Source organism: Anaerobacillus alkalilacustris (assembly GCF_001866005.1).
Taxonomy (GTDB): domain Bacteria; phylum Bacillota; class Bacilli; order Bacillales; family Anaerobacillaceae; genus Anaerobacillus; species Anaerobacillus alkalilacustris.
This window is the reverse complement of the sequence record NZ_MLQR01000017.1, coordinates 1-57,671: the sequence shown is the minus strand read 5'-3', so window position 1 is coordinate 57,671 and position 57,671 is coordinate 1. Positions and strand designations below refer to the sequence as shown.

The window sequence follows — 57,671 nt, the reverse complement described above, 5'->3', positions numbered from 1 at the left end:
AAACACTTATCTTGTTAATACTTTACCAATAGACTCATTAATCCGTTCTGCATTAAACGGTTTAACAATAAAATCAGCTGCTCCCGATTGAATTGCTTCAATAACCATTCCTTGTTGTCCCATAGCCGAACACATGACAACTTTAGCACTAGGGTCTATCTTCTTAATCTCCTTCAATGCTTCGATTCCGTCCATTTCAGGCATTGTTATATCCATTGTTACTAACTCTGGTTGGGAACTTTTATAAGTTTCAATAGCCTCTAAACCATTAGCAGCCTCACCAACAACTTCATGTCCCGCTGCTGTCATAATATTTTTCAATGTCATTCTCATAAAAGCTGCATCATCTACGATTAAAATCTTTGCCATTATATTCCCTCCAAATTAAATTAGATGCTTTAAAATTCACTAAAAATGTTTGTAATTATGAAATTCACTCTACTACTAAAAAAATCAAAATTTAAGAATTATGTATAAATAGCCAAACCATTGTAATAAATATGACTACTTTCATTCATCTACTATAGTTCTATCTTCCTTATATAAACTCTCTAATTAATATTTATTTAGTGATAAAGAACTATGTAGCATAATACTCGACTATGTCTAGTTTACTAACTATCAAATTTCATTTCAATCATTTTCCTACAAATACAATATATTTTTTCCACATTATTTATACATACCGTTCGAGAGAGAGTACAAGAAAAGCGAAAGGCGCCCGCCTATCGGCGACAAACACTGGAAGACCTGCTCGTAGCGGTCGGGTTTTTGACCGAAAGAGAAGGTCTGAAGTGATCGAGCCGATGGCGCCTGGAGCTAGACAGTTTCCAAGTTAGAAACTTATAAATTCTGATACTGTAAAAAAGTAGCATTGTGACATAACAATGCCAAAATGCTACCTTTTTCTTCTTAATTAATTCTGTTTGGGAAAGAATTCATTCGTTGCATGAATATGCTTTTGGAACGGATCTTCTTCATTTAAAACAGTTTCTTTCACTTTAGAGATTTCAGTACGTAATTCATCAAGATCTACATTTAGCTTTAATAATTCTTCTGTCGCTAACTTAAGAACATTGTTAGCTGCATCAGATGCCATTCTAAGCGTATCCATTCCACCTTGTGGGTTGTGGAAACCATCTGAATTTTCTGCTGCAATAATATCTGCATACCATTGTGCTTCTCTAACAAAATTTTGCGCTTCAATAATTTTATTTTCTGGCACTCCGGCTGTAATCATTCTATTAACATAATAATGCGCTTCAACGGTCAAATCTTGGGATTCATGTACGGCATTTAAATGGCGCTCTTGAATAGCCCCTACTCTTTCTCGTATATATTTTTCCGTCTTATCCGAGTGACAAGTTCTACATGACTGTTGGATCGTTTCTAAAGGTGAAATCCAATAATGAGAGGAGATCTTTCGTCTATCATCTCTTCTCTCAAACGGCATATGACAATCGGAACAAGAAACTTCAGCACTTCCATGAGAACCATAACTCCATAACTCATATTCAGGATGCTGTGCTTTTAATATTGGAGAACCAGATACAGCATGAATGTAATCATAATCAAAGCCTTCTTCGATAGCAATTGTTTGAAAATATTCATACATATCCTCAGGTCGATTTCCTAAATCCCATGGGAATCTAACCTTTTTTAATTCAGGTTCAAAATAATATTCAACATGACATTGAGCACAGACATATGTACGCATTTCATTTCTAGTAGCTTCTGTTACATCTATACCTTGACGAGCCAAAGCATTCGTTAAAGATGGCCGAGTAATACGTAACTCCATCGTCACTGGATTATGACAATCTGAGCATCCTATTGATACATGTCCATATTCTCCAAGCTCTTCTGATGCCCCTATCGAAGCGAGTTCTTCCATTCGGGGTAATATCTCACCTCTGAAATTTGCCGCCCAATAGTCATCACCAAACTCTTCCAATAGTGGAGTAACTGTTGAACTTTTACATGTCATACATGAACCGATTGAACGTTCACCAATCCTAGCAATAGAAATTACATCCTCAACTGCGTATGTATGTCCCCTCGTTGTATTATATTCTTGCTCAAACGCAAAACCTGCAAACAATATCGGTAAATAAGGTTCATATTCAGGAATGAATTTTGAAACTGGAGGCCTACCATTTCCCATATTACGTAAGAAACTTTCATAATGTACTGGAAAAGCATCTTTAAATGCTGTATTTAAATATTCATTTGGCGAGAGATCTGTTAATGGCTCTGTTTCGTCTACCGTTAAATCATCAGGACTCAAACATGCCTGTAGAATTATTAAAGTAAGAACTATCATTAGTAGCTTAAACACTAGTCCAAATTTTCTCACAAGTGATCACCCTTTCTTTATTAAAGGTTTATTTTGCTGCATCGATATTTAGTTTTAAATGCCAATCAGGAGATTTAAAAATTCCTAATCCATGGGGCACTTGACGGTGACAGTCAATACAAGTACCTTTTGAGTCATGAGATACATTTTCAATCGTATAAGAATGACAAGAAATACAATTTTTATTGATTACATCAACTGAATCTTCAGTTGCGTGCAGTACATCAGGTATCTTACTCGCCCCAATTGTGTTCATATAAATATGTCCTAACCCTGCCTTTGCTTTGAAAACCATCTTTTCCACTATACTATCTGTAGGTGCGTGGCAATCATTACAGTCAAGCCTGGCATGAGGAGAATTTGTGAAAGCTTCATATACAGTATCCATAACGTGGCAACTTGAACAGAACTCTCCTGTATCAGTTGCTTTAATCGCCGTTACTGATCCTGCATACACAACTACGCCAATTAAAACCCCTAATAATACAAATAATAGCGCTTTGTTATTCATTTCTTTAAACCGCTTAATCATCTTACACCCCCATATAGACAAAAGTTTATAAGATTATATATTTCCCATTTCACATATTTTTACACATTTATCCCAATTTTTATCTAGGTTTATGTAAAGAAGAATCAAAAAGAACTCAGCTTGCATCATTCACAAGCTGAGTTTTCCCCAAAACATTTTAGTATTAATTTTCAATTTAATAAATTTCATCATTCATTAAACTCGTCAAAGCTGAACTTCAATCAGTGAGACCTTCATCCCCTCTGATTGGTAGTTTACTTATTAATATATTACTAATCAGCGTTTATTTGATAAAGTTCTTCCAATGAATCATGTATGGATAGCAACTCAAAATAAACAATCCTTTTTGTAGTGAAATGATGGAAAAATTGCGAAGACTTCGATAATTGGGTTGCTTCAAGTCTTAATTGAGAATCTAACTCACCGATCAACTTATAATGATCTTCTGGAATAGTATTTGAGAGATTTTCTAAAATTAATTGTGTTGATTGAACGCTTTTTAATATAATTTCTTTTTCTTTCATAGTAAATTGCCCCGGCTCATTTACGTACTGTAAATTCCCAATATGTAATGCTATTTTTTGCATGATAGTATTCATTTTTTTTAGTTTATAAAAGTTACGGTATTCGCTAATTTTTATTTTATGATAGTTCCATTCACGCTCTTGATAAGATAATAATTCACTAACCTTTTCTGTTGTATTTCTAAACTTCAAATAAGTAGGATTAACCGTTCTTTTAGGGTTTGATTCAATAATGTCTTGCATAGTTTTGCTGAGTACTTCGCTAGCTAATAAAAAGGTAGCTTTAAGCTTCTCATTTATGAGTGGAGTGAACTTCGGAGGCAATATAAAAAAATTAACTAACGATGATACAGTAATACCGATAGTTGTCGTTCCTAATCTAGATAAAAAGGTTAAAATAAAGTGTCCATTAATATCAGGTACCATAGCAACTGCGGTTAACGTGGCAACAAGGATACCATCATTTAATTTTAGTTTTTGGCACAAGAATATTGTGAAAACAGCTGCTAGTGTATATGACAAAACCGTTTCTCCCCATAAAGCAACAAAAATTACTGCAAACGCTGCCCCGATTGCCGATGCCGGAAAACGGATAACTCCTTTTCTAATTGAATCAAAAGCTGTTGGTTCAATTGTTACAATTGCTGCAATAACTGCAAACTCTGCAGGTAAATTCAGCTGTAAACAAATAAAAGCAGTGATAAAAACTGCTATACCTGTTTTAATTATCCTTCTTCCAATAAATTTTCCAGTTTTCATTTTTCTCACCTTCGAATAACTTTATACTTGAATTTTAATAGCTTCCCAATTTAAATCGGAAAGCTATTCCGAAAAATGTGCTACGAATTAGAATCTGATTTAGCATTCTTTATTGGTAAAACAACTTCAACCTTTGTTCCTACCCCTTCTTCACTAGTGAAATAGATCTTCCCATCGTGTTGGTGGACTATTTTATGGCTTACAGTTAAACCTAGGCCTGTGCCTTTTTCTTTCGAGGAGTAAAAAGGTTCTCCTAATCTTTCGAGATACTGCTCAGAAATCCCAATACCTTTATCTTCAACATTAATAATAACCTGGTCTTGACCTTTTGCTAGCGTAACTAAAATTTCACCTTTTTTATCAGAAGCTTCTAAAGCATTTTTAACTAAATTAATAAATAATTGTTTAAGTTGGTTTTTTTCACAATCAATCCACACATCTTCTAACTGCTTAACTTTAATACTTACATTATTCATATTTGCCTGTGACTCTAATAAGGATACTACATCTGTTAAAACTTCTTTTATATTATAAGTTGAATAGTGAATCTTTTGCGGCTTAGCTAAAAGTAATAATTCCCCAACAATATGATCAATTCTATTTAGTTCCTTAATCATAATATCGTAGTATGTTCCATTTTTATTATCATTCTCTTGAAGTAATTGTACAAACCCTTTAATTGAAGTTAATGGATTTCTAATTTCATGACCAACACTTGCTGCTAGTTCACCTACAATGGATAGTTTTTCACTTTTTCTTATTTGTTCTTCCGCTTGTTTCCTATCAGTGATATCGCGTCCTATAACTACTAGCGCTTTCCTACTTCCGTCATTATTAAATAACGGAACCTTTATCATATCAAAATACTTATGAGTACCATCAGGAATTGGAAGCAATTCTTCACAACGAGTAATTTTTTTATTTTTCCATGCTTCTTCATCTGATTTTTCATTATTTATTAAAGCTTCACGATAAAAATCAGTATAAGCGGCAAGTTCAGAGTCTTTTTTTCCACAATAATCAACGTCTTCTAATTGAAACAGCTTTAATCCAAAGTTATTTGCTTCTAACCAACGACCTTCACCATCTTTAAAATTAACAAAGTCTACCATAGAGTTAATTAAAGTTGATAGCTTTTCTTCTTGTTCCTTGGAAGAATTTAATTCCTCTATTTTCCCAAGAATTAAATAAAAAACAGATCCTGTTAAAACAACATAGAGGATTCCTTTCATTCTTTGGAAAATCATAAACAAATCGGTAGGTGCATAAACTTGAACTAAAAAATCTGTAATCATTATCCATAAAATACCAAAAACGATATATATCAAGAAAATATTTCTTTTATTCATAAGTAACTCCTTTATGACTAAATAATTAGCTTACCTCCTATTCTACCATTTTTACAATCTATTGAAATTGGTAAATTATATTTTAAATAGTATGACACCAAAAAGCTCTTACGATTTGAATAAGCGATAAGAGCTTTACATTACATACCATAATAAAGTAGGGTTTCCCTCTTTACTGCTACGAAATTTAAAAACCTCGTTCACAATAAAAAAACGAGGTTCTCCCAAACTGTATATTATTTTATGCCTTCTGTAATTTCTCTAATCATTTCAGTAACTGATACTAATCCTCCACCTGCAAGGTACCAATAGTTCGGGTCTAAGTAAACAATTTTATCTTCTTGATATGCTCTAGTTTTTCCCGTTAATTCATTTTCAATCGTTTGTTTTGCTGCTGCTTCTCCACCAGTTACGACTGCACCACGATCAACTACGAATAAGTATTCAGGATCTTTTTCTAGAATATATTCATAAGAAACGTTCATACCGTGAGTAGAAACTTCAATCGTCTCATCTACTGCTGTAAAACCAAATACACTATGAAGAATACCAAAACGAGAGCCAGGTCCATACGCACTGATATTTCCTTCATTTGCCAATACAATTAATACATTTTCAACACTTTCTGCTTTAGTGTTTAATTCAGCAATTGAAGCATCAATGGCAGCAAGTTCACTTTCAATAAAATCTTCTTGACCAAAAATTTCACCAAGGATTGTCATGTTACTTTTAAATGATTCCATATAATTCGATTGATCAATAGCCATATATACAGTTGGACCTAGTTTTGAAAACTCTTCATACAACTCTTGTTGTCTTTCAGAAATAATGATTAAATCTGCGCCATGATTAGCAATCGCTTCAAAATCTGGCTCTTTTAAACTACCAAAATTTTGATATTCGGCATCCTCATATTTTGATAAGTATGGTGGGATATTCGCTTGAGGTAATCCAGCGATTTCAACCCCCATTTTGTCTAACGAGTCTAAAATACCAAAGTCAAACACAACAACTTTTTCAGGATTTTTTTCAACAACTGTTTCTCCTAATAAGTGTTGGACTGTTACTGTAGTTTCTACCACTTCTTCAGTTGCTGCATCCGTTTGCGGAGCTTCAGGTTGTTCTGTAGTTCCAGTTGCAGTATCTTTTGCACCGCAAGCAGCCATAACAAATAATAATAATAATAATGCCAATAATGATAAACTTATTACTTTTTTCATTTTCATCCACCTCATAATTTTATTATTTTTTTTCTTATTTAATTGCTTTATTAAGCAAAGTAAACACAAATTTTATTTTCATTGATAGATTCTATATGAATGTCCATATCGTAAATTTCTTTTAAAACATCACTATTAATAATTTCTGGAGTCGTTCCTTCTCTGACAATTTTTCCATCCTTTAAAGCGACAATATAGTCTGAATAGCATGATGCAAAGTTAATGTCATGAATAACAATAACCACTGTTTTTCCAAGCTCATCTACTAGTCTTCGTAACACTTGCATAATTTGAACAGAGTGCTTCATATCTAAATTATTCAATGGTTCGTCAAGCAAAATATATTCTGTGTCTTGAGCAATGACCATGGCTATATGAGCTCTTTGTCTCTGACCACCACTTAGTTGATCTAAGTATTTGTGTTGCATTTCCTCTAGTTCCATATATTGAATAGCTTCGTCAACATATTTCGAGTCTTCTTTTGTTAAGTTTCCTTGTGAATATGGAAAGCGACCAAATGAAACTAATTCTCGAACCGTTAAACGTAGATTTATATTATTTGATTGACTTAAAATCGATATTTTTTTGGCTAAATCCTTACTTTTTGATTGACTTATTTCCTTGCCTTCAAGAAGTATTTCTCCACTATCTCTTTGAATAAGACGGCTGATCATTGATAAAACAGTACTTTTACCTGCTCCATTCGGGCCAATGAAAGAGGTTATTGTCCCTTTTTGAATTCTAACTGATACATCACTAACAACATCCTTAGTCCCGTATTTTTTAAACAATTTCTTTACTTCAACCATTACTTACTCCCCCTCAGTAAAAGGTATATAAAGTAGATTCCCCCGATAAAGTTAACAATGACACTTATTGTTGTGGAAAAGGTAAACACACGTTCTACAAGAAGCTGTCCCCCCACTAGGGCAACGATACTAATTAGAACAGCACCTGAAATTAAGTACTTATGCTGGTAGGTTTTCATAAACTCATAAGCTACATTTGCCACTAGCAAACCTAGGAATGTAATTGGGCCAACTAAAGCTGTTGCAATAGATACTAAAATAGCAACAACGACAAGCAACCTTTTCACAACATGGTCGTAATCTACTCCAAGGTTAATTGCTTCATCTCTCCCTAACGCCAACACATCTAAATATTTCAAGTACTTTAAAAAATAGAGAAAAATAATGACTAATAAAATAGTCGAAACCATTAACATATTTGTATTTATATTATTAAAACTAGCAAACATTCGATCTTGAACAAACATAAACTCATTTGGGTCAATAAGTACTTGCATAAATGTCGATACACTTTGGAAAAATGTACCGAAAATTAAACCTATCAATAATAGGAAATAAATGTTCCTGCCTTCTTTTCGAAATAGAACCTTGTAAAAAAAACCTGCAAATAAAACCATTAAACTAATAGATAAAAGGAAGTTTACATTTTTATTCATGACTATAAAACTGGTTGAGCCAAAAAAGAAAACGATAAACGTCTGAATTAATAGATAAAGAGAATCTAAACCGATGATACTTGGTGTTAGGATCCGATTATTCGTAATTGTTTGAAATACGACTGTCGAAAAAGCAATAGCTGCTCCAGTAATCACAATTGCAATGATTTTCACGCTTCTTCTTGGAACAATATAGCCCCAGTTGTTTCCTATATTAATGAAAATATATAGTAGAATTAACACAATTGCTAAGATCGTTAATCCGATAATTTTTGTGTTTTTACTCATATGCCCTTCTCCTTATTAGTAGATAGAGGAAGATTCCACTTCCTAATACACCTACCGTTAAGCCTATTGGGATTTCATAAGGGTAGATAATAATTCGCCCTAAAATGTCACATAAGAGAACAAATACAGCTCCTAATAACGCTGTATGGGAAAGATTTTTCTTTAGGTTATCACCATTATAGATACTAACAATGTTTGGAATGATTAAACCTAAAAACGGGATCATTCCTACAGTTAGTAAAACAACCGATGCTACTAAGGCCACAATAATTAAGCCAATATTAACGACTTGCTTATAGTTAAGACCTAAATTCACAGAAAACTCTTCACCCATACCGGCCACTGTAAAACGGTTGGCGTAAAAATAAGCCAGTATAACTAGAGGTATACTTATGTATAAAAGTTCGTATCGACCACGAATGATCAAAGAGAAATTCCCTTGCATCCATGAGGACATATTTTGAATTAAGTCATATCGATAAGCAAAAAATGTCGTGATTGAGCCTACAATATTCCCAAATATAATTCCTACTAAAGGAATAAATATTGTATCTTTAAATTTGATTTTTTCTAATATTTTCATGAAAATTAATGTCCCTGCCAAAGTGAAAACAAAGGCAACAAGCATTTTTTCAATCGGACTAGCCGAAGCAAAAAGAAGTAGTGATACTAAAACTCCTAATCTAGCTGAGTCCATTGTTCCTGCTGTTGTTGGTGAGACAAATTTATTCCTTGTCAGCTGTTGCATGATTAACCCACAAATACTTAAACTTACACCAGCAATAATGATGCTTGTTAATCTTGGAAGCCGACTAACTACTAACAGTTGTAATTGGTCTTCACTTAAATCCAATAGATCTAGCGGATTAAGAGTCCCTACCCCAATGAACAATGATATGAATGATAAAATAACTAAGCTAATAAATAAGTAGCGTTTTTTCATGTTACTCTCCTAAAGTTTCATCATACTCGCAACTACAACGTCGAGAATGATTATCATTAATACTCGCAATTATATTCCTTATTGATAATGATTGTCAATACTATTTAAAAAATCAATTGTATAAACAACTATTTTTTTAAAATTAAAAACCTAATAAGTCAACATAAAATCATTGTTTTTTTAAAAGTATTTGTTTGAACAATTATATAAACGCTTACAAAAAAGCACTGCGCTAACCTAATTAAAGATTACGAGTGCTTTTAATAGTTTTTCTAATTGCTTAAGTTTACTTTAATTTCATTTAACACTTTTAGAAAGATAGTTAATTCTTCTTTGTCTATTCCATAACAAATTTGATCTATCGTTTTTTGTGCTTGCTCAATTAAACCTATTTGTAATTTCTTTCCTTCTGGTGTCAAAAAGATCAAATTTGTTCTTTTATCTACTGGATGTACAACTCGCATAACTAAGCCATTTTTCTCTAAATTATTTATAAGTCTCGAAACACTAGGTTGGTCTTTACCAGTAAGAATAGAAAGCTTATTTTGGTTTAAGCCATCTTCCTCCCATAGACGTATCATGATTGACCATTGTTCATGTGTAACTGGATAACCTTGTTCCTTGAAATTAGAATTTAACCGATTGATGACAAGTCTTCCCGCATCACTAATTTGAAACCCTATTGAATCAGCTAATACATATTTACGGTAGTCCATTTAATTCTCCCATTCACATATCTTTAGCTTGATCGTAACGTAAGTATCGTTTTAATTCAAGTGTTTGGGACTTAACCTGACTTATCATTTAGCTCCAACTTTCAAAATTAGTTTTTCGACGCTCATCTTCATTCCATTTTCTACTATGTCATTTAGATAATATGCAACCGCTTCTGGTAATTGTTTAATTTCAGTTAAATTTCTTCCCCATATAGCACTATCAGCTATAATTTCAGATACTAACTGATCAATTCCCGAACGAGATCCATCATACTTAGACCATACTTTATTAACTAAGTTCAACACTTCTTGATTATCTCTGATATAATATTCTTCCTGACCACGCATTCCAACAAGAGAATTTCCTTCTATTCTTATTGGGCGATTATAGGCTAATAATGCCGCTAAACTAAACGTAATTACTCCTGGCAAAGTATTGTTTTGAGCTACATATTCTTCTAAACAAGGGAGTAAACGTGATTTAAATTTAGAAACCGAACTTAAGGCAATATCGGTTAAGTAATGCTTATTATAAGGGTTTAAGAAACGTTCAATTACCGAATCAGTAAAATCTTTCTTTTCAACCTCTGAAATATTTATAGTAGGATAAATTTCTCTATACATTCCATACTTTATAAATTCCCCTAAAATTTTATCTTCCATCGCCTCTTGAACTGTATTTACACCAGATAAATAACAAACAGCAGCTATCATTGTATGAGGGCCATTTAATAAACGAACTTTTATTTCTCTATAAGGGGTAATATCTCCCCACTTAACATTTAATCCTGCTTTTTCGAAGGGAATTTCTTGAGCAATACTTTCGTCAGCATCAATAGCAAAAAGATGATACGGTTCCCCAACCGTTAATAGTCGATCTTTATACCCTAACATGCTCTCGATTCCTTCAATATCATCTTTTGGATAACCCGTAACAATTCTATCTACAAGAGTATTACAAAAATGATTGTGAAATTCTACCCACGACATGAAATCTTTTGGTAGTTTCCATTCATTGGCCAACTTGATTACAAGTTGCTTCAAAACATTACCATTTTCCTCTACCAATTCACATGGAATGATTACGAGTCCAGATTCCGGGCACCCTTTCATAAAAATAAATCGATGATAAAGTAGTGAAGTTAACTTTCCGGGGAAAGATTTCGGAGTAGAATCCGGATCATATTCCTCTTGTAAATAAGTTAAGCCTGCTTCTGTCGTGTTGGAAAAAACATATCTAATATCCCTTGAGGTAGCAACTTTTAAAATTTCATCCCAATTTTCGACTATATTAATTCCCCTTGATATAGAAGAGACTATTTCACTCTTCTCTACTCTTTCACCTTTAACAATCCCCTTTAAAACTACTGTGTATAGACCATCTTGTTCATTAATTATTGGGATTTTATCTTGTGATCTTGGTTGAACAACCACAACTCTTCCATTAAATAAACCTTGTTTATTTAATTCATTTATCATCCAATCTATAAAACCTCTTAGGAAGTTCCCCTCACCAAATTGGATAACCTTCTCCGGTAAGTTAGTTTGCCCCTCATAAATAACAGAAGAAGAAAGCTTTGCCTTATCTAAATCCCTATTAAGTATTTGTTGCATTTATTTCCCCCCCCAGTTCAGATAAAAACCTTGACTACATTAAACCCCTTTCAAATAATCTCCCCATATTCTTTGACCGTTCGCAAACGATAAATAATTTTTAACAACGTTGTCATTTCTATATTATTAGTTACAATACTAAAAGTCAATACTATTTGAATTCATTCAAATTTTAGACAAAGAAAAGCGTAATTACCATGATCATGGGCGAAAGGCGGTGGAATCTCTTTGGCAGAACTATAGGACACTCTGAGGGCATAACTTATAATTTATTGGTTATTTTTAAAATAGGGGATCGCGTGGACAATAACATTTGTCACATAGTATTTATTGATATTACAAGGATTAAACAAACTAAATGACTATTCAATTTAGAGCGCTAATTGATACGTTATCGAAACTACCTACTTTATAATAGAGCTTTTTTATAAGTTTGCATTATTACCCTTTATTTATTATGAAAGAAATACTAAAATAAAATGATATAGGAGACAAAAACAAAACTACTTTCATAGAAGTTTACAGATATCCTCTATTATATTTTTTACGGAGGTTCAAATTATGGCGGTAACAATCAAAGATATTGCTAAACATGCAGGGGTTAGTTATTCAACTGTGTCTAAAGCATTAAGAAATAGTCCTTTAGTAAAAGAACCAACAAAAAAGAAAATCATTAAAATTGCCGAGGAAATGGGATACGTTCCTAATATTGTTGCGAGGAGTTTAGTACAGAAAAAATCTTATGCCATTGGTGTTGTGTGGCCTACGGTTGAGCGCGTTACTCCATCAGCTTTAATAACAAAAATCAATGAACTATTAGAGGAAAAAAGCTACACCACCTTACTTTCTATTAATAGTGTCGATTCGGCTATTGCAACTTTTAATCGTTTTCAAGTTGATGCAATCGTCGTATTTGCAGAAACTATGAGTGATCTAACTCGCTCTAAAAATGTTATGTCAAAAGTACCTATTCTTTATTACGGAATAAAAGAAAGCTCTGAATATCCGACCATTGACGTAAATAGAAGACATGCAATCAAAATAGCAGTTGAACATCTCGTAAAAATTGGTCATACAAAAGTTAGTTATATTGGAGATGTTTCAACACAGGACCACCTTCAAAAAGAAAAACACCTTGGTTTTCTAGAAGCGATCGATGAGTTTAACTTAGACCTTTTCTCAAAAAGCATCGTTCCAACAAATGGATTAGAACTATATGACGGTTATTTAGCTGCAAAGTCTCTCTTTAATAAATCTACGGAAGTAACTGCAATTGTTAGTGGGAGTTATGATCTAACTCGCGGAATAGTTAGAGCTGCTCAAGAACTTAATATTAATATCCCTAACGATGTTTCTATTATTGGCTATGATAATATTTCTCAATCTGAGGATCTCGATATTCCTTTTTCTAAAGTTGGGGTACCATTAAATAGAATCGCCAATAAAATTACAGAAACATTATTAGACATTATCAATGAGAATAATACTAATAATTCAATTATTTTAGAACCTGAATTAAATATAATAAATTCATGTGCAAAGCCTAAAAATAATTAAAAGTGTCTGACCCAACTTTGTGGATGATAGACGCTTTTATACGGCCCTTTCGGTTTCTTGGGGTTCCACAAGTATGATAGTAAAACACAAGAAAAGCGCAAGGCGCCCGCCTATCGGCGACAAACACTGGAAGACCTGCTCGTAGCGGTCGGGGTTTTGACCGAAAGAGAAGGTCTGAAGTGATTGAGCCGATGGCGCCTGGAGCTAGACAGTTTCCAAGTTAGAAATTTATAAATTCTGATGATAAAACAAAGGGCACAAATGCGCCCTTTGTTTTATCATTATTTAATTTGAAAATAATTATTTGAATTATTATAGCTAATATCTTGAATCATTGATCCTAGCAGCTTATAGTCAGCTGGGGCTTCACCGTTCTCAACCCAACCACCTACTAATTGACATAGTACACGTCTGAAATATTCATGTCGAGTATAAGAAAGGAAGCTTCTTGAATCTGTTAACATTCCGACAAAAGTACTTAATAAACCAAGGCTAGAAAGGTCTGTCATTTGTTGTAACATTCCTTCTTTTTGATCCACGAACCACCAACCAGATCCAAATTGAATTTTCCCTTTCCCTGCTCCACTTTGGAAGTTTCCACAAGCAGTTGCAATAACATAATTGTGAACCGGATTTAACGTATAAATAATTGTTTTTGGAAGTTCATCCGATTTATCTAATTCGTTAAAGAAACCATTTAATTGTTTTGCTAATGAGAAATCATGAATTGAATCAAACCCTGTATCTGGACCTAATTTAGCAAACATTCGCTCATTATTATTACGGATTGCACCAATGTGTAATTGCATTGCCCAATCTAATGAACTATATAATCTACCTAAGAATAATAGTGTATGAGTTTTATATTTCATTTCCTCTAATTCAGAAATCGTTTGACCATCTCTTGCTTTCAAGAAAATTCTAGATGCTTCTTCTAATGTACAAGGCTCAAAAGGTAATGTTTGAATTCCGTGATCAGAAACTCTGCATCCTAATTCATGAAAGTAATGAGCCCGATTGTCAATAGCAGCTAATAAATCTTCGTATTTGTTAATTTCAATTTCAGTTACTTCAGAGAGCTTTTCAATATAGGAATTAAACTCAGTTCTAGTAATTTCCACAGCTTTATCTGGACGGAAAGTTGGCGTAACTGTCGTACTAAAGTTAACATCTTCTTTTATTGCTTTATGGTATTCTAAGCTATCAATTGGATCATCTGTTGTACAAATTACTTTTACGTTTGACTTCTCAATAATTTTTTGAGCTGTGAATTCTGGAGATTGAAGCATCTCATTCGTATGATTCCAAAGTTCGTCAGCAGTATCTTCATTTAGTAAAAGATCTGTATTAAAATAACGCTTTAATTCTAAGTGTGTCCAATGATAAAGTGGATTACCTATTGTGTTTGGTACCGCTTTTGCCCACCGTTGGAATTTATCATAATCAGAGCCGCTGCCAGAAATCAATTCTTCTGAAATACCTAAACTTCTCATTGCTCTCCACTTATAGTGGTCACCGTAAAGCCAAATTTCTGTAATATTTTTAAACGATTTATTTTCTGCAATTTCTTTTGGGCTTAGATGACAGTGATAATCATAAATCGGCATTTCTTTCGCATAATCATGGTATAAAATTCTTGATGCCTCTGTTGGTAAAATAAAATCTTCATTTATAAATGGCTTCATTAAAAATTGGCCTCCCTAAATTTATTCTCCTCGTGCTATCTTTACTTCTCTAACAAACTGACTTGCTACTTCTGTTAAATTTGTTAGGTACGCTTCATCAATAACTGCTTTTGTGTTGACAAGTGTACTTCCTACACCTGCAGCAATAGCACCCGCCTTAATGTAGGATCCTACATTTGAAACATTAATACCACCTGTTGGCATTAACGGGATGTGTGGCATTGGTCCATGTACGTCTTTGAAATATCCAGGTCCAACTATATTCGCTGGGAATACTTTAATTAAATCTGCCCCATTTTCATATGCAGTCAAAATTTCTGTAGGTGTGAATGCTCCAGGAACGCTTAATACTCCATATCTTTTTGTCATTTTAATCGTTTCTACATTTACAACTGGCGAAAACACAAACTTTGCTCCTGCCATAATTGATGCTCTAGCAGTTTCAGGATCAAGAACAGTCCCTACTCCAACAATTGCCTCTTCTTTTAATTCATCAGCAACCATTTCTACTAATGATAAAATCTTTGGTGTTTCAACTGTTAATTCTAATGCCTTTACCCCACCTGCACTTAAAGCTTTTGCAATCGGAATAATGTTATCCTTATTTGCTCCACGAATAACAGCAACTATTCCACTATCTTGAATTTGATTAAGTAAATTCATACGTACCTCCATAAAACTATATATTTTTTCTTTGTGTATTAGGTGAAGAAATCATCTCCACCCAAGATTATTTATAATTAAACCGCTGATACTTCACTTACAAGCTTTTCTACACTTGCTTTCATTCCAAGTTCAAGAATATCACTTAAATATGCAGAAACTGTAGCTGTTAAATCTTGTACTTCGTTTAAATCTTGACCCCAAACTTCCGTGTTTCCTAACACTTCCTTTACTAGGGCTGTAACAGCTTCACTTGAACCATCAAACTTAGACCAAGCTTCATTTAAAGCTCTAATTGCTTCTTGATTATCACGAATTGCATATTCAGTATCGCCACGCTTACCAACTAAATCATTTCCTTCAGTTCTAACAGGACGATTGAATGCTAAAAGTCCAGCTAAAGCAAATGTAATTGTTTGTGGTAGAGCACTCTTTTGAGCGGTATAGTCTAATAACGATGGAATTAAACGAGATTTAAATTTATAAACATTACTTAAAGCAATATCTTTTAAGTAATGTTTGTTATAAGGGTTTAAGAAACGCTCTGTCACTGATTCAACAAAATTTTTCTTCTCAACGTCAGCAATGTCAACTGTTGGATATATTTCATTAAGCATTCCTTCTTTAATAAATTTGCTTAATGTTTCGTCTTCCATCACTTGTTGTACAGTATCTGCTCCAGCTAAATAACAAACTGAAGACATCATTGTATGAGGACCATTTAACAAGCGAACCTTTACGTTTCTAAATGGCGTAATGTCACCCCATTTAACATTTAAGCCAGCTTTATCGAAAGGAATTTGCTCGGCTATCTCCTGTGGCGCGTCAATTGCCCAAAGATGGAATGGCTCTCCAACAGTAATTAAATTATCTTCATAACCTAGTAATTGACGGAATTCCTCAACTGCATCTCTTGGATAACCAGTTACAATGCGATCTACTAACGTACTGCAGAAATGATTGTGGTTTTCTACCCACTCACTGAACTCAGATGGGAATTCCCACTCAGCAGCTAATTTAAGAACGATTTCTTTTAACTTCTTACCATTTTCTTCAATTAACTCACAAGGTATCATCGCAAGTCCTGATTCAGGACTTGCATTAAAGTGTGTAAAACGATGGTATAATAAAGCAGTTAATTTAGCTGGGAATGATGTAGGTGTTTTTCCTTCCACATACTCTTCCTCTAAATAAGCAATTCCAGCTTCTGTTGTATTTGAAATTACAAATTTAATGTCCTTTGATGCAGCTAATTTTAAAAGCTCATTCCAATCTGTATACGGGTTAATTCCTCTTGAAATACAAGAGACAACTTCATTTTTCTCAACTGTTTGACCATTTTCAATTCCACGCATTACTACTGTGTAAAGTCCATCTTGCTCATTTATCATTGGGATTAAACCTTGCTCAATAGGTTGAACTACTGCTACTTTTCCATTAAATAATCCTTGTTTATTCATTTCATGGATCATCCAGTTAACGAAGGCTCTTAGGAAATTACCTTCACCAAACTGAATAACCTTTTCAGGTAAATTTTCTTGTGTCTCAAATGTAACGTGTGCTCCAAGAAGCTCTTTATTTAATTGATTGTTTAACTTTAGCATATTGTTTATCTCTCCCTACTTTTAATTAGTTAATCATCTATTTGGTTTTTCGTAACGTTTCTTAAAGGATAACGCCATCTTTAAAAATTGAAATTTCTTTAAAACCGTGTTTTTCATTGTGTGTAACAACCTCTTTTGATGCTAAATCAACAATATACTCAAACAATTCATTTGAAAGAACATCCATTGTTTTTCCTGTTAATAGTTCACCTGCATTAAAGTCAATCCAGTTTCGCTTCTTATCATAAAGTTGAGTATTTGTAGAAATCTTTACTGTCGGTACTGGGCCACCAAATGGTGTACCGCGACCTGTCGTAAATAGTACGATATGAGCACCTGCTGCAGCTAATGCTGTTACAGCAACAAGGTCATTCCCTGGTCCTTCAAGTAAGTTTAACCCTGACTCTTTTAAACGGTCACCGTATGCAAGTACATCAACTACTGTAGAGTAACCTCCTTTTTGAACACACCCTAATGATTTTTCTTCTAAAGTAGTAATTCCCCCAGCTTTATTCCCTGGTGATGGATTTTCATAAACTACTTGATCATGTTTAAGGAAGTAATCTTTAAAATCATTAACTAAATCTACAGTTTTCGAAAATGTTTCTTGATCTTTTGCACGTTCCATAAGAATTGTTTCTGCTCCAAACATTTCAGGTACTTCTGTTAAAACGCTTGTTCCACCGTGTGAGATAAGAATATCAGAAAATGCTCCTACTAACGGGTTAGCTGTAATTCCGGAAAAGGCGTCTGAACCTCCACACTTTAATCCTACCTTTAATTTTGAAACAGGGACTGGCTGTTTCTCGAATCTTGAAGCATATTCTACTAACTGTTCCATTAATTCCATAGATTCAGTGATTTCATCACCAACTTCTTGGACAACTAAAAATTTCACTCGGTTTTCGTCATAGTCACCAATGACTTTTTTGAATTCTGATACATAGTTATTTTCACACCCTAGGCCTAAAACAAGTACGGCTCCAGCATTTGGATGGTGTACTAAGTTACTTAAGATCTTTTGTGTATTAAGAAGATCATCACCTAACTGTGAGCAACCGAATAAGTGTGGATAGTGGTATACAGCATCTATTTCCGCATCTTTAAATTGCTCATTAGCCATTTTTGTAATTATTTCAGCAGTCTTATTAATACAGCCAACAGTATTTATTACCCAAACCTCGTTACGAATCCCAACTTCACCATTATCCCTTACATATCCGTTAAATGTTTTTTCTTTAGTTGGCACTGATAACTTTGCAGGTTCTACTGGATCATATGAATACTCTAAAGTTCCTGAAAGGTTTGTTTTTGTATTGTGAGTGTGCACCCAGTCTCCTATAACAATACCTTCACTCGCATGTCCGATCGGATAACCATACTTAATGATATTGTCTCCTTTTTCAATAGCTTTAATAGCAATTTTATGACCGAATGGTGTATCTGACCTTAAGACAATCTCTTGACCATCAACAGTAATTACGTCTCCTTCTGTTAAATCCTTTAATGCAACTACTACGTTATCGTTTTTATAAACTAAAATATAATCTGCTTTCATACCGGGCCTCCTATTTAGTTAAATAATATTTTCACTAAAATCCACTTATTTACGTATAATATATATTGATCTCGATGTTAGAGATAATTTTCGCTACTAGTAACAACGTTGTTACCTACGATTCTAAAACTCTTTAACAACGTTGTCAATCCTTTTTCATTAATAAATTAAGAGTTTATAATATATTTTTTTAGATTATAAATTTATTGGTAACTTTATTTTAATGACATTTTTAAGTTCCATATGTTATGTCCTAGGTGATGCACAACTATTCGTAATTCTTAATTCAGGCTCAAGTTTAATAGCTAAGTCGATAACTTGATTTCCAGTTATTTTTAACAAAGTTTCAACCACTTTATCCTTAATTTTAGGTAATGGTACACCTACAATGGATATTTCTAAATCTCGTAAGTCACGCTTCGGAACAATATCATAACCAATAATAGAGAGGTCCTTAGGAACCCTTAATTTCGTCTCCGAAATCGCTTTCATTATACCTTTTGTCAAATCATAACTTCCGCTAATAATAGCAGTAGGTAGTACTTCTTGCTTTAAAACTGATTTCATAGCTAAATAACCATCATATTGATCTAAACCATTTGTTTCAACCATATTTTCAAAACGTAAAATACCATTTTTCTTCATTTCTTGCATAAAACCGATCACTTTCTCTTCTTGCATGGGATCATTTTTAGAAAGGTCACCAATATACGCAATATTTGTATGTCCAATACTAATTAAGTGCTGTACCGCCATCTGAATAGCTAATCTTCTATTTACGTCGACGGTAGGATAGGGTGATTGATTGGCTATACCATAGCACAGAGTTGGTACATTAGAACGTAAAACTGCTCGATGATTTATTTCATTTTTTTGATCATTAAAAATGAGAATTGCGTCAACTTGAAATTGACTAAATGTTTCTATTGAAGAAGTAACTTTATTAATGGCCAACAAAGTACTATAGGAATGCTTTTCTAGTTCTTCTGTTATTATTGTTATTAATGCAGAGGGGGTCGCTCGTTCGATTGTAGGCCAAACCACACCTACTGTATTCGTTTTTTTTGAGACTAAACTTCTGGCAACAACATTTGGTTGATATCCGAATTCATGAGCGATCTTCAAAATATTACTCTTTGTCTTATCTTGTACTAACGGGCTATCTCTTAATGCTTTGGAAACTGTCGAATCACTTACACCAGCAGCATTAGCTATATCTTTGATAGTAATACTCATTTCTGCTACCCCCAAAACCACTCATTTCTAATTACATAATCTATCTACTAATATCTTCAGATCCTGATTCACTAGTAAACTGTTCAATTTCTTCTCGGTTTGGTAAGCCTTCGAAATCGCCTTGAATTTGAGTAGCTAATGCACCAACCGCATTCCCTCGTGCAACTGCTTCTTCGATTTCTAAACCATCTAATAAACCCGAAATTACTCCAGCTGCAAAACCATCTCCTGCCCCAACAGGATCAATAACAGATTCTACAGGGTAGCCTGGCACTAACTGACTATTTTCTGTTGTAAAGTAGTAAGCTCCTTTAGCACCCACCTTTAATATCACTAAACTCGCTCCATGATCTAAAAAAAGTTGACCTAATTTTTCTGGATCACTTTCGCCAAACATGAAGTTCCCTTCATCTACACCTGGAAGAATAATATCTGCAAGAGCAGCAATTTCTAATAAAACTCTACGTGCTTTTTCTTCTGACCAAAGCTTCCTTCTTAAGTTAGGGTCAAAAATAACCTTTACACCATTCCCTTTCGCAATATTAATCGCTTCCAAAATAGTTTCATAACAGCTATCACTTAAAGCAGGAGTAATACCTGTAATATGAAGATATTTAGCATGTGCAATATACTCTTCATTTAAGTCCGTAGGTTGTAATGTGCTAGCAGCAGAGCCTTTTCTGTAATACTGAACACGTACATTATCACCACTTTTAACTTCTTTAAAGTAAAGGCCTGTCGGTGCAGTTTCGTCAGTTGTTACTTGACTAACATCGACACCTTCACCACGAATAAAGGAAACCATAGCTTTACCAAACTCATCATTACCAACTTTACTTATCCACCCAGATTGGTGGCCTAGTCTAGTTAAACCAATTGCTACATTTGTTTCTGCTCCTCCAAATTTACGTGAATAAGAATGAGCATATCTCATTAACGGTGAACTTTCAGGTGTAAATAAAACCATAGTTTCTCCAATTGTTACAACATCCATCGAATATCCCTCCGATTGCTTCATAATTAAGATACTTTGAGTACTCGTACATATAAAAATAGCAAAGGCAAAAAATCAATTTAAATTTTAAAACTGTTCAGAACGATCTCCCACATCTAGTGAATAGTAAACACGACAAAGGTGACACCTTTTTTTGATCCTGTGTTTGTTAGAATGTAACGTATTAATAAAAGAAGAGGGATCCTCTCTCTTGTATGACGAGGATTGGATCCCTTTTACTCATTTTCTATTGTCTTTCACAAGTGCCGTTCGCTCGTGAACAAGGCGTTTGCGCTTTTCTATTTATCTTGCCATCCAACCGCCATCTACAACTAATACGTGTCCATTTACATAATCTGCAGCTGATGATGCTAAGAATATTGCAGCTCCTGTTAAGTCACTTGGTTGACCCCAACGTCCTGCTGGAATACGATCTAAAATAGCTGCACTGCGCTCTTCATCTGCACGTAACGCTGCTGTGTTTGCAGTTGAAATATAACCTGGAGCAATTGCGTTAATTTGTACTCCTTTACTAGCCCACTCATTGGCAAATGCTTTTGTAATCCCAGCAACACCATGCTTACTAGCCGCATATCCAGGAACAGTGATACCACCTTGGAAGGCAAGAAGAGAAGCGATGTTAATAATCTTTCCTGAACCACGCTCAAGCATTTGTTTCGCCACTTGTTGAGATACTAAAAATACAGCACTTAAGTTGATATCAACAACTGATTGCCAGTTCTCTAATGAATGATCAACCGCTGGTTCACGACGGATAATACCTGCATTATTTAACACGATATCAATTGTATTTTCAGAAACAATTTTACTAATACTTGCTGGAATTTCTTCCACTTTTAATAAATCTACAACATATGACTTAACTGATTTACCTAATTCAACGATCTTTTGCTCTGTTTCTTCCATTGCTGACGGACCAACTAAAATAAGATCTGCTCCTGCCTCTGCAAAAGCAACTGCCATTGCTTGACCAATTCCTTGTCCTGCACCTGTTACTAATGCTGTTTTACCTTCTAAAGAAAATACGTTTGCCATTTTTATTCCTCCTAGTAGTTATACGAATATATTTTCTAATGCTATTTTTAGATAAAACTCATAAGGTTAATAGTCTTTTAACCTACTTAAGATCATTCATATCTACAAAGTCCATATCAGTGAACGTGTAGTTTTCACCAGCCATTGCCCAGATAAATGTATAGTTTCCTGTTCCAACTCCCGAGTGAATTGACCAACTCGGTGAAATAATCGCTTGCTCGTTAGCAACAACGATATGACGTGTTTCACTCGGCTCACCCATAAAATGCATAACACGGTTTTGTTCATCTAAATCAAAATATAAATACACTTCATTACGACGATCATGAACATGTGCAGGCATTGTATTCCACATGTTGTTTGGTGCTAAAATCGTCATTCCCATCATCAACTGACAAGTTTGAATCCCACCACCATGTAAATATTTGTAAATTGTACGTTTGTTTGATTGACTGTCATCACCTAGATGAACAGGTGTTGCTTCTTCAATAGGAAGTTTTCTTGTTGGATACTCTTTATGAGCTAATGCAGATACAAAATAAAAACGTGCTGGGTTATTTTCATCTACACTATGGAATGTTACTTCTCTTTTACCTAAACCAACATATAAACAATCTTTTGTATTAACAGTAAACTCTTCACCATCAACTTTAACGATACCATGAGGTCCGATATTAATAATTCCGATTTCACGACGCTCTAAAAAGAAGCTTGTATTCCATGAAGGGTGTGCTTCAAGTGTAATTTCAGAGGTTGGCACTACTCCACCGATAACAGTACGATCTTCATGGGTATAAACCATTTTCATTTCACCAGTTACAAATAACTTCTCAATTAAAAACTCCTCACGAAGCTCTTCAGTTGTATAATGTTTTGCATGTTTTGGATGTGTACAATGTCTAATTTCCAATGTAATTCCTCCTATTATCATTTAAATTAATAGCTTTGTTTTTCTTAATAAGAAATGCTCTCACAATTTTCAAATGTATATAAAGGTCCTTCTTCAGTTTCAATTGAAATTGATGAAAAGTGGACTTCTTTACACTGTGACCCTATAATTCCTCTTTTGGCTTTTCCAGTAATATTTTCAAATGTTAAGTTTTCAAGGGGCATTTCTGGTAACCCTTTCATCAATAAAAATGTTTGGGCACCTGTACAAACAATATTACGAACATCAAAATTACGGAAGATCGGGGTTTCCTCTGATACAGGTACTGTCGTCGCGATAAGATCTTCTTCTGATATTTCATAAAACATGTGATATACAATAGCTTCACCGGAAATGTTGTTCATACGAATATTTTCAATTGAGATATTCTCGATAACTCCACCACGACCACGGGTACTTTTAAACCGAAGACCTACATCGGTTCCATAGAAACTACAATCTGAAATTCGGATATTTTTTGCCCCTCCAGACATCTCGCTCCCTATGACAAAACCACCATGCCCACTATATACTTGACAATTTCGTATTTCAATTTCTTCACAAGTGATGCCTAATTTACGTCCCTCCTCGTCTTTGCCCGATTTGATGCAAATAGCATCATCCCCTACATCGAAAATACTATTTTCGACTAGACAATAGCGGCAAGATTCTAAATCTAGGCCATCACCATTTTGGGCATACCACGGATTTCTTACTGTTACATTTCTTACTGTTACATGTTCACAAATCCAAGGATGTATGTTCCAAGCAGGTGAATTCTGAAAAGTCGGACCATCTAAAAGTACATGTTTACTTCTTCTTAAACTTAGGAGATTTGGTCTCAAAAAGTCTCGAATCGGTCGAAAACTCTCTATATTTTTTGACTTTTTTTGACGTAGTTCTTGGTAAACTTTTACACCATTCATGGCCATCTCAGTTGGCCACCATATAATTTCTTTTCCATTTTCATCGACAACTCCACCAGAACTAATTAACTTCTGCCATTGTTTTTCTGTCATCTTAAACTTCTTTACTGGCCTCCAAGCGTCCCCTGCTCCATCAAACACCCCTTCACCAGTGATAGCTACATGTTCCAAATTCTCACCATCTAAAGGGGATTGACAACGAACAATTTCTTCTCCTTCAAAACTCGAAAGAATAAGAGGGTATTTATCATAATCTCTAGTAAAAAGGACAGTTGCTCCTTTTTCTAAATGAAGATTTAATTTACTTTTTAATAGTATTGGACCAGTTAACCAGATACCTGCCGGAACAATAACTTTTCCGCCACCTGCATTACTACAAGCTTCAATTGCCTGTTTAAATGCATTTGTACATTCTAATACGCCATCTCCAACTGCCCCAAAATCGGGAAGATAAAACTCTCGATCTGGGATTTCTGGCAGTACAACACTTAAATTAGATGACTGCTCCATTGTTGATGTCATTTAAATACCTCCAGTTTTTCTTACCATTTGTCCTTAATAGAAGAACTTAGTGAAAGATTCATTGTTTTTAATTCATCTACGATTAACCTAGCGATTAGGTGAGCTCCAACCAGTGAAAAATGAGTATCATCTTGAACACCTTCAGGATAATTTGGTTCTTCACTAGGGTTATACCAAAGATAAAGTTGTTTTGACTTTTCAGGTCCAATATTTTCTAGTAAACTTTTGCTTTTTGAACCTAAATCTATGAGTAAGACATTACATTCTTCTGCTAATTCCTTCATAGCAATCGGGTACTCACCATGAGTATCATGTAATTTACCATTAACACCACAACTTCTTCTTTGAACAGGGGTTATTAAAATTGGAATTGCTTGTTTCTCTATTGCTGTATTTATATATTGACTCAAATATGATTTATACGTAGTAAATGGTTCTGTATGTCTTTCTTCGTCAGTTTTTTGGTCATTATGACCAAATTGAATGAATAAATAGTCATTTTCACCAATTTCACTAGCAATCTTTTCTAATTTTTTTTCATCAATAAAACTTTTGGAACTTCTACCCGAAGATGCCGCATTTAAAATTGATATATTGGGTTCAAAATAAGTATTAAACACTTGACCCCAACCTGCTCGAGGAGCAACATCAGCTTCATAATTAGTCATGGTCGAATCCCCAACCATGAACACTTTAATTTGTTCCATATATTCCTCCAAATAATCACTGACTATCAACCAGTTTTCTATTATCTTATACAAACAACTTCTAAAAATTAGTTAGTCATTTAAAAAGTGAGCGAGAAGTTCAATTGCTCTCTCTTTCTCATCACTATAATGAGGAATTAATGCTACAAATCGATTTGGAAGTTGATTTACTATATCTTTGAAAAGTACTGATTCACTAGTTAAGGGAACTGCATAAACCGACATTTCACCTGTTTCCTCATTAAAAAACATATACTCTTGAACTAATTCTACATTGCTAATTCCCATTAATTCATCTAACGGATAAACTCCTACAGGATCCAAAGCAGCCATAACTATATCTTCTTCAAGAATAAAAATGTCTCCACCTTTACTTACAATTTCAATTACTATTTTTTCAATTACTTTTGGAAATAAATATAGCTCAAATTCGTCTCTAGGAATGACATCCTCAATCACTTCCTCTAGAACTGTACTTACTCTGCCATCAAACGAATCGTTTAGTTCCGAAAAAATATATATTTGAAAATGATCTTCTTGCTTATTACCACTACACCCAACAACCACCGATAGTATTATGAAGAGAAATGGTATCATCATAAGTTGCTTTTTCATTTAACTTTCCCTCTCTTTCTTAACTAAGTGTTAATGTTTAGGTGTGGGGGCTTTACTTTAGGCATGCATCCATTGTGGTTTATTTGCCGGAATGAACAATCTATACCTATTTGTTTAACTTACTCATTTCAACACAAGCTAGCATGAACGCACCTAGTCCATGTAAGTCATTAACACTTGTTTCCCTTGCTACGTAATAATCATAAACTCCACAAGAAGTTCCAATACATATACCTTCTAACTGAAGTCGATTATCTTCATCAAATGATATCATTTTATCAAGTAACCCATTAAAGCTCTTATTTGCTACTTCTAAATAGGAAGAGTCAAGATATTTACCGTTAACTGCTTTAGCAATAGTATAGACAAATAAACTTGAACCAGAAGATTCTAACCAGTTATCTTCTTTGTCACCTTTATCAACAATTTGATACCATAAACCACTTTCTTCATCTTGATATTTAACTAATGTATCAACATATTGTCTTAACTCAGAAATCAATTCCTGACGTGCTGGATGATCACCTTCTAAGTGTTCTAAAATGTCAACTAACGCCATGCCGTACCAACCGAGTGATCTACTCCAAACCTCAGGTGATCGTCCTGTTTCGGAATTTGCCCATGGTTGTTCTTTTTTCTCATCCCATGCATGATATAGTAACCCAGTTTCCGGATCTTTCGTATGCTTTCTCATTAATTTTTCTTGATACAAACAAGATTCAATTAATTCTGGCTCATTAAACATCTTTCCATAAATTACTGAGAAAGGACCAGCCATATACAAGCCATCTAACCACATTTGGTAAGGATATTTATCTTTGTGCCAATATCCTCCTTCAGTTGTTTTGTTTAGCGTTTTCAAAAGATTACGAAGCTTAGTTGCTGCAACTTTATATTTTCCTTCTTTTGTTGCTTCATAAATCGGAAATAGTAATAAACCTGGTTGAATTGCATCTAATTCATCTCTTCTAAAGTAAAAGTTTCCTTCTTCATCTACTAAATCATCTACATATTTTTTTATATACGCAAAATATTCATCTTTTTTAGTTTCTTCAAAGACTCGATACATTCCATACAAGTAAACTCCTTGGTGGTAATGCCATCGGTTAGCTGGCGGCAATTCGATTGGTGTATTTTGCTCCATTAAAGATACACATGCTTTTTCAGCCCATTCTAATGGCGAAAGCTGAATAGAAGTGTTTTGCTGATTAGTCAAAAAAATCTCCTCCATTACGACACTTAATTGTGTGTTAGATTTCTTTTCTTCCACATTAAACTATAGTTTAAGTTTACAAAGTGACCTTGCTTTTTTTATTACATCATAACTTTAGCTTATATTTGTAAAGTACGTCTACAATCCTAAATTCAGCTAACTGAAAACGCTGTCAGATATGTAAAAACATCCACTAAAACTAATCAAATGAACGTAATATAAGCAAATGATTGTTAACGTAAAACACACCGATGGAAGTAACTGTAAAAAAATCCGTTTAATAAATGTCGAATAAATTGTTTTTATATATTTAAAACTACTGTATAATCATTTATGTAATCGTTTTATTTTTAGGAGGCTACGTATGAAAGGGACCACTAAATTTTATCTGAGACTAATTCTATTTATATCAATAATAAGTACGTTACCTATTATTTTAGTAGGCACATTTTCTTATATAAAAGCATCAACTGCCCTCTATGATAAAGTAATAGAAGAGAAAGAACAAAGTATTAACCAAATTACTTCAAATGTTGAACACATCCTGAAAACAGTTGACCACTCTTTAACTTATTTCATTAATTCTTCTTTTCTAAACGAAACACTTAAAGCACCAATGGATGCAGTTCAATTTCAACTCTATCGACAAGTAAAACAAGAGCTCAATCACCTTCAGACATTTGATACTGGAGTTGAGGACGCTTTACTATTAAGTCTTGAAGGAAATTGGATTATAAATAATAGTGGACTATTTAAAGTTACAACTAATGAGATCCAAGAAGATTTCGGACATTATTTTGAGTTACCATTTAATTCAATGTGGATATTAGAAAATAACAACGTTGAACTTAGACAAAAATACGGAATTCAAGATTTTAGCAATTATAATGTTAGCTTAGTAAAAAAGTTACCCCAAAATTACAGTAATAAAAATGGACTAGCTATTATTAGTATTCCATCTGTAAACTTAGCAAAATTCTTATCAAATGATATCGAAACTGAAACTCTGATGATATTAGATAATGACTTTCGGATCATTACCCACAATAATATTGCTTTGATTGGCGAGAACTTCGCTAATGAAGATTTTATAGCAAATTTAATTGAAAACAAAACAGAATCAAAAGGACAGTTTACTACTACTATAGACAACGCTGATTATACAGTAACGTATCAAAAATCTAATTATAACGGGTGGTTATACCTCTCCCTTATATCAAATGATATATTAAAAAAGGAAACTACTCCTATCGGTTTGTTTACTTTGACTGTTTGTTTAAGCGTGTTATTTCTTTCAATATTATTATCTTGGATTGGATCTAGACATCTTTACCGCCCAATAAACGAACTCTTAAATTCGATCATGACCAGTTTTAAGGCTTCTCCAACGACGACGAAACAAACGATTGATGAATTTGAATTTATTCATGAACGAATTCATCATTTAGCACATGAAAATAATGAATTAGAAGGAAAATTGCAAGGACAAATTGAACAATTAAAACAATTATTTATTACGCGCTTATTAGATGGTCATTTAAGTGAAGAAGAGTTAAAGTTAAAATATTTATCATATCAATATCCTGAAAAGTGGAAAAGATTATGTGTGATTTCTCTTCAAATTGACTCACTTGAAGAAACAAAATACAATAACGAACAATACGACTTATTGCTATTTGCAATTAACACAATTGCTGAAGATGTTATCCCAAAAGAGAACCGTTTAACTCCAGTACTTCGTAGAGGTGTTCAAATAACACCATATATTAGTAATCATGAATCGTTAGAGGAATATGAAAATGCTGTTGACCAAATAGTTAATGAGCTCCAAAACAAAGTAAAAGAAGTACTTGAAATACCTGTTAGTATCGGTGTTAGTCCGCCGTTCACAAAACTGACCGAAGCCAGAGAAGCATATCATGAAAGTGTAGAAGCATTAAAATATCGTTTAAAATTCGGTAGTGAGTCTATCATTTTTGCTAAGGATATTGGCCAAGGAACTACTATAAAGACTTATTTTCCAGAAAGTATAAAAAATGAATTGTTTGACGTGATTAAATTAGGTGAAAGAGAAAAGGTAGAACAAATACTACACGATTTAATTTCGAATATTTTCTCCAAGGACCTAAAAGTAAAACAATATGAAATTTCATTATTACGATTGTTAAATGATTTAATCGTTCTTATGCAAACCCTTGGTGTAGAATTAGAAGATTTTAATGATAAGAAGTCCTTATTTGATCAGCTATTTGAATTAAAGTCTGTTAATGAAATCGAAGAGTGGTTTAAGCGTGTAATTATTGTCCCACTTGTGACCTCATTAGAAGAGAGAATTAATTCTCAGTATAAAAATATATCTGATAAAATCATTCATATCATTCAACAAGAATATGATTCAGATGTGTCCCTTGAGTCTATTGCAGAAAGACTTCACTATAATCCCAATTATCTAAGTAGTATTTTTAGAAAAGAGACCAACATATCTTTTAGTGAATACCTTTCTATGTATCGCCTAAATATGGCGAAAAAGTGGCTCGTTGAATCAGATTTATCAATAAAAGATATCGCTGAAAAGTTTCATTATAATAACTCACAAAACTTTATTAGATCTTTTAAGAAAAAAGAAGGCTTAACACCTGGGAAATATCGTGAATTACATTCTAACAAAAAACTTGATTAAAAAGTAAAGGGTGTCCTCAAACGTTGTTTTGAGGACACCCTTTACTTTTTAAACATTTTCAAACCACCTATTTTTACTATTAAAAATATTCTTGAGAGTTATTATTTGGACCTCATCGTCCGTCAAAATCCTTGACCAATGAACCCTACTTTTCTCTTTTTCACCAGGACCACTGCTTTTGTATTCCCCGTATCTGGCCGTTTTTTCATTTGATTCATCTCGCCAATTATCCCATCCACAAGCTTTTATGTGTGGACCCATCCATGTACGAATAAACATAGTTGCAGCATAAGGCCGCCATGGTCGACCAAGATAAACGGTTTCAGCATCAGATACACTCGTAAGTTTACAATCTAAGAAGACATAACCATATTTCTCATCATTTGGAGTTGAGGCTGCAGTAATATATCCACTTCGTAAGCTATGTATTTCACAATGATCAAATACAGCAGTAGCTGCCCCGAATATAAAATCAACATGCCCTTCAATGTAACAATCTTTAAAATAATGTCTACCTTTTCCCGTATATAACGTATCTTGATTACCAAGTAGACGTACATTTTTATAAACGCACCTATCTCCTGAAACATATAACGCTACAGCTTGACCGATATCTGGTCCATACCCAGCATTATTCTCTATCGTTAAGTTTTCAACAGTTATATCATCACCTAAAATGTGAATAGAAGCTGTTTTAAATGTACCTATCTTATTTTGATTTTCATCCAACATTTCCGCATAATTGTTATAAGATATAACAGTATTTTCTTTACTTTCTCCAATTAAAGTAATGGATGATTTATTGTCAGGTATAAAAATTTTTTCTTTATATAATCCATTTTTAATTAGTATTGTCACTGGTTCAAGCGGATGAACTCTTACTTGATCAATGGCCTCTTGAACGGTAGTAAAGTCTCCTGATCCATCTAGCGCTACTCTAATAATTTGAGACAATTTAATTTTCTCCTCTCACAACACTCTTTAAAATAAGGAATTAGCATTAACTTGAGATTTAAACCCTAATTCTTCTACTGTATTTTTTGTATCCCAAGGCTTTCCTTGATTATCGGAAACTCCATAATAAGTTCCAAATGAAATATTTGTTTCAATAGCTGCTCTAAATAGGTTAATGACATCAACTTTCGATAACAACGTTTTCATTAATCTCGACTTTTCTTTTATCGCTTCTTTTTCGTTATCTGGTACTGAACCAATTCGTAAATTAATTATATTCAATTGATCCTCACAAGAAAAAATATGTCCGACATTTTCTGATGCGAGTTTTAATACCCCGTACAAACCCTTTGACATCGGATAATCTTGGGTAGTAATTTCCCTTCCAAGAAGTGAATTCCCATCCTCTTCATAAATATCTGTAACGTGATTACTACTCGCAAAGATAACTTTAGGTACACCCAATTTAACAGCAGCTAAACAAATATAATAGGACGCATTAAAAAATACATTTGTCATATCGGTAAATTTTTCAACATCACTAATTCGTTTACTAGTTTGAGTTGCTAGTAAATTAATTAGCACATCTGTATCCCTTGGAATTTTAGTTACTAGTTGTTCAAATTTAGTTGCATCAACTTCAATATGATTTTTGTCTTCACGAATGTTTTTATCCAAAATAAGTAACTCATATTCTTTTTGTAAACCCTCAGATAAGGTTGCGCCAATTCTCCCTGCACCACCAATTAGTACAACTTTTTTCTTCATAAGCTCCTCCTTTTTAATAAACGTATCGCCTCTTAGTTTTAGCGAATTTAACCTTCACCACCTATACTTTCTACTAAACATTTGAGGTGGAGATCTTACTGCTCCTTAAGAGTGGAATTACATTATTATTTAGAGGATACCCAATCTGTAATCCATTCATTTCATATTAAAATTCCACCAGTAGTTTAACTGGTGGATAGATTTGTTTAATTAGCTTGAAGCGATGCTTGCAATTTCTCTTGTCTTTTCTTTTCAACATGGTTAAAGGTAGTATTTGCCATCCACATGATATAATAGCTAATTGTGCTCATTGCAAAAAACGGAATCAATCCTGGTAATTTCATAAAGAGCATTTGTAATAAGAATATACCTACACCAATGAGTACTGTATGAACAGGATAACCTAATCCTAAAAACAAAGCGTCTCTTAAATACTGTGGCAAATTTAATTGAAAATGAACATATACCGGGAAAAGAAAAATAACTACAATTGCAAATAATACAGTAAGGAAGAATAGAATATATCTTACTATATCCATCCATATTACATCATTTTGTAACAACATAAAGTTATTATAAAGTAAGATAATTAGTACAAAAAGAATGAACCCAAGTAAATTAGATTTCAAAAACTCTGCTTTATAATACTTCCAATACGTTTTAAAGATTGGGAATTCATCTTGACCGTTGACCCATTTCCTTGTAATAGCAAACAACGCAACAGTTGCTGGCATAATTCCTAAAACTACGCCACCTAGTAATGTAAACATAATCCAAAGCAAATTTACATAAGCAAGCCTTGAAATATGAACACTAACTCTGTAAAAACCTCCCATTAATCCGCCCATTTCCATAGCTACTAACCCCTCTCTCATTCGGAAATTTGGCTAACACTTTTATAATAAAGATCGCATTCTACTATTTTAATTCTATATACTTATTTTAGTTTACTAAACAAATGTTGTAAACCTTTTCACTACTGATTTAGTAGGTAACTGTTTCCTTTTATCCAAAGTAAATTGAATAGTAGTTTTGCATTACTCTGTTAATCTCTTAATAATAGGTTAAAGATTTAATAGCCAACATATTCAAACCAATCAAAGTCTACAAAATTATTACTCTCATAACCATTACTTGTCGCATACATTCCAATATAAGCCCCAACGAAACCACCAGCCACATCAGAGCTTAATATAGTACCATCAACATTCTCGTGTACGACTTTCCACTCTTCAGATGATGTTCCATAATAAAAACTATAAGATTGACCAACTGCTTCTACTTTTATATAAAGGATACCAACTTTTAAAGGTATATAAGCAAGTAACTGATCTTTCCCTCCATTCCTTTTTATTAATCTAATAGATGTCTTATGATCTTCTAGCCCATACTCTAACCTCATGTGATAGTTATGATTTTGTAGCAATACAAGCCCTGCTACTTCACCATTATTCATTGGAAGAAATTCCATCTTTGTTCGTACGGAAAAATTCATATGTTGTTGCCTACGACCAACAAAACATGGATTTACTTCTTCGGTGATCACTTCTTTTTTGTTTTTTAAACGTAAAAAGCCGGGCCGCTCTAGTAAGGACCAAAATTGGTCCCTTGGCGTTCTAATAAAGTTCCATTTTAAGTCTAATTCTGGATTTTCAAAATGGTCACATACTGCTTCACTACCCCAACGCTTTTCTGTTAAGTTAGGAAAAGGCATTTCCCCTTCTATGATCCCTTTACCTGGGTTTACGACTGGCCACCCTTCCTCCCAAATAAATGGCACTAAAAATGTCTCCCTACCTAAGTTACGATAATTTCCACCGTATGGGCGAGTAGCTAAACAAACCATCCACCATTCTCCATTTTGGGTTTCGACGATATCCGCATGACCTACACTTTGAATCGGATAACCTCTACCTAAATGACGATGAGTCAAAATTGGATTTGTTTTACAGACTTCATACGGTCCAGTGATTGATTTACTTCGAGCGATTGTAGCGGAATGAGTAAACCCAGTACCTCCTTCAGCAATCAACAAATAATACCAGCCGTTAATTTTATAAAGATGCGGAGCTTCTTGAGCGTGAATTTGTTTTAAAGCCCCATCCCATAAACTATACTTCGGACCTACTAACTGTTTCTTTTCTAAGTCTATCTCTTGCATCCAGATCTCAACATGTTTTGGATATTGTGGTCCTTCTGGTGGTACACGATTACCAGTATAATAAACCTTCCCATCTTCATCAAAAAATAAGGAAGGATCAATTCCTGGGGCATCCTCTAACCAATTTGGATCAGACCATGGACCACTTGGATCTGTAGCTGTAACATAAAAGTTTATACGTGTCCCTGTAGCAGATACTACAAAGGTTGTAACCATATAAAAGACTCCGTTATTATAACGGATTGTTGGGGCATATATTCCTCTTGAGTTTGGTGTTCCATCTAAATTTAATTGCGAAGGTCGATCTAAAACATGGCCTATTTGTCTCCAATTCACTAAATCTTTACTATGAAAGATTGGAACACCAGGAAAATATTCAAATGTAGAAGTTACTAAGTAGTAATCTTCATCGACTCTGCAGATAGAAGGGTCCGGATAAAAGCCAGGAATAATAGGGTTGTTAAAAGTTTTCATTTTATAGTCTTCCTCTCCGAATATATTTAAAAATATTTGAATGGAAAATGTTGAATGTAGAATGCTATGGTGTCTAACCTTCAAATGTTAAGTACTTATTTTTTTTACTTCTACATTTAATCTTTTACACTCACTGTTTATATAGGAAAGGGAATAAATATCCCTTTCCCTTTTTTTAGTTCTTTATTTTATTCTAAACCAGTCAACATCTACATAGCCTTGGCTCTCTTTCTTTCCTTTGTTTACACAAAAGATACCTACTTGAGCCCCGACCCATTTTCCTTCGGTTGCTATAAATGGCTGCCCTACAGATTGATAACTCTCATTATCATAACTATATTTAAACTGACAAACAGCTCCTTCACTTACATCAACCTTCAAGTAAATGATCTTTGAATTTACCTCTGCTATTACTTCTTGTTTTTCAACTGTTATTTCATCGTTATTTTCACCTATAAAATGAAGTAACGTTACGCCCGTTTCGGATTTTCTAAGTTTAATTCCTGAATATTTAAGGCCAAAAATCATTAGCCCACAATAATCCTCATTACGTTCTGGATGAAAGGCAAGTTTTGTCGTTGCCGAAAAGTCAGGCGCAGGAAGTTTTTGCGTTAATATTTGTCCTGCATCATACAATGTCTCAGCATCTTCTGGTAAGCTGCTTGCGAAAAGTCTTAATTGACTTTCTTTTACACCTAACTGATACCATTCATGATTTTGATTTGCTCGCCATTGCCATTGAAGCCCTAAAGAAGTACCATCAAATTCATCAGATGTTTGTGGAATGATAATCTCATTTTGCAACGCTGAGACATTCGGTTTTTTCCACCGGATAACTGGTTCACCTATTCCATTTTGATTTACATTATATCCCATCACCGGCCAGTCATTTTCCCATTTCATTGGTTGAAGATGTGTAATTCTTCCGTAGGCACCTTTGTCTTGAAAATGTATAAACCAGTTCTCACCGTTTTCTAATTCAACCCATCCACCTTGGTGTGGTCCGTTAATTTCTGTTTCTCCTTTATGAAGTACGATTTTATCTTCATAGGGACCAAAGATAGATTTTGAGCGCAAGATTGTTTGCCAACCTGTTGCAACCCCACCAGCTGGTGCAAATATATAGTAATATCCATTGAGTTTATACATTTTTGGGCCTTCAATTGTTTCGTGATGAAGATTACCGTCAAAAATATGAACACCGTCATCTAATAATTCTGTTCCATCTGGCTTCATTCTACTGATGTGTAATATACTTTTAAAGCCAATTCTACTTCTAGCAAAAGCATTAACCAGATACGCTTGCCCATCTTCATCCCAGAATGGACAAGCATCAATCCAACCCTTTACTTTCTTTACTAAATGTAGTGGCGACCACTTTCCAAACGGGTCCTTCGTTTTACTCATGAAAATCCCTTCATCTGGTGCTCCGAAAAACACCCAAAAGAAGCCATCATGGTAACGAATACTTGGTGCCCACACACCATCACCATGTCTTGGCTTATCGTAACCTTCAAAAGGAAACTTTTCACAAACATGGTTAACTATCTTCCAATTTACTAAATCAGTAGAATGTAAGATTGGAAGACAAGGAGACATATTAAAACTTGAAGAAACCATAAAAAAGTCTTTACCTACTCGAATTACATCTGGATCTGAATAATCAGCATATAAAATGGGATTTTGATAATAACCATTTCCTAGATCAGCCGACCATACATGGTTTGAACTTATTTTTGTTTCCATAATCAGTCCTCCAAAAAATATATAAATGTGTGGTAAGAAGCCAAGCCAATGCTCAGCATCTTACTTTTTTTAACGATATATTGTACCACCACTACTATTCTCTACTTCCAAGTACGTTTCAGAATAAATTTGTGATTGACGTCCGTTGATCGCAACATCGTTTACTTTGTTTAATTTCACAACAGGTGTTTCTTGATGTGTTTTTTTCATAGTAACGTTGTTGATATCTACATCTTCTACTTCTTCCATCGTTAATGCTGGACCTTGACGAGTTTCTATACGAACTCGGTCAAACTCCATACCTTTCACATGTTTACAATAAATTCCTTCACCAGCCATAATAATTTCTTCTTTTACCATGTCTGGCTCTCCACCTTTCTCGTTTGGATCTGTGGTCATTTCAAACGTAACATTACTCAAAGAAACATCTTCTATCGGCATTTCTGGCAGTCCATAAACAAATGCTGCAGCTGCACGAACTTCTTTAGCTGTAACGTTACTGATCTTGATATGTTCTATTTTGGGAGTTTTCTCTGTTACAGGAATAGCTTCTGGAGCATTCATTGTCGGATCATTAACATCCACCCCATACCGGTAAAAAGAATTAATCGCAAATGCACAAAATACCTTTTCCATATAAATGTTATTAATTAAGATGTTTTTCATATAAGAACCACGAGCTCGATTCGTTTTTAATCGAATTCCACGGTCTGTACCGATAAATACACAGTTAGAAATGGTAATATTTTTTATTCCACCTGAGTTCTCACTACCCATTACAACGCCACCATGTCCATGAATCATCGTACAATTTGTAACAGTTACATTTTCTGTCGGTTTTCCAACTCGTCTTCCATCTTCATTAATTCCTGATTTTAAACATAAGCAATCATCACCTACATCAAAATGGCTATCTGACACTCTTACATTCGAGCACGAATCAATATCAAGACCATCTCCATTTGGCGTGTCCCAAGGATTTTTAATAGTGACTTTACTTACATTTACATGGTTACAATAAACTAGATGCGTATTCCAAAACGGTGAATTCTGTAATGTAACCCCTTCCAAAGTAACGTTCTCACAATTAAATAGTTGTAATAAAGCTGGGCGTAAAAATTGTGAGTCCCATTCAACTAAGTTTGTATTTGGATCGGACATAACGTTTTTGTTTAACTCAGCAATTTCTTTTGTTCGTTCTGAAGAATAAACATCTCCATTTTTAATTTGGTGATAAACTTCCCACCATGCTTGCCCTTGACCATCAAACGTACCGTGCCCTTTAATAGCAACATTTTTTAACCCATTACCGTAAATAAGTGGAGAATAACCATAACACTCATATCCAGACCATCTCGTTTGAACTGGAGCATATACATCAAAGTTCGTATCAAATAAGATTAGCGCTCCAGCTTCTACATATAAAGTGATATTACTTTTCAGATGAATTGGCCCTGTTAAATATGTTCCTGCTGGAATGTAAACTGTTCCACCACCGTTTTCTGCACATTCTTGAATAGCTCTTGCAAATGCTTCTGTATTATCAGTTTTTTGATCGCCTAAAGCTCCGTAATTTGTTACGTCGTAAAATACCATTGTTAATTTTCCTCCTACTTTTACAATTGTCTATATTCAAAGTTCTTAAATGTTGCTTTACCTTCCCCGATAGCTTCTAAACCAATTCTCAAGCTTAGGAAACCTCCAAGTGTATTGTGATGAAACCCTGAAGCCTCAAGAACTTTATCGTATTTTTTCCATCTACCTATCTTATCTAGATAATAAAACGAAATAATATGATGATTATTTTTTATTTTTAAGCGAACAGTTTTTCCTTCATAAGGAATTACTTTATATTTTTTAAATGTACGGAAATGTTGAATTCCTTCGGTAGTGACAGAAAGACCCAAAAAGGCTGTCTCGTTATAATACAACATGAATTTACCTTCAACGTTTTCTTCAACAGAAACATCTATTTCAACCTCATATGCCTTGTCTAATGCCATATATAATAATGGAGCAACATTATTTTCATTATGTCCAGTTATCGTAAGCGACCTATTCGCTACTTCAAATCGTTCTCGGTTAACTTCGCCATACGTTTGCCATTGATATCCAACCTTTTCCCCTTCAAAGTTATCTTTTATTGGTAAACCATGACTAAGACTTTCTCCTAATGGTTTTTTAATTGCTTGTTCTACACTAATGCCGTTGGGTACTTTGTACCACCCACCCTCAGTCCATTCAATTGGTAAAAGTAACGTTTGTCTCCCAAGAGTTTGGAAGCCACTTTCATAAGCATGAAAAATCATCCACCATTCTCCTAAAAGTGTATCAACCAGGGTTCCATGACCTTGGGACCACCAACGTTCTTCTTTAGAACTTGTTTTAATAATTGGATTGTATGGTGAATGCTCCCAAGGTCCCCAAGGAGTTTTCGATCTAGAAGAAGCTACCATATGACTGGTTGGTGGGCCAGCTGTACCGCCAACAGCTATTGTCATGTAGTAATATCCAGTTCTGTAGGTTAATTTTGGGCCTTCAGGGCTGAACGCTTCTACTTCCCAGTCATCGGGATACTTCCAGGGCTCATACACTTTTTGGATTTCACCCACTATTGATAGACCGTCGTCGGATAGCTGTACCATATGACCACCAGATAAATGTAAATATCTTTTGTTATCCGGGCCTACTACATGGCCAGGATCTATATATTTTGTATTAAGATTTATCGGCTCACTCCAAGGTCCTTTAGGGTCTTTAGCAGTAACTACCCAATTTGTTTTATTCGCTGGAAAATATATATAATACATATCCTCGTAATAAACAAACTCTGGTGCCCAGACATCTCCAACTAATTTGTCTAATGCTGTTGAGATAGGTTGCCAATTCACAAGATCTTTTGAATGCCAAATGATTAACCCAGGCAAGTATTTATAGGACGTGTTTACCATATAGTAATTATCATCAACTCTAATTATTGAAGGGTCCGCATAATTCCCTTTAAGAATCGGGTTAATATAGAACCCATTTTTTATATCTCCACTAGAATTACTAACCAAACTTGTATTCATTACCTATGCACACCTCTAAAACAAAAGGAATATGCATCTTGTCATTTCGAAGTAAATACTAATCTAGTATTTACTTCTTGTGAGTGTAGAATAGCATATTCCTGTTGGTATAATTTATTATCCTTTTACCGAACCAAGTAATGCACCTTTTGCAAAGTACTTTTGAATGAACGGATATACCATTAATACAGGTAAAGTAGCTACAACGATTACAGCCATTTTAATTGTAATTTCTGGTGGTGGAACATCAGTATAGTTAGCTCCATCGTAGTTCATTCCAGTAGCTAGTACTACAATTTGACGTAATAAGATTTGCACTGGCCACTTAGACGAGTCGCTAATATATAAAACAGCGTGCATATAAGTGTTCCAATACGTAACAGCATAGAAAAGTGAGATGGTTGCAATTGCTGGTAACGAACACGGAATGACAATTCTGAATAAAATTCCAAAATCTCCGCATCCATCAATTTTTGCTGATTCTTCAAGTCCAGCAGGTAAGTTTTGGAAGAAACTACGTAAAATAATCATATTGAATGCGTTAATAGATACAGGAATGATTAAAGCTAGTAAAGAGTTCATTAATCCTGTTTGTTGAACTACTAAGAATGTTGGGATCATCCCACCATTAAATAACATTGTAAAAATAATGAAGAATGTGATTTGTCTTCTACCCACTAAGTCACGACGTGAAAGTCCATAAGCAGTAAGCGTTGACATAAACATACTCCAGAGTGTTCCACCTACTGTAACTAATACGGAGATCCCCATTGCCTTCATAATAGTATCTGTTGAGAAAATATAACGATACGCGTCTAAACTAAAAACCGTTGGAAATAATAGGAACCTCTTTTCAGCTAATTCTGCACTTGTTGCAAACGAAGCAGCAATTACGTGTACAAATGGTATAACAGTAAGAAATGCAATGATAATAAGTAAAGTATTATTAGTAATATTAAATACTCTACTTCCTAATGTTTTATCTTCAACCATTTAAATAACCTCCTTTAATTAATGAGCTTTAGTATACGCCTTCTTCTCCAGCTTTCTTAGCTGCCCAGTTAGCGAACATAATTAAAATTAAACCTACAAACCCTTTAAAGAACCCAACTGCTGTACTGTAACTAAATTGACCTTGCTTTAAACCTGCAGTATATACATACGTATCAAAGATTTCTGCCACTTCACGATTAGCTGCATTTAATAATAGGAAGATATGCTCAAAACCTAACTCTAAAACATCTCCAACTTTTAAAATTAGTAAGACAACGATTACGCTTTTAATTGCCGGAATTGTAATATGCCACATTTGTTGGAAACGATTTGCACCATCCATTCTTGCCGCTTCATAAAGAGATGGATCAACAGCAGATATAGCCGCTAAGAAGATGATTGTACCCCAACCTGCTTCTCTCCAAATGACTTGAATAATGTACATCGGTCTAAACCAATCAGCATTTAGTAAAAAGTTTATTTTATTTAAGCCGATTGCTTCTAACAGACCGTTGATTAAACCACCATCTAAAGTTAGCATTACATAACTAATGGAAACGATTACAACCCATGACATAAAATGAGGAATATAAATTAAAGTTTGAATACTTCGTTTGAAAAATTCTTTTCTTACTTCATTAAGCATAAGTGCTAAAATAATTGGTATCGGGAAGTAAATAAATATTTGCATTGCGAATAAGGTTAACGTATTTTTAAAGATCATTCCAAATTCTGCACTTGTAAATAGTCGTTCAAAATGCTTTAATCCTACCCATTCACTATCTGAAATTCCCAAATAAGGTTTGTAATCTTGAAAAGCAATTACTAGCCCGTACATAGGTAAATACTTATAAATTAAGAAATACAAAATACCTGGAGTAATCATTAAATAAATCATTTTGTTTTTCTTAATTTGTCTCCATAGTTTCTCTCGTTTTTTAGCTTTTGGAGATTGTGGTGGAATTTGTTTTTCGACTGCTAAATTTTTTTCCATATTCATCTACCTTTCTTAAACTAATATTTTTCATATCTCTTTACTTCAAAACCTGTTTGCTTCCCATGACTCAACTTTAATCGATTATTTGAATTACAGCTATAATCATCACGTTATGAAGGTGCTTACATCCCTTATTTTATAAGGGTTTACACGATAAACTGAGAGATTGATTATTAACATGATAATTAACAATGATAACGTTTATTAAAATTAACTATTGTCGTTTCTTCTAGAACAATCGGTGTAAATATACTTCCTATTAACTCTTAAATGACTATTTTTCTTCTCAAGATGTAAGTAGATATACTCTCTTATTGATAAAGACTTTCCTTTTGTTATATATTTTAATTAATTCAGTTCTGGATTTATCCCGTGGTATAAGTAAAACTAACAATCAATAGGGGATGAAGGAACCCCTCTACTGATTGGAGTTCAGCTTTGTTACAACGATATTCATTTTAAGCAAACTAGGATTGATCTTGTCTTCTAGACTACGATTAGTCTATCGGATTATTATTTCTATTCCTCTAGACCTGAATGAAACCTTAACTAACGATAATTTGCTCATATACTAAATTGAGTATAGGGTAACTCTAATGACACTTTTTCTATCTATAGTTATATAACGAATTAGTTACGAAAACATATGTGGAATCGCAAAACATAAAGAGTATGTAGCTATAAAAATAGTCTTTCACGTAGTAATTATAATCAGTAGCCGACTTATCATATACGAAACAGTATGAAGCTTTCTATTCGTAGGGCGCTTGCGCTAGACAGTTTCCAAGTTAGAAATTTATAAATTCTGACTATGTAAAAAAAACTAACCCACAATTGTGAGTTAGTTTTTTACTAGCTGTTATTAGTTTTGAGCGTTATATGAAGCAGTGAATTCTTCGATAATTTTGTTTCCACCTTGAGATTTCCAGTTTTCAACCGCTGCTTCAAATCCAGCTTCGTCAATTTGACCAAGGATAAATCTAATTGTAGCATCTTCAATGATTTGATATAATCTAGGGCCATCTACTACGAAAGTATCTGAATCTAGTGTTAACGCTTCGTTACGAATTAAATAGTTTTCGTTATCAGCTTGTAATTCAAGAGCTTTTACTTGAACGTCATATTCGAAGTAAGCGTCATAACGACCATTTGTTTCAGGTTCACCAATTTCAAGTGATAAATAAGGTCTAACTTCATTATCAAATAAATTTTGATCAAGAACTCTAGCTCCACCATCGATTACCTCATAGTGTTCTCCTTCAATACCACGGTTAAGAAGGTTAGAAATTTCAGGAGTCATCATTGCATCATAGAAAGCTAAAACTTTTCTTAACTCGTCTTCTGTTTTAATAGAAGATTTAGGGAACATAACAACACTACCAAAACCAGGGATTGACCAAATACCATACTCACCCTGTGGTCCTTCTACATAGTTATGAACATCAAGAACTGCATCAGGGTTAAGAGTTCGAATGTCATTCCATAAAGAGTTTGAATCAGGCATTGAACCTACATAAATTCCTGCTGTACCATTTTTGAATAATGCTTGTTGGTCGTTTTTACTAGTTACAGGGAAGTCTTGGTTCATATAACCGTTAGAATGTAGATCTCTCACATAATTTAAAGTATCCATATATTCTGGGAACATAAATTCAGGTAAAATTTGTCCATCTTTAATACCAAAATCGTTCGGTACCTCATGCCAAGAAGCGATAGTTTTGAATGCACCATATACTAAATCACTACGGTCAGTTACACCAAAAGTATCTTTTTGACCAGAACCATTTGGATCGTCTTCAGTAAATGCTCTTGCCATTTCAAAGAATTCTTCAACTGTTGTTGGAGCTGAAATTCCAAGATTGTCTGCCCAGTCTTTACGGTAAATAATACCTTGACGAGATAAAGGACGTCCTTGGTATAAAGAATAAATCTTTCCATCAACTCTAGTGTTATCTAAAATTTCTGGCTTTAATTTACTTAAGTTTTCAAACTCATCAAGATATGCTCCAACTTCCCAAAATTGCTCATCGCGGATCGCATCTTTAAATTGGTTAAACATTTGGAAGTTCATTGGAACAACCATTGGAAGGGAACCTGTTGCGAAAGCTGTGTTTAAGCGGTCATTATAGTTAGCATCAGGAACGAATTGAATATCTAAAATTGTGTTTGTTTTTTCTTCTACCATTTTTAAAATTCTATCACTTGGTACTTCAGGTGTATGAAGGTTCATCATAATAGAAATTTCGAATGGCGATTCATCTTGTATTGCCTCACCACTATTATCATTGTTTGACTGATTACTCGAAGCGCTTTCATTATTACCGCCGCCACAAGCTGTTAACATTGCTGCTAATGTTAGAGCAACACAAGTAGTAAAGAATCTTTTCTTTTTAAAAATCTTCATCTTTTCAACCTCCAAATTTTTTAGTTCTCTTAATCTAGCAAATTGGGTTGTTTGTTTATCATAAAGATTAAACAAAATTTGTAAATTCCATTTAATAGTATAAACTATTTTGAAATAGTTAGATATTAATTAATTTTTCCAGTAAAGGAATTTACTTAATATCTAAAGGTTCCCATTTGCTATTTTTACCATTTAATTTAAGAGACAAGAATAAAATGTGCTACATTCCGTAAATTTAAGCTCAATTAATTAAATTAGAATGTTAATACTTAAGGTATTTTTTTACAACCTTCATCCTTCTTCAATAAATGTCGCCTATCACGATAACGCTTTCATAATTATGGATATCTCTTTAATTAAACCCCCTCTTCAATCACTCCTTAAGTGTTTATTGATGAGTTTTAAACTCGGTTGGTACATCCTTACTATAAATAACCCAACGCAATTTCGTATATAATCATTACCTTACACGAATGCGCTTTCTTCGATATTTACCACTATATTGCATTAAAATAAAATATATTTTCCTATTAAAAGATCAGTACTAATAAGAGTTTGTTGCTTTTATTAATTAGATTTTATTCTTTTGAGGCTTAATCAATATTTATTGGTAGCGTTTTCGCGCATCTGAGAAAAGGATTATTCTTTATGATAAGGATAATCAACTTTTTATAAGTGAATAAATGTGATTATTCGCAGAGAAGATTATGATTACCCGTCAATAGCCTTGCTTTTTCAACCACTTATTACAAAGGTCCGTCCATTGAGCAACATGTAGGTTTTCTTTAGTTGCCAACCCTAATCCGTGTCTTCCATTTTGAAAAATGTGTAATTCAAAAGGAACATTATGTCTGCTGAGAGACTTGGAAAGAGCCAAACTATTTTCCACTGGGACAGATGCATCATCAGCAGTATGCCAAAGGAATGTTGGTGGTGTATTTTCTGTAACTTGTTTTTCTACTGATAATAACATCCGCTCTTCTTCGGTACTCTCTTCACCAAGTAGCATATTAATTGAACCTTCATGATAATGTTCGACAAATGATATAACAGGATAGCATAAAACCATTACATCAGGTTTACAGCTTTGTTTATCAATCGGATCGCTTGAATTAGGATCACCTAAGTCAAATTGTGTCCCTAATGTAGCAGCTAGATGTCCACCTGCTGAAAACCCTAATATGCCAATCTTTGCTTCATCTATCTCCCATTTTTCAGCATGATATCGTACATATCGTAATGCACGTTTAGCATCTAACAATGGAACTGGATGGTTATTAGGGGAAACTCGATAATCAAGAAGAAAAGCTGAAATTCCAATACTATTTAACCATTCACAAATAGGAGCACCCTCATGCTTAGCACGATGGCTATAGCCCCCTCCTGGACAAACAATCATTGCTCCATTTTTTTCTTTTCCTTCAACAATAAATGGAGTTAACAACGGAATATCTTCTTCTTTCTTTCCTTTACTGAAAGGGGCACCTTCAGGCCATAATAAAATTGACATGTTCCATCACCTATTTCTTAGTTTTTTTGTTATGATAAATGGTATAAGCGGTGTTCTTAAACTGAGCTTTCCTAAGTACATTACTATGAGGTGAAACATGGATAAACAAGCACAACGTATACGACTTTTTTCTTTATTAGGGGATTTACCTGAAAAAAGCAATGTAATCTCTAGTGAGTTAATAACAGTAGAAGATTTTGGGTATTACACACTGGAAAAACTTCAATTACACTTAAATGGTATTGAGCCTGTTCCTGCATACTTTGTAAAGCCACTAAACTCTGGTAATAGTAAACTACCAACTATTTTATTTAATCATTCCCATGGTGGCAAGTTTCATGTAGGTAAAGATGAATTAATATCTGGTAATAGTTATTTAGAATCGCCATCTTTTGCTATTGAGTTAACGAAAATTGGTTATGCGGTTCTTTGTATTGATGCATGGGGCTTTGGTGAAAGAAATTATCGTACAGAAAGCTCCCTTTATAAAGAAATGCTATGGAATGGGCAAACTTTATGGGGAATGAGAGTTTTTGATAGTGTTAAAGCTATTGATTATTTACATACTCGCTCAGATGTTAATACTGCTCACATAAGTACGATGGGTATGTCAATGGGTGGAATTATGGCTTGGTGGTTATCAGCTTTAGACACTCGAGTTAAATGGTGCATCGATATTTGTGGACTAGCAGATTTCCAAGCGTTGATTGAATTGGATCGTCTAGATAAACATGGTTTTTATTTTTATGTTCCAAAATTGCTACAACATTTTACAACAGCTCAAATTAACTCATTAATCTCACCAAGACCTCATTTAAGTGTAGCTGGGATCCATGATTTACTAATACCAACGATTGGTTTAGAACGGATTGACCCTATATTAAAAGAAGTTTACGTAAATGAAGGTAGTTCAGGAAATTGGAGTTTAAAACTGTTTGATTGTGGTCATGAAGAAAATGCAGAAATGCGTAAAGCAATTGTTGAATTTCTAGTCGATCAATACAATAATTTTAGAATCACATAATCATTAACATACACTCAACTTGGTTTCACCTTTTAACTCTGTCTATAAGTAGATACAATAAATTCCTAACATATACTAATAATTTCTTGAATATTATGATGAACAAAGCTCCCCGTATAATAAGCGGGAAGCCTTTGTTTGATTATTTTTTTACAGCCATTGTTGTATCTTTGATCATTTTCTCAACGTATTGTTTTGTTTCTACTATATTTTCTGGTTTTACAGCATCAAGTATTATGTCTACATGTGGCTTATATTCAAACAACTTCTTAAAGATTAATTCATAATTTAATTGTCCTTTTCCAACCGGAACCCATGTCATTTCTCCAGCTTCATTCACTAGACAATCCTTTGCTTGAAATGCAAGCACTTTACTACCTAATAAGCTGTACATTTCTTCAATAACTTCATCTTGTTTATGAATGTTTTCTAATGTAATTAAATTACCAGGATCCAGTACTACTCCAATATTCGTTGACGAAACTTCATCTAAAAGCTGTTTAAGCTTTATAGCATTATCAACCATATGAAACTCAGCAGGCTCAATTCCAATGAAAACGCCCCATTTCTCAGCTTCCTCGACTAATTCATTTAATGTATTCTTTAAATTAAGCCAATCTTGATCATTAAAATCATGATTAGGAAGCTTTCCTACTTCAACTGCAACAGTTGGCACTCCAAAAAACTTCGCATGACGAAGAATTTCTTTAAATCTTTCTATATTTACTCTTCTTTTTTCCTCATCTCGATCAAACAAATGTAAATAACACCCTAAAACCGAAATCGATACTCCATTTTTTCGAAATTCACCTTTAATTTTTTTTACAAGTCCTGGGCTTAACAGTCCTGGTTTAGTGAAATCATAATCATTGAATGCTTTCCATAAAGCTAGTTGAACATGGTTTAAACCGTAAGCCCCAACACTTTTTGCAACATCTTCAAAAGAACCTTTTTGACATAAATGCGCTAGTATACCTATAGACACATCAAATCCTCCTAACAATTGTAATTTTATTTCCCAGCGAATATTTACGAACCATTATTCCTAACTCTATGGCTTAGACCTTTAGTAAATCTTCTCTTAATGGTGTAAATACATCAACAATTATTGATTTTTCAAGGGCTTTAGCACCATGTTTAGCATTACTAGGAATAACTAATGTTTCACCGGCTGATATAACTTTAGCTTCTCCTTCAATTTTAAATTCCATTTTCCCTTGAATACAGTATGTTAGTTGCTCGTGAGGATGGCTATGTTCATACCCTTGGGCACCAGGTTCAAAGTGAACTTCCATCATCATCAATGACTTTCCTGGTTCAAATATTTTTCTCTTTACTCCCGGCTCTGCATTCTCCCATTTTCCAATATTACTCATTTATAAAACCTCCTAATTTTTTTACTAACGTGCTTGTTTTAAACTTGTCTTGCTATCTATTTTTTTTACTCTCTTAACCGCCCACTGTAAATTAAATTGTAAAATCATCATAATAAATAATAACCATGGTAAAAATGATGCATAAACATTTTGAATGGTTAACATAACTATGATAACGCTTGTCGCTCTTCCTAAATTAATTGCAGTTTCCCTAACAACAATCGATTCAATACGGAAGTTCTTATTTAGTGGTAGTTCATCCATCATTTGATAGTAATGTGCAGTATATGTGTTAGAATGTAACGGGTTAAATACATGATGAATGACCATAAATATAACGACAGACCATACTGCAATCTCCCATAAAAGTAAAGTAGATCCTAATGAAAAGCCAATCGCTGCTAAAAGCATATAAAGCCCTGTTTTTTCAATTGAAGCATAGCGTGAAACTAAATAACTACTCATAATTGTTAAACTAAAGAAAACTATATTCATCAGACCGATAATATCTTCTCTTCCAAATACATTAAACATTAAAATTGCAGGCACATACATCATTATTCCTTGCGGTAAACCGATAATATACCATCCTGCTAACGATCGGGAGAAGTTTCGATATTTTCGTAACATTTGAAAAGTGTATTTTAGATAATATGTTTTATGATGTGTCGGGGCCTTCTCCATCCGTAAACTTCCGATAGATGCAACGAAAAACATCACAAATGCTAATCCAAAAACAATTCCATACCCAGTTAAATCAGCCCAAATCCCAATAATTAATCCCGCTAATGCTGGTCCGGTTAGCTGGGAAATATTATTAACAATCATATTAAAGCCTAAATAACGATGGCGATTATTGTTCGTGGAGAAATCGTACATAAGTGTAAAATGCCCAAGCCAATAAAAAGAAGTCGAAACACCTTTTAATAAAGCAAACAAGTAAAAATAGTCAACCATTCTTTCCATAGCTAGTAAAATACATAGATAAAAAATCGCTGTTAAGAAAATACCTAAACGGTAAATAATCAATCTGTCTTTCTGTTTCGCTATTTTACCAATTAATATTGTTGCTAGTGGTGCTGCTAAAAGCGTAATTAAATTATAAGCACCGTTAATCCATAAATCATTTGTTAATCTCCATAAATATAAGTTTACAAAGATATTAGATAATGAGTTTCCAAACTGAAAAATCCCATGATTAGACAGAGTGATAATCGCTTGCCTTGATAACCTTTTCTCTTTTGGTACACGTAACCAATGCCACATTTTTATACCCACGATGAGTCAATCATCGAATAAAAACTTTCAAAATTTGGATGTCGATAATCGAATTCTAAATTCGCCAAACGATAACATAACATATGAATTAACACTGCTTGAGTTGAGGCATTCATATCTCCTTCATATAGCCCTTGGCTTAAATGAACTGCCACTGGCATGTCAGGATAATAATCACCCTGTTTCACTTGGGCAACATTAGGTGCAGAAGGAGAATTTTCAATTTCTCTAGAAAAGCCCCCATCTAGCCGTTTCAGTTTCTTCATATTCTCAGTCGTAATTTTAATAACGTCGAACAAATCAGATTTTGGCATTTTTAGATCCAAATAATCTAATAAATTTACAGAGTTCCTTATATAGCACATATCAGTTGCTGTTTCAGTTTTTAAACAAGCTAAAATACTTTCATAGATTTTCTCTCTTCTCGGTAATGGGATATTAAACTTACTGTAAAAGGTATGTAACTTAAAAGTTCCAGATATGCGGACATACATTGAGCCTTCTCCCCATAGACCTGTCTTTGGATCTTGGATTTCCTTAAAAAAGTCAAGTGCAACATTTAAATAGTCTTGACGTGTATCATCAGACAATTGTGCTAAATACACTGCTGATACTCCTAATCGATCACACCCTCTCCAACTATTACGTAAATCTATGTTACTTAGCCAATCTTTGTAGGTTTCTGTAGATTCCATATAAGTGGGTGCTGATGAATCCTTTTTAGGTAATGGATATAAAGGTTTCTTACCAAATTTCATCAACCTATTTGAACAATAACCTATTGCTCTAGCTACCATTACTTCATCATTGACCATGTTAGGATTATCATCAAGAAAGTATCCAGTATTTTCGTTTTGTTTTTGCTGTAAAAATGTAATTACCTTTTGTTTCATCTCAATTGGCATGCGTTCAATCAGTTGGTACCTTTCAAGAATATTCAATGCTTGGGCAGTAGATTCAATATCAGGTAAGTAGTTCTCTACATTTTTAGAGCTCTCTGCGTAGTAAAATCCACCACTTTCCTTGTCATACTGACCTGCTAACCAAGGAAAAAAATCACTGAACAATTCTTCCATAGGTTTTAAAAGCGCTTTCTTTTCTTTCTTCATTAATTCCATTTGGTCCCAGTCTCCTTCCCTATATAAATAGGATTTTAAAAGCTGATACTTCTAAAACATTGTAAATTAAAATTCTATATTAGTAGTAATCATAAAAACACTTTATTTGTAAATTTCTAAGTGAATGATTATTTCGAACATTAATGATTATTCGAACACCAAGATACTTTCTTCCACTGGTAAAATAATCAAGGTAACGTAAGAACTTCCAGGGAATGACGGGAAGTAACGCTTAGGGAGATGAAAGGTTGCCTTCGTCGTGGAACTAACAAGAAGCCCCCACTGCAAATTTCGTAACAAGTTAAGTGGTGAGTAGTTTACAACATCTATATCATTCAAACACAATAATAGAGTGATGTATTTATCAAACAGCTTTTTCTCTTTCAGTCTCCTTAGAGGTCAGACGGTGAGCACCTTTTTTGTACATTACAATAAAAAATCCAACTACAAAGAGTTCTGCTATTAGCCCAATTGATTGCGCTAACGCTCCTATCATTCCGTTCCATTCTGGTACAACAGCCGCAGCAATGAAAAGAACAACCAACGTAACTGCAACGTTAGTTCCTTGAGAAAGTACCATTACCTTTGTTTGACTTCTAAGTAATAAAAGCCCATTTGTAAAATCAAGAAAAGGAAAAACTATTGTCATTAATAAAAACACTCGTAAACTTTGCATACTTGCTTCTAACAATCTTTCATTTGCCCCAAGAACGGTCTCGATAAAAAAAGGCCCAATAGAAGTAAAGCAAAAGATTCCTAAAATAATTGTTGGAACAAAACCTGCAATTAATGTAAAGCTTTTTACTTTTTCACTATGATCTTTATAAAAGGTAAGGACTATCTGATGAGTATATGTGAAAAAGCTCAAGATTAATTGAGTGATACTTAAAGCAATCGCATATGAGGCTATTGCCAATTCGACATCGGTTGTCTTACCTAAAAATGCATTGATTATCGGACTTACTAAAACAATAATTAATGTTGAAAATATTAACGGTTTATAAAAGCGAAATACTTGTCTTTGGGTAGTAATCTTATGATTTTCATCTTTATTAATCATTTTTTTTACGAGCAGACGCCCTTCAACAAAACTAACTACACTCTCAATAAACATACCCAACAAAAAAATATAGGCACCTGATTTGGCTGTAATATTACCGGTATGGATAAAATAAAGAGATAATAAGTACATACCAATTAATCGAATAATCATTCCAATCGTTAACCATTTTGTTTGTCGATTTAAGATGATGACCCCTTGATACAAACATCTAATTGCTGAAAATAATATCACAAAAACTAAAACTTGATAGACATCAACAATTTGATCCACAACATCTGCCTTTGCCCCATAAAATGTCGCAAAAATCAAGTTTCCAATTGGTGTATATGCAATTAACAATGAAACAATCATTAATGAACTAATAACATAAAGCCCTACCATTGACATTGCCTTATACGATATTTTGTCTCGCACTAAGGCTGAACAAGTATGACGTAACAAAACACCTAGCCGTTCTGTTATTGCAAATAAACTCATCGCAATAACATAGCTTGCGATAATAATTTCCGGATTGTCCCCTCTCGTTAAAGTACCATTAATAATGATGTGGGAAATAGTTACTAAACTAGCCGATAAGCCTAACGGAATAAAAAATAGCAATATTTTACTTATTGAAAGTTCTTCAACTTTTGACATCTGCTACACTTCTTCCCCTAATTTTTCTGAAAACAATTTAAACGCAATAAGTTAACAACGTTGTTAATCTTGATTTTAATTTTTCCTACTTTTTATGTCAACATATATTAGAAAAATAATTGTTGCTCTCATCATAGATTACTACTAATATTAATGAAGAAATTTCCTTTTTTGTATTATATAAATAGTTTGTCAGATTACTTAACCAAATCTATTACAAACTGCTAAATTTATTCTAAAATCTAACCATAACAAAAGATGTTAGTAAAGAAACACTAAAGGGGATGGATAAAAAATGTCAGTAACAACAAGTCAAGCGGAAACGTTAGAAAGTATTAAAGAAGTAATAAAAGAAAAAAGTGTTGAACTTCTTCATTTACAATTTGTTGACATTGAAGGAATTTTAAAACACGTTACAGTTACTGTTGAACAATTAGAGCAAGTAGTAGACGGAAAAATCATGTTCGACGGATCGTCAATTAAAGGCTTCTCGCCTATAAATAAATCAGACTTATATTTACAACCTGACTTAAACACTTTCGCAGTTCTTCCTTGGTCAGTTGAAGAAGGTTACTCTGAAGCACGTTTCATTTGTAGTGTAAAGACTCCAACTGGAGACGATTTTGAAGGTGACCCTCGAAATGTATTGAAAAAAACTGTTGAAAAAGCGGCAGACCAAGGCTATTCAATTAGTGTAGGACCAGAACTTGAGTTTTTCTTATTTGAAACTGATGAGCTTGGGCGTCCAACTCAACAAACTCAAGATTTCGCTGGATACTTCGAGCCATCTCCACATGATAATGGAGAAAAAGTTCGTTTAGAAATTTATCGTGCTCTTAAACAAATGGGCTTCACAATCGAAGCATCTCACCATGAAGTAGCAAGGGGACAACACGAAATTAACTTCAAATATAATAATGCCTTATCTGCAGCAGACTTAGCAACAACTTATAAGTGGGTAGTTAAAACAATTGCTAAGAAATTTGGATTACATGCAACATTTATGCCTAAACCTATTGCAGGTGAAAATGGTAGTGGAATGCACGTAAATATTTCATTATTCGATAATGAAAAGCAAGCAAATGCATTTTATGATGAAACAGACTCTAGACAACTTTCAGAGAAAGCATACCAATTTATTGCTGGACTAATTAAAAACGTAAAAAACTTTGTTGCTGTTACTAACCCATTAATTAACTCATATAAGCGTTTAGTACCTGGATACGAAGCTCCTTGTTATATTGCTTGGTCTGCTTCTAACCGCTCAGCATTAATACGTATTCCAGCTACACGTGGCGCTGGAACTCGTGTAGAAATCCGTTGTCCGGACCCATCAGCTAATCCATACTTAGCATTTGCTTTGATCGCATCTGCTGGATTAGACGGTGTCAATAACAAACTTGTTACCCCTGAAGAAGTTACAGATGATATTTTCAGTATGACAAGTGAAGAACTAAAAATGCGTGAAATTGACCACTTACCATCTAGCTTAGAGTTTGCATTAAATGCATTCGAAGAAGGAGATATCGGAAAAGCAACTCTTGGTGAACATGTATTTGGTGAGTATGTTGAACTAAAACGTAAAGAGTGGGATAGCTTCCGTACAACTGTTCACGGTTGGGAACTTGAAAGTTATCATACAAAATTCTAATAAAAGCGAATATGTAAATAAAGGAGCATTGCCTAGATTTATTAAGGCAATGCTCTTTTATGACATATATTACTCCATTCATGTAAGTTCAGGTTTAGTAATCAAAGTACAATATCTTAAGAAAAGCGCAAGGCGCCCGCCTATCGGCGACAAACACTGGAAGGTCGGCAAGTAGCGGTCTGCTCTTTGACCGCAATCTATGTGCTTCTGCGTCTGACAGCAAAGCTTCGAAGTAGGCTTCCTTGAAGCAAAGTAGCATGAAGCATCATCAAAGAAGCAATCCAGGAAGTCAGTGAAGTCAGAAGCTTGACTGAAGTGATCGAGCCGATGGCGCCTTGTAACTGCTAAACTAAAATAGACAGTTTCCAAGTTAGAAATTAATAAATTCTGATTATTAAATAAAAGATCAAAACAAGGCTTTTAACCAAGTTTTGATCTTTTATTATCTATTTAATTATTAGATTAGTTAACTTTTTCTAAAGGTTCATTACTAAAGTCAACTACTGTTTGCATTTTTGGAGTAACTATTACTTTAGCCAAAATAATTGCTATTAGAGAAATAATTGCAGCTAATAAAAATGCACTAGAAAAAGAAATATATTTAATAATGATTGGACCTACAAAAGCCGAGATACCATAAGCTAGATACATTATTCCATAGTTAGCTCCAATATTTTTTGTTCCGTAAAAATCAGCAGTTACAGATGGAAACAAAGCCAAAAATCCGCCAAAACAAAAACCAATTAAAGAAACGGAAATTAAAAACGTTAAATAGTTCATTGTTCCAAAACTCATATAGAGCATTATGAGTGTAGTTGTTCCATACATTAAAATCAGAGTATTAATTCTACCAATATTATCTGATATTTTACCTAATATAATCCGTCCACCTGCATTAAATAGTGCTATTACCATTACTGCATTACTAGCTGTTACAACATCTAGTTTTACTAATTCTAAACCAATATCAACTGCGAAACTTATTACTAGTAAACCAGCCATTGTACCAAACAAATACATAAACCAAAGTAGATAAAATTGATATGTCCCTAACATCTCCTTAGGAGAATATTGTTCACTCACTACAGTTAAAGCTTCCCCGTCACTCTGATGACTATTAAGTTCATCACCAGCTTCAGGGTTCGATAATAATTGGGCTCCAAGTACTACTAACACAAAGTATATGATACCTAAATATAGGAAAGCAGAAGATACACCAAAATTATCAATTAAAAATAAAATAATAGGTTTGTAGATTAAGCCACCTAAACCGAAACCAGCTACCGCTACTCCACTAATTAGCCCACGTTTATCTGGAAACCACTTTACACACGCTGAAAGTGGACATACATATGTTATTCCAATCCCAGCACCGCCAACGATACCATAAAATAAATATAATTGATAAATCGTCGTTGCTTGACTTGCTAACATTACTCCAAGTCCTAATAAAATACCACCTATTGTGGCAACCCACCTAGGACCAATTTTATCTTGAATTCTTCCAGCAATAAACGCACAAGCTGCAAGCATAAATATCGTAATCGAGAACGTAACAACAATATCTTCTCTATCCCATCCAAATTTTTCTATTAATGGTTGATTAAAAAGGCTCCATGCATAAACAGCGCCCAAGTTAATTTGAATTAAAATTGCTCCAATAACTACTAACCATCTTTTCACAAGTATTCCCTCCTTAATAAGAAAAGCGCAAGTTCCTAGAGCTAGACACCTTTCCAACTTCAAAATTTTATACATTTTATCTTTAAAAACCAAAAGAGACCAACGATGATTAAAATAAATCAGCGCTGGTCTCTTTTGTACTCACAATTCGTGCTTACTTAAGCAACCAAAATATATATTTATTTTTTTAATAGTTTGTTTAAATTTCAATTATATTTTAAAAAAATTTCGAAAGATTACTTGTTGATTTCCTCATACCCTTGCTAATCTCTTAACATTGATAGAGGCTATCATTTCGTCTAACATTATTTTTCTATCTATTTCATATAATTATAATTTGAATTCACTGTCCTTGTCAAGATTGTAATTATATTTCATTTTTTGAGACTAAACTTTGGTAATGTAACACAAAATGTCGTTCCTACACCAACCTCACTTTTCACATCAATTTTTGCTTGATGTAAGTCAATGATATGTTTAACAATTGATAAACCAATACCTGTCCCACCCTTTTTACTTCGGGCCTTATCAACTTTAAAAAAGCGATCCCAAATATACTTTAATTCTTCCTTTTTGATACCAGTTCCTTCGTCTTTAATAATAACCATTACATTATGATTAAGTTCATTAATTCCGATTGTTACTAATCCGTTTTCCGGTGAAAAATTAACTGCATTTTGAAGTAAATTTCCAAAAACCTGGTCCATACGATTTGGGTCTGCATAAACTTCAATATCTTCATCTAGGTTACCTTGAAATTCAATGTCTATATTATGTTTTATTAATTCTGGTTCCATTTTCGCAATTAGTTTTCTAATTTGTTCTGATAAATTATAGTTAATAGGCTGAATAGAAACTTGTCCTGCTTCAATTCTAGCAATATCCAATAAATCATTAACTAATTTTATTAATCGTTCAGTTTCATCTTTCATTAAATATAAATATCGCTTTTGTTGATTTTTAGGAATAGTTCCATCCAATAATGCACCAACGAAACCATTAATTGAGGTTAATGGCGATCGCATATCATGAGAAACATTAGCCACAAACTCTTTTCTCATCAAATCCAAACTTGATAATTCATTTGCCATATAATTAAATGTTTTTCCTAATTGCCCAATTTCATCCTGACTTTTAATCTTAACCTTATTAGTAAAATCTCCTTTTGCATATTCCATAGCAACATGATTCATTTCTCGTAATGGTGCTGTAATTTTCTTAGATAAAGTATATAAAAAGAGCGTAGTGACAACAATTGTTATTGCACCAGCTAATAAAAATAAACCTTTAATGCCGTTTACTACTCCAAAATAGTTGTGAAGAGCAATAACAACTACTTTTTCATCAAAGTCAAACTCATTAGTTTCGATTGGAGAAGCCATAATAAATAAGGGATTAGCTTTTTCTTTAATAAATTCTTTAACACTCGTTCCTTGAAGTGCTTTCTGTACCATTTCCTCTTCAATATGAATAGGTTCCTGCAAAGTAGAGAACCGATATAATAATTGTCCATTTTCATCATAAATAAAAATACTCCTATGTTCTTGATCATTAATAATATTTAATGTAGAAATGATCGCCTCTTTATTTTCTTCTTGATAAGCAAGTTCTAAAATTTGTACAACTTGTTCCTGTTGAGTTTCCATTGAATCAAGGAAACTTTGTTTTAAGTTGTTATTAAACAATAAATAGAAAATAAAACTAAACAGGATAAAGGCAGCAAAAGAGCTTATTAAATAAGTAAAAAACAACTTCATAAAAATGCTTACTTTTCGCTTTTTCACTGTACTTTCACCTCGAACTTATATCCAATACCTCTTAACGTTTTAAGCTCCCAATCTATAGCTTTCTTACCGAGTTTTTCCCTAATTCTTTTTATGTGTACATCTACAGTTCTAGGATCCCCTTCAAAGTCATAACCCCAAATTTGGTCTAACAATTGTTGACGTGTAAAAACACGATTAGCATTCGCAGCTAAAAAAAATAATAACTCAATCTCTTTAGGTGGAAGGGTAATTTCTTCTTCATAAGATCGAACTTTATATTGCTTCATATCAATAACAAGTGTTGGAAATGAAATGATTTCCTGTTCACTATTTAATACATTATATCTTCTAAGTACCGCTTTCACTCTAGCAATTAGCTCATTTGGGTCAAATGGTTTAACAACGTAATCATCTGCCCCTAAATCAAGACCTTTAATAATGTCATAACTTTCTCCTTTGCCCGTTAACATAATAATAGGAGTTTTGAAACTAGAACGTATTTCTTTACACAATTCCCATCCGTCAAGACCTGGTAACATAATATCTAAAATGAGTAAATCAAAAGCGTCATCAAAAAAAGTATTTAATCCTTCTGTTCCAGAATAAGCTATTTTAACTACATATCCTTCTTTTTCACAATATAAACGGATCAATTCACATATATTTGGATCATCATCAACAACTAATAACTTTAATTTCTTCATTTATGGTCCTCCTCTACTTTAAGTATAGCCAGTTTTAATTTTAGAACAAAGGGATATACTTAACATAGTAGATTTAATAGAATATAGGAATAAGCATATCATGATAATATGAACATAAAATGAACAATATTTAAATAGCAAACAGTTGAAGCTTACTATTTGTTAAGGCATCTGTGACCGTCAAGTAGAAATGAACACTTTTCGCTGATTTATTTTGAACATTTCATCCCTTAAAAATGGAAGTTCGGTGTTTCATTCGATAACTATCATCGGTGAACTGGATTATTTCGGCACGATGAATAATTCTATCCAATATTGCAGTTGTAATTGCCGGATCACCGAGAAGTTCTCCCCATTCACTTGGGCCCTTATTTGAAGTCAAAATGATAGAGGAGGAATTATATAAATCGTTAATTAAATGAAAGAATAAATTTGCTTCTCGTTGATCCATTGCCATAAACATTAAGTCATCAATTATCACTAANTTTGAGGTTCGTAATCTCTTTAGTCGCACCTGAGATTTCCTAGATATCTCTTCGGTTTTCAACGTATGAATAAGTTCTCCCATAGTGATAAATGTGACC

The 57,671-nt window shown here is 33.7% G+C and carries 47 protein-coding genes; 4 read left to right on the top strand and 43 right to left on the bottom strand.

Annotated features, from left to right (window positions below):
- Nucleotides 1–6: 6 nt before the first annotated feature.
- The 11 genes from BKP37_RS07985 to BKP37_RS07935 form a co-directional block, all read right to left on the bottom strand.
- The gene (locus BKP37_RS07985) at nt 7–369 is read right to left on the bottom strand and encodes a response regulator (protein WP_071309088.1); all 363 of its coding nucleotides are present in this window, start codon (nt 367–369) and stop codon (nt 7–9) included.
- Nucleotides 370–916: 547 nt separating this feature from the next.
- On the bottom strand, nt 917–2,356 hold the full coding sequence (locus BKP37_RS07980; protein WP_245712471.1) for an ammonia-forming cytochrome c nitrite reductase subunit c552: 1,440 nt from the start codon (nt 2,354–2,356) through the stop codon (nt 917–919).
- Nucleotides 2,357–2,384: 28 nt separating this feature from the next.
- Nucleotides 2,385–2,888, bottom strand: coding sequence for a cytochrome c3 family protein (locus BKP37_RS07975; RefSeq protein WP_071309087.1), 504 nt, complete (start codon nt 2,886–2,888; stop codon nt 2,385–2,387).
- Between the two features lie 272 nt (nt 2,889–3,160).
- On the bottom strand, nt 3,161–4,171 hold the full coding sequence (locus BKP37_RS07970) for an FUSC family protein (RefSeq protein ID WP_084034593.1): 1,011 nt from the start codon (nt 4,169–4,171) through the stop codon (nt 3,161–3,163).
- A gap of 80 nt (nt 4,172–4,251) precedes the next feature.
- A complete protein-coding gene (locus BKP37_RS07965; protein ID WP_071309085.1) occupies nt 4,252–5,520 on the bottom strand; it encodes an ATP-binding protein in 1,269 nt (422 codons plus the stop codon).
- Nucleotides 5,521–5,756: 236 nt separating this feature from the next.
- Nucleotides 5,757–6,740 (bottom strand): siderophore ABC transporter substrate-binding protein, encoded by a 984-nt coding sequence (locus tag BKP37_RS07960; protein ID WP_071309084.1) that lies wholly within the window; start codon nt 6,738–6,740, stop codon nt 5,757–5,759.
- A 50-nt stretch (nt 6,741–6,790) separates the two neighbouring features.
- A complete protein-coding gene (locus BKP37_RS07955) occupies nt 6,791–7,549 on the bottom strand; it encodes an iron ABC transporter ATP-binding protein (protein ID WP_071309083.1) in 759 nt (252 codons plus the stop codon).
- Nucleotides 7,549–8,493, bottom strand: coding sequence for an iron chelate uptake ABC transporter family permease subunit (locus tag BKP37_RS07950; protein WP_071309082.1), 945 nt, complete (start codon nt 8,491–8,493; stop codon nt 7,549–7,551). The genes BKP37_RS07955 and BKP37_RS07950 overlap by 1 nt, the downstream gene beginning before the upstream one ends.
- Entirely contained in the window at nt 8,486–9,436 is a 951-nt protein-coding gene (locus tag BKP37_RS07945) for an ABC transporter permease (RefSeq protein WP_071309081.1), read from the bottom strand. The genes BKP37_RS07950 and BKP37_RS07945 overlap by 8 nt, the downstream gene beginning before the upstream one ends.
- 272 nt (nt 9,437–9,708) lie before the next feature.
- Nucleotides 9,709–10,152 (bottom strand): MarR family winged helix-turn-helix transcriptional regulator, encoded by a 444-nt coding sequence (locus BKP37_RS07940; protein WP_071309080.1) that lies wholly within the window; start codon nt 10,150–10,152, stop codon nt 9,709–9,711.
- 84 nt (nt 10,153–10,236) lie between these two features.
- The gene (locus tag BKP37_RS07935; protein WP_071309079.1) at nt 10,237–11,766 is read right to left on the bottom strand and encodes a tagaturonate reductase; all 1,530 of its coding nucleotides are present in this window, start codon (nt 11,764–11,766) and stop codon (nt 10,237–10,239) included.
- A gap of 561 nt (nt 11,767–12,327) precedes the next feature.
- Here BKP37_RS07935 and BKP37_RS07930 point away from each other — a divergent pair.
- Nucleotides 12,328–13,323 (top strand): LacI family DNA-binding transcriptional regulator, encoded by a 996-nt coding sequence (locus BKP37_RS07930; RefSeq protein ID WP_071309078.1) that lies wholly within the window; start codon nt 12,328–12,330, stop codon nt 13,321–13,323.
- A gap of 281 nt (nt 13,324–13,604) precedes the next feature.
- On the opposite strand, the gene uxaC is transcribed toward BKP37_RS07930, so the two are convergent.
- From uxaC to BKP37_RS07870, 12 genes are all read right to left on the bottom strand, one after another.
- On the bottom strand, nt 13,605–15,008 hold the full coding sequence (uxaC, locus tag BKP37_RS07925; protein ID WP_071309077.1) for a glucuronate isomerase: 1,404 nt from the start codon (nt 15,006–15,008) through the stop codon (nt 13,605–13,607).
- A 21-nt stretch (nt 15,009–15,029) separates the two neighbouring features.
- Nucleotides 15,030–15,671: a bifunctional 4-hydroxy-2-oxoglutarate aldolase/2-dehydro-3-deoxy-phosphogluconate aldolase gene (locus BKP37_RS07920; protein ID WP_071309076.1), complete on the bottom strand. Its 642-nt coding sequence runs from the start codon at nt 15,669–15,671 to the stop codon at nt 15,030–15,032.
- A gap of 77 nt (nt 15,672–15,748) precedes the next feature.
- Nucleotides 15,749–17,275: a tagaturonate reductase gene (locus BKP37_RS07915; RefSeq protein WP_071309075.1), complete on the bottom strand. Its 1,527-nt coding sequence runs from the start codon at nt 17,273–17,275 to the stop codon at nt 15,749–15,751.
- A gap of 61 nt (nt 17,276–17,336) precedes the next feature.
- The gene (locus BKP37_RS07910; RefSeq protein ID WP_071309074.1) at nt 17,337–18,833 is read right to left on the bottom strand and encodes a UxaA family hydrolase; all 1,497 of its coding nucleotides are present in this window, start codon (nt 18,831–18,833) and stop codon (nt 17,337–17,339) included.
- A gap of 246 nt (nt 18,834–19,079) precedes the next feature.
- A complete protein-coding gene (locus tag BKP37_RS07905) occupies nt 19,080–20,069 on the bottom strand; it encodes a LacI family DNA-binding transcriptional regulator (protein WP_071309073.1) in 990 nt (329 codons plus the stop codon).
- Nucleotides 20,070–20,109: 40 nt separating this feature from the next.
- Complete coding sequence (locus tag BKP37_RS07900) at nt 20,110–21,063, bottom strand: sugar kinase (protein ID WP_071309072.1); 954 nt, start codon at nt 21,061–21,063, stop codon at nt 20,110–20,112.
- A 303-nt stretch (nt 21,064–21,366) separates the two neighbouring features.
- On the bottom strand, nt 21,367–22,119 hold the full coding sequence (gene kduD, locus BKP37_RS07895) for a 2-dehydro-3-deoxy-D-gluconate 5-dehydrogenase KduD (protein ID WP_071309071.1): 753 nt from the start codon (nt 22,117–22,119) through the stop codon (nt 21,367–21,369).
- An 82-nt stretch (nt 22,120–22,201) separates the two neighbouring features.
- Nucleotides 22,202–23,029, bottom strand: coding sequence for a 5-dehydro-4-deoxy-D-glucuronate isomerase (gene kduI / locus BKP37_RS07890; protein WP_211271430.1), 828 nt, complete (start codon nt 23,027–23,029; stop codon nt 22,202–22,204).
- A gap of 44 nt (nt 23,030–23,073) precedes the next feature.
- The gene (locus BKP37_RS07885) at nt 23,074–24,495 is read right to left on the bottom strand and encodes a glycoside hydrolase family 28 protein (RefSeq protein ID WP_084034592.1); all 1,422 of its coding nucleotides are present in this window, start codon (nt 24,493–24,495) and stop codon (nt 23,074–23,076) included.
- A gap of 20 nt (nt 24,496–24,515) precedes the next feature.
- On the bottom strand, nt 24,516–25,202 hold the full coding sequence (locus tag BKP37_RS07880; protein ID WP_071309070.1) for a rhamnogalacturonan acetylesterase: 687 nt from the start codon (nt 25,200–25,202) through the stop codon (nt 24,516–24,518).
- A gap of 72 nt (nt 25,203–25,274) precedes the next feature.
- Nucleotides 25,275–25,817, bottom strand: a complete 543-nt coding sequence (locus BKP37_RS07875; RefSeq protein WP_071309069.1) for a hypothetical protein — start codon at nt 25,815–25,817, stop codon at nt 25,275–25,277.
- Between the two features lie 106 nt (nt 25,818–25,923).
- Nucleotides 25,924–27,033, bottom strand: coding sequence for a glycoside hydrolase family 88/105 protein (locus BKP37_RS07870; protein ID WP_425424980.1), 1,110 nt, complete (start codon nt 27,031–27,033; stop codon nt 25,924–25,926).
- Nucleotides 27,034–27,394: 361 nt separating this feature from the next.
- Here BKP37_RS07870 and BKP37_RS07865 point away from each other — a divergent pair, with 361 nt between their 5' ends.
- Nucleotides 27,395–29,710: a helix-turn-helix domain-containing protein gene (locus BKP37_RS07865; RefSeq protein ID WP_071309067.1), complete on the top strand. Its 2,316-nt coding sequence runs from the start codon at nt 27,395–27,397 to the stop codon at nt 29,708–29,710.
- 48 nt (nt 29,711–29,758) lie between these two features.
- On the opposite strand, the gene BKP37_RS07860 is transcribed toward BKP37_RS07865, so the two are convergent.
- The 11 genes from BKP37_RS07860 to BKP37_RS07810 form a co-directional block, all read right to left on the bottom strand.
- Nucleotides 29,759–30,664, bottom strand: coding sequence for a pectinesterase family protein (locus BKP37_RS07860; RefSeq protein WP_071309066.1), 906 nt, complete (start codon nt 30,662–30,664; stop codon nt 29,759–29,761).
- Between the two features lie 27 nt (nt 30,665–30,691).
- Nucleotides 30,692–31,432 carry an NAD-dependent epimerase/dehydratase family protein gene (locus BKP37_RS07855; protein ID WP_071309065.1) on the bottom strand — a complete coding sequence of 247 codons (741 nt, stop codon included), beginning with the start codon at nt 31,430–31,432 and terminating at the stop codon, nt 30,692–30,694.
- A gap of 206 nt (nt 31,433–31,638) precedes the next feature.
- On the bottom strand, nt 31,639–32,286 hold the full coding sequence (locus BKP37_RS07850; RefSeq protein ID WP_071309064.1) for a YesL family protein: 648 nt from the start codon (nt 32,284–32,286) through the stop codon (nt 31,639–31,641).
- Nucleotides 32,287–32,504: 218 nt separating this feature from the next.
- Nucleotides 32,505–34,067: a glycoside hydrolase family 43 protein gene (locus tag BKP37_RS07845; RefSeq protein ID WP_071309063.1), complete on the bottom strand. Its 1,563-nt coding sequence runs from the start codon at nt 34,065–34,067 to the stop codon at nt 32,505–32,507.
- 183 nt (nt 34,068–34,250) lie between these two features.
- Nucleotides 34,251–35,813 (bottom strand): glycoside hydrolase family 43 protein, encoded by a 1,563-nt coding sequence (locus BKP37_RS07840; RefSeq protein ID WP_071309062.1) that lies wholly within the window; start codon nt 35,811–35,813, stop codon nt 34,251–34,253.
- 69 nt (nt 35,814–35,882) lie between these two features.
- A complete protein-coding gene (locus BKP37_RS07835; protein ID WP_071309061.1) occupies nt 35,883–37,409 on the bottom strand; it encodes a glycoside hydrolase family 28 protein in 1,527 nt (508 codons plus the stop codon).
- Nucleotides 37,410–37,429: 20 nt separating this feature from the next.
- Nucleotides 37,430–38,884, bottom strand: coding sequence for a family 43 glycosylhydrolase (locus BKP37_RS07830; protein ID WP_071309060.1), 1,455 nt, complete (start codon nt 38,882–38,884; stop codon nt 37,430–37,432).
- Nucleotides 38,885–39,001: 117 nt separating this feature from the next.
- Entirely contained in the window at nt 39,002–39,877 is an 876-nt protein-coding gene (locus BKP37_RS07825; RefSeq protein ID WP_071309059.1) for a carbohydrate ABC transporter permease, read from the bottom strand.
- A gap of 28 nt (nt 39,878–39,905) precedes the next feature.
- Complete coding sequence (locus BKP37_RS07820) at nt 39,906–40,871, bottom strand: ABC transporter permease (protein WP_071309058.1); 966 nt, start codon at nt 40,869–40,871, stop codon at nt 39,906–39,908.
- Nucleotides 40,872–41,736: 865 nt separating this feature from the next.
- On the bottom strand, nt 41,737–43,278 hold the full coding sequence (locus tag BKP37_RS07815; RefSeq protein ID WP_071309057.1) for an extracellular solute-binding protein: 1,542 nt from the start codon (nt 43,276–43,278) through the stop codon (nt 41,737–41,739).
- 718 nt (nt 43,279–43,996) lie between these two features.
- Nucleotides 43,997–44,788, bottom strand: coding sequence for an alpha/beta hydrolase (locus BKP37_RS07810; protein WP_071309056.1), 792 nt, complete (start codon nt 44,786–44,788; stop codon nt 43,997–43,999).
- 97 nt (nt 44,789–44,885) lie between these two features.
- Between BKP37_RS07810 and BKP37_RS07805 the strand changes: the two genes are divergently transcribed.
- Entirely contained in the window at nt 44,886–45,812 is a 927-nt protein-coding gene (locus tag BKP37_RS07805) for an alpha/beta hydrolase family protein (RefSeq protein WP_071309055.1), read from the top strand.
- 142 nt (nt 45,813–45,954) lie between these two features.
- Here the strand turns inward: BKP37_RS07805 and BKP37_RS07800 are convergent, their stop codons facing one another.
- The 5 genes from BKP37_RS07800 to BKP37_RS07780 all read right to left on the bottom strand — a co-directional run bounded on the left by BKP37_RS07800 (nt 45,955) and on the right by BKP37_RS07780 (nt 51,283).
- A complete protein-coding gene (locus tag BKP37_RS07800) occupies nt 45,955–46,797 on the bottom strand; it encodes a sugar phosphate isomerase/epimerase family protein (protein ID WP_071309054.1) in 843 nt (280 codons plus the stop codon).
- A gap of 73 nt (nt 46,798–46,870) precedes the next feature.
- Complete coding sequence (locus BKP37_RS07795; RefSeq protein ID WP_071309053.1) at nt 46,871–47,188, bottom strand: cupin domain-containing protein; 318 nt, start codon at nt 47,186–47,188, stop codon at nt 46,871–46,873.
- A gap of 24 nt (nt 47,189–47,212) precedes the next feature.
- Nucleotides 47,213–48,454 (bottom strand): MFS transporter, encoded by a 1,242-nt coding sequence (locus BKP37_RS07790; RefSeq protein ID WP_071309052.1) that lies wholly within the window; start codon nt 48,452–48,454, stop codon nt 47,213–47,215.
- A 2-nt stretch (nt 48,455–48,456) separates the two neighbouring features.
- Nucleotides 48,457–49,584 carry a prenyltransferase/squalene oxidase repeat-containing protein gene (locus BKP37_RS07785; RefSeq protein WP_084034590.1) on the bottom strand — a complete coding sequence of 376 codons (1,128 nt, stop codon included), beginning with the start codon at nt 49,582–49,584 and terminating at the stop codon, nt 48,457–48,459.
- Nucleotides 49,585–49,948: 364 nt separating this feature from the next.
- Nucleotides 49,949–51,283 carry a multi antimicrobial extrusion protein MatE gene (locus tag BKP37_RS07780; protein WP_071309051.1) on the bottom strand — a complete coding sequence of 445 codons (1,335 nt, stop codon included), beginning with the start codon at nt 51,281–51,283 and terminating at the stop codon, nt 49,949–49,951.
- A gap of 295 nt (nt 51,284–51,578) precedes the next feature.
- Between BKP37_RS07780 and glnA the strand changes: the two genes are divergently transcribed.
- The gene (gene glnA / locus BKP37_RS07775) at nt 51,579–52,934 is read left to right on the top strand and encodes a type I glutamate--ammonia ligase (protein WP_071309050.1); all 1,356 of its coding nucleotides are present in this window, start codon (nt 51,579–51,581) and stop codon (nt 52,932–52,934) included.
- Between the two features lie 462 nt (nt 52,935–53,396).
- On the opposite strand, the gene BKP37_RS07770 is transcribed toward glnA, so the two are convergent.
- The 4 genes from BKP37_RS07770 to BKP37_RS07755 form a co-directional block, all read right to left on the bottom strand.
- Entirely contained in the window at nt 53,397–54,617 is a 1,221-nt protein-coding gene (locus BKP37_RS07770) for an L-lactate MFS transporter (RefSeq protein WP_071309049.1), read from the bottom strand.
- A gap of 374 nt (nt 54,618–54,991) precedes the next feature.
- Nucleotides 54,992–56,401, bottom strand: a complete 1,410-nt coding sequence (locus tag BKP37_RS07765) for a sensor histidine kinase (protein WP_071309048.1) — start codon at nt 56,399–56,401, stop codon at nt 54,992–54,994.
- Nucleotides 56,398–57,087: a response regulator transcription factor gene (locus BKP37_RS07760; protein ID WP_071309047.1), complete on the bottom strand. Its 690-nt coding sequence runs from the start codon at nt 57,085–57,087 to the stop codon at nt 56,398–56,400. Before BKP37_RS07760 ends, BKP37_RS07765 begins: the two co-directional genes overlap by 4 nt.
- Nucleotides 57,088–57,310: 223 nt before the next feature.
- Nucleotides 57,311–57,671, bottom strand: a 361-nt coding sequence (locus tag BKP37_RS07755) for an ATP-binding protein (protein ID WP_245712470.1), incomplete at its 5' end; no start/stop codon positions are given.

Excerpts from the sequence above, each read along its gene's own strand:
- BKP37_RS07945 (WP_071309081.1), bottom strand. The coding sequence starts at position 9,436 with ATGAAAAAACGCTACTTATTTATTAGCTTAGTTATTTTATCATTCATA.
- BKP37_RS07920 (WP_071309076.1), bottom strand. The coding sequence starts at position 15,671 with ATGAATTTACTTAATCAAATTCAAGATAGTGGAATAGTTGCTGTTATT.
- BKP37_RS07930 (WP_071309078.1), top strand. The coding sequence starts at position 12,328 with ATGGCGGTAACAATCAAAGATATTGCTAAACATGCAGGGGTTAGTTAT.
- uxaC (WP_071309077.1), bottom strand. The coding sequence starts at position 15,008 with ATGAAGCCATTTATAAATGAAGATTTTATTTTACCAACAGAGGCATCA.
- BKP37_RS07910 (WP_071309074.1), bottom strand. The coding sequence starts at position 18,833 with ATGAAAGCAGATTATATTTTAGTTTATAAAAACGATAACGTAGTAGTT.
- BKP37_RS07760 (WP_071309047.1), bottom strand. The coding sequence starts at position 57,087 with ATGAAGAAATTAAAGTTATTAGTTGTTGATGATGATCCAAATATATGT.
- BKP37_RS07970 (WP_084034593.1), bottom strand. The coding sequence starts at position 4,171 with ATGAAAACTGGAAAATTTATTGGAAGAAGGATAATTAAAACAGGTATA.
- BKP37_RS07815 (WP_071309057.1), bottom strand. The coding sequence starts at position 43,278 with ATGAAGATTTTTAAAAAGAAAAGATTCTTTACTACTTGTGTTGCTCTA.
- BKP37_RS07955 (WP_071309083.1), bottom strand. The coding sequence starts at position 7,549 with ATGGTTGAAGTAAAGAAATTGTTTAAAAAATACGGGACTAAGGATGTT.
- BKP37_RS07965 (WP_071309085.1), bottom strand. The coding sequence starts at position 5,520 with ATGAATAAAAGAAATATTTTCTTGATATATATCGTTTTTGGTATTTTA.
- BKP37_RS07805 (WP_071309055.1), top strand. The coding sequence starts at position 44,886 with ATGGATAAACAAGCACAACGTATACGACTTTTTTCTTTATTAGGGGAT.
- BKP37_RS07830 (WP_071309060.1), bottom strand. The coding sequence starts at position 38,884 with ATGAATACAAGTTTGGTTAGTAATTCTAGTGGAGATATAAAAAATGGG.
- BKP37_RS07790 (WP_071309052.1), bottom strand. The coding sequence starts at position 48,454 with ATGTGGCATTGGTTACGTGTACCAAAAGAGAAAAGGTTATCAAGGCAA.
- BKP37_RS07845 (WP_071309063.1), bottom strand. The coding sequence starts at position 34,067 with ATGAAAACTTTTAACAACCCTATTATTCCTGGCTTTTATCCGGACCCT.
- BKP37_RS07785 (WP_084034590.1), bottom strand. The coding sequence starts at position 49,584 with ATGGAATTAATGAAGAAAGAAAAGAAAGCGCTTTTAAAACCTATGGAA.
- BKP37_RS07885 (WP_084034592.1), bottom strand. The coding sequence starts at position 24,495 with ATGACATCAACAATGGAGCAGTCATCTAATTTAAGTGTTGTACTGCCA.
- kduD (WP_071309071.1), bottom strand. The coding sequence starts at position 22,119 with ATGGCAAACGTATTTTCTTTAGAAGGTAAAACAGCATTAGTAACAGGT.
- BKP37_RS07975 (WP_071309087.1), bottom strand. The coding sequence starts at position 2,888 with ATGATTAAGCGGTTTAAAGAAATGAATAACAAAGCGCTATTATTTGTA.
- BKP37_RS07820 (WP_071309058.1), bottom strand. The coding sequence starts at position 40,871 with ATGGAAAAAAATTTAGCAGTCGAAAAACAAATTCCACCACAATCTCCA.
- BKP37_RS07825 (WP_071309059.1), bottom strand. The coding sequence starts at position 39,877 with ATGGTTGAAGATAAAACATTAGGAAGTAGAGTATTTAATATTACTAAT.
- BKP37_RS07985 (WP_071309088.1), bottom strand. The coding sequence starts at position 369 with ATGGCAAAGATTTTAATCGTAGATGATGCAGCTTTTATGAGAATGACA.
- BKP37_RS07900 (WP_071309072.1), bottom strand. The coding sequence starts at position 21,063 with ATGGATGTTGTAACAATTGGAGAAACTATGGTTTTATTTACACCTGAA.
- glnA (WP_071309050.1), top strand. The coding sequence starts at position 51,579 with ATGTCAGTAACAACAAGTCAAGCGGAAACGTTAGAAAGTATTAAAGAA.
- BKP37_RS07915 (WP_071309075.1), bottom strand. The coding sequence starts at position 17,275 with ATGCTAAAGTTAAACAATCAATTAAATAAAGAGCTTCTTGGAGCACAC.
- BKP37_RS07850 (WP_071309064.1), bottom strand. The coding sequence starts at position 32,286 with ATGGAAATGGGCGGATTAATGGGAGGTTTTTACAGAGTTAGTGTTCAT.
- BKP37_RS07865 (WP_071309067.1), top strand. The coding sequence starts at position 27,395 with ATGAAAGGGACCACTAAATTTTATCTGAGACTAATTCTATTTATATCA.
- BKP37_RS07880 (WP_071309070.1), bottom strand. The coding sequence starts at position 25,202 with ATGGAACAAATTAAAGTGTTCATGGTTGGGGATTCGACCATGACTAAT.
- BKP37_RS07780 (WP_071309051.1), bottom strand. The coding sequence starts at position 51,283 with ATGTCAAAAGTTGAAGAACTTTCAATAAGTAAAATATTGCTATTTTTT.
- BKP37_RS07840 (WP_071309062.1), bottom strand. The coding sequence starts at position 35,813 with ATGGAAACAAAAATAAGTTCAAACCATGTATGGTCGGCTGATCTAGGA.
- BKP37_RS07855 (WP_071309065.1), bottom strand. The coding sequence starts at position 31,432 with ATGAAGAAAAAAGTTGTACTAATTGGTGGTGCAGGGAGAATTGGCGCA.
- BKP37_RS07795 (WP_071309053.1), bottom strand. The coding sequence starts at position 47,188 with ATGAGTAATATTGGAAAATGGGAGAATGCAGAGCCGGGAGTAAAGAGA.
- BKP37_RS07935 (WP_071309079.1), bottom strand. The coding sequence starts at position 11,766 with ATGCAACAAATACTTAATAGGGATTTAGATAAGGCAAAGCTTTCTTCT.
- BKP37_RS07940 (WP_071309080.1), bottom strand. The coding sequence starts at position 10,152 with ATGGACTACCGTAAATATGTATTAGCTGATTCAATAGGGTTTCAAATT.
- BKP37_RS07835 (WP_071309061.1), bottom strand. The coding sequence starts at position 37,409 with ATGGTATTTTACGACGTAACAAATTACGGAGCTTTAGGCGATCAAAAA.
- BKP37_RS07960 (WP_071309084.1), bottom strand. The coding sequence starts at position 6,740 with ATGAAAAAAGTAATAAGTTTATCATTATTGGCATTATTATTATTATTA.
- BKP37_RS07810 (WP_071309056.1), bottom strand. The coding sequence starts at position 44,788 with ATGTCAATTTTATTATGGCCTGAAGGTGCCCCTTTCAGTAAAGGAAAG.
- BKP37_RS07875 (WP_071309069.1), bottom strand. The coding sequence starts at position 25,817 with ATGAAAAAGCAACTTATGATGATACCATTTCTCTTCATAATACTATCG.
- BKP37_RS07905 (WP_071309073.1), bottom strand. The coding sequence starts at position 20,069 with ATGAGTATTACTATCAAAGATATAGCTAATGCTGCTGGTGTAAGTGAT.
- BKP37_RS07950 (WP_071309082.1), bottom strand. The coding sequence starts at position 8,493 with ATGAGTAAAAACACAAAAATTATCGGATTAACGATCTTAGCAATTGTG.